Origin of the sequence: Aeromonas sp. S11(2024) (assembly GCF_041402345.1) — a bacterium.
Classification (GTDB): Bacteria; Pseudomonadota; Gammaproteobacteria; order Enterobacterales; family Aeromonadaceae; genus Aeromonas; species Aeromonas veronii.
Genome location: NZ_JBGLRC010000006.1, coordinates 1 through 56,201, shown reverse-complemented (window position 1 = coordinate 56,201; position 56,201 = coordinate 1). Strand labels below are relative to the sequence as shown.

The 56,201-nt window shown below is 61.2% G+C and carries 52 protein-coding genes and 1 tRNA gene (1 of these 53 running past the window's edge); 30 read left to right on the top strand and 23 right to left on the bottom strand.

Annotated features, from left to right (window positions below):
• The 4 genes from ACB040_RS07420 to ACB040_RS07405 form a co-directional block, all read left to right on the top strand.
• Nucleotides 1-909 carry the 3' portion of a mannitol-1-phosphate 5-dehydrogenase gene (locus ACB040_RS07420; RefSeq protein ID WP_168797185.1) on the top strand. The gene continues 237 nt to the left of window position 1, outside the view, so only the last 909 of its 1,146 coding nucleotides appear in the window; the start codon falls outside the window, past its left edge; the stop codon is at nucleotides 907-909.
• Nucleotides 910-1,042: 133 nt separating this feature from the next.
• On the top strand, nucleotides 1,043-1,564 hold the full coding sequence (locus ACB040_RS07415; RefSeq protein WP_005335907.1) for an MltR family transcriptional regulator: 522 nt from the start codon (nucleotides 1,043-1,045) through the stop codon (nucleotides 1,562-1,564).
• A 168-nt stretch (nucleotides 1,565-1,732) separates the two neighbouring features.
• Nucleotides 1,733-2,305 carry a DNA-J related domain-containing protein gene (locus ACB040_RS07410; protein WP_338772677.1) on the top strand — a complete coding sequence of 191 codons (573 nt, stop codon included), beginning with the start codon at nucleotides 1,733-1,735 and terminating at the stop codon, nucleotides 2,303-2,305.
• A 64-nt stretch (nucleotides 2,306-2,369) separates the two neighbouring features.
• On the top strand, nucleotides 2,370-2,618 hold the full coding sequence (locus tag ACB040_RS07405; protein WP_005363113.1) for a hypothetical protein: 249 nt from the start codon (nucleotides 2,370-2,372) through the stop codon (nucleotides 2,616-2,618).
• A gap of 60 nt (nucleotides 2,619-2,678) precedes the next feature.
• Here ACB040_RS07405 and ACB040_RS07400 read toward each other — a convergent pair whose 3' ends face one another.
• Nucleotides 2,679-3,191, bottom strand: coding sequence for a mechanosensitive ion channel domain-containing protein (locus ACB040_RS07400; protein WP_005354921.1), 513 nt, complete (start codon nucleotides 3,189-3,191; stop codon nucleotides 2,679-2,681).
• A 13-nt stretch (nucleotides 3,192-3,204) separates the two neighbouring features.
• A complete protein-coding gene (zntB, locus tag ACB040_RS07395; RefSeq protein WP_005341467.1) occupies nucleotides 3,205-4,170 on the bottom strand; it encodes a zinc transporter ZntB in 966 nt (321 codons plus the stop codon).
• Between the two features lie 140 nt (nucleotides 4,171-4,310).
• Here zntB and ACB040_RS07390 point away from each other — a divergent pair, with 140 nt between their 5' ends.
• Nucleotides 4,311-4,760: a YaiI/YqxD family protein gene (locus ACB040_RS07390; protein WP_371154002.1), complete on the top strand. Its 450-nt coding sequence runs from the start codon at nucleotides 4,311-4,313 to the stop codon at nucleotides 4,758-4,760.
• A gap of 125 nt (nucleotides 4,761-4,885) precedes the next feature.
• A complete protein-coding gene (locus ACB040_RS07385) occupies nucleotides 4,886-5,386 on the top strand; it encodes a metal-dependent hydrolase (protein ID WP_041234360.1) in 501 nt (166 codons plus the stop codon).
• A gap of 64 nt (nucleotides 5,387-5,450) precedes the next feature.
• Here ACB040_RS07385 and ACB040_RS07380 read toward each other — a convergent pair whose 3' ends face one another.
• Complete coding sequence (locus tag ACB040_RS07380) at nucleotides 5,451-6,656, bottom strand: NupC/NupG family nucleoside CNT transporter (RefSeq protein ID WP_005363118.1); 1,206 nt, start codon at nucleotides 6,654-6,656, stop codon at nucleotides 5,451-5,453.
• A 542-nt stretch (nucleotides 6,657-7,198) separates the two neighbouring features.
• On the opposite strand from ACB040_RS07380, the gene dbpA reads away from it, so the two are divergent.
• Together dbpA and ACB040_RS07370 are read left to right on the top strand one after the other, a co-directional pair.
• On the top strand, nucleotides 7,199-8,578 hold the full coding sequence (gene dbpA / locus ACB040_RS07375; protein WP_127006049.1) for an ATP-dependent RNA helicase DbpA: 1,380 nt from the start codon (nucleotides 7,199-7,201) through the stop codon (nucleotides 8,576-8,578).
• A gap of 89 nt (nucleotides 8,579-8,667) precedes the next feature.
• A complete protein-coding gene (locus ACB040_RS07370) occupies nucleotides 8,668-8,958 on the top strand; it encodes a YkgJ family cysteine cluster protein (RefSeq protein WP_371153999.1) in 291 nt (96 codons plus the stop codon).
• A 27-nt stretch (nucleotides 8,959-8,985) separates the two neighbouring features.
• On the opposite strand, the gene ACB040_RS07365 is transcribed toward ACB040_RS07370, so the two are convergent.
• The gene (locus tag ACB040_RS07365) at nucleotides 8,986-9,393 is read right to left on the bottom strand and encodes a hypothetical protein (protein ID WP_069554668.1); all 408 of its coding nucleotides are present in this window, start codon (nucleotides 9,391-9,393) and stop codon (nucleotides 8,986-8,988) included.
• A gap of 267 nt (nucleotides 9,394-9,660) precedes the next feature.
• Between ACB040_RS07365 and ACB040_RS07360 the strand changes: the two genes are divergently transcribed.
• A complete protein-coding gene (locus ACB040_RS07360; RefSeq protein WP_371153997.1) occupies nucleotides 9,661-11,055 on the top strand; it encodes a PepSY-associated TM helix domain-containing protein in 1,395 nt (464 codons plus the stop codon).
• A gap of 75 nt (nucleotides 11,056-11,130) precedes the next feature.
• On the opposite strand, the gene ACB040_RS07355 is transcribed toward ACB040_RS07360, so the two are convergent.
• On the bottom strand, nucleotides 11,131-12,036 hold the full coding sequence (locus tag ACB040_RS07355) for a 1,4-dihydroxy-2-naphthoate polyprenyltransferase (RefSeq protein ID WP_181281657.1): 906 nt from the start codon (nucleotides 12,034-12,036) through the stop codon (nucleotides 11,131-11,133).
• A gap of 208 nt (nucleotides 12,037-12,244) precedes the next feature.
• Here ACB040_RS07355 and ACB040_RS07350 point away from each other — a divergent pair, with 208 nt between their 5' ends.
• The 8 genes from ACB040_RS07350 (at nucleotide 12,245) to ACB040_RS07315 (ending at nucleotide 23,548) form a co-directional block, all read left to right on the top strand.
• A complete protein-coding gene (locus tag ACB040_RS07350; RefSeq protein WP_371153994.1) occupies nucleotides 12,245-13,567 on the top strand; it encodes an isochorismate synthase MenF in 1,323 nt (440 codons plus the stop codon).
• 32 nt (nucleotides 13,568-13,599) lie between these two features.
• A complete protein-coding gene (gene menD / locus ACB040_RS07345; RefSeq protein ID WP_371153992.1) occupies nucleotides 13,600-15,357 on the top strand; it encodes a 2-succinyl-5-enolpyruvyl-6-hydroxy-3-cyclohexene-1-carboxylic-acid synthase in 1,758 nt (585 codons plus the stop codon).
• Complete coding sequence (gene menH, locus ACB040_RS07340; protein WP_371153990.1) at nucleotides 15,317-16,114, top strand: 2-succinyl-6-hydroxy-2,4-cyclohexadiene-1-carboxylate synthase; 798 nt, start codon at nucleotides 15,317-15,319, stop codon at nucleotides 16,112-16,114. The genes menD and menH overlap by 41 nt, the downstream gene beginning before the upstream one ends.
• A gap of 110 nt (nucleotides 16,115-16,224) precedes the next feature.
• The gene (menB, locus tag ACB040_RS07335) at nucleotides 16,225-17,085 is read left to right on the top strand and encodes a 1,4-dihydroxy-2-naphthoyl-CoA synthase (protein WP_005354934.1); all 861 of its coding nucleotides are present in this window, start codon (nucleotides 16,225-16,227) and stop codon (nucleotides 17,083-17,085) included.
• On the top strand, nucleotides 17,085-18,014 hold the full coding sequence (gene menC / locus ACB040_RS07330; RefSeq protein ID WP_005335937.1) for an o-succinylbenzoate synthase: 930 nt from the start codon (nucleotides 17,085-17,087) through the stop codon (nucleotides 18,012-18,014). The genes menB and menC overlap by 1 nt, the downstream gene beginning before the upstream one ends.
• Nucleotides 18,007-19,434, top strand: a complete 1,428-nt coding sequence (menE, locus tag ACB040_RS07325; protein ID WP_371153987.1) for an o-succinylbenzoate--CoA ligase — start codon at nucleotides 18,007-18,009, stop codon at nucleotides 19,432-19,434. Before menC ends, menE begins: the two co-directional genes overlap by 8 nt.
• Nucleotides 19,435-19,653: 219 nt before the next feature.
• Nucleotides 19,654-22,413 carry a collagenase gene (locus tag ACB040_RS07320; RefSeq protein ID WP_371153985.1) on the top strand — a complete coding sequence of 920 codons (2,760 nt, stop codon included), beginning with the start codon at nucleotides 19,654-19,656 and terminating at the stop codon, nucleotides 22,411-22,413.
• 187 nt (nucleotides 22,414-22,600) lie between these two features.
• Nucleotides 22,601-23,548 carry a vancomycin high temperature exclusion protein gene (locus ACB040_RS07315; RefSeq protein WP_201992531.1) on the top strand — a complete coding sequence of 316 codons (948 nt, stop codon included), beginning with the start codon at nucleotides 22,601-22,603 and terminating at the stop codon, nucleotides 23,546-23,548.
• A gap of 84 nt (nucleotides 23,549-23,632) precedes the next feature.
• On the opposite strand, the gene ACB040_RS07310 is transcribed toward ACB040_RS07315, so the two are convergent.
• The 3 genes from ACB040_RS07310 to ACB040_RS07300 all read right to left on the bottom strand — a co-directional run bounded on the left by ACB040_RS07310 (nucleotide 23,633) and on the right by ACB040_RS07300 (nucleotide 25,935).
• A complete protein-coding gene (locus ACB040_RS07310) occupies nucleotides 23,633-24,247 on the bottom strand; it encodes a superoxide dismutase (protein WP_338772697.1) in 615 nt (204 codons plus the stop codon).
• Nucleotides 24,248-24,264: 17 nt separating this feature from the next.
• Nucleotides 24,265-24,744: a tetratricopeptide repeat protein gene (locus tag ACB040_RS07305; protein ID WP_236289894.1), complete on the bottom strand. Its 480-nt coding sequence runs from the start codon at nucleotides 24,742-24,744 to the stop codon at nucleotides 24,265-24,267.
• 174 nt (nucleotides 24,745-24,918) lie between these two features.
• Complete coding sequence (locus ACB040_RS07300; protein WP_005335957.1) at nucleotides 24,919-25,935, bottom strand: chemotaxis protein; 1,017 nt, start codon at nucleotides 25,933-25,935, stop codon at nucleotides 24,919-24,921.
• A gap of 201 nt (nucleotides 25,936-26,136) precedes the next feature.
• On the opposite strand from ACB040_RS07300, the gene ACB040_RS07295 reads away from it, so the two are divergent.
• Complete coding sequence (locus tag ACB040_RS07295; protein ID WP_201904311.1) at nucleotides 26,137-26,856, top strand: SDR family NAD(P)-dependent oxidoreductase; 720 nt, start codon at nucleotides 26,137-26,139, stop codon at nucleotides 26,854-26,856.
• Here ACB040_RS07295 and ACB040_RS07290 read toward each other — a convergent pair.
• Complete coding sequence (locus tag ACB040_RS07290) at nucleotides 26,843-28,909, bottom strand: GNAT family N-acetyltransferase (RefSeq protein ID WP_338772702.1); 2,067 nt, start codon at nucleotides 28,907-28,909, stop codon at nucleotides 26,843-26,845. The two genes, ACB040_RS07295 and ACB040_RS07290, sit on opposite strands and share 14 nt — an antisense overlap.
• Nucleotides 28,906-29,217, bottom strand: a complete 312-nt coding sequence (locus tag ACB040_RS07285) for an HlyU family transcriptional regulator (protein WP_042081878.1) — start codon at nucleotides 29,215-29,217, stop codon at nucleotides 28,906-28,908. Before ACB040_RS07285 ends, ACB040_RS07290 begins: the two co-directional genes overlap by 4 nt.
• Nucleotides 29,218-29,353: 136 nt before the next feature.
• Here ACB040_RS07285 and ACB040_RS07280 point away from each other — a divergent pair, with 136 nt between their 5' ends.
• From ACB040_RS07280 to ACB040_RS07270, 3 genes are all read left to right on the top strand, one after another.
• Nucleotides 29,354-29,560 (top strand): bacterioferritin-associated ferredoxin, encoded by a 207-nt coding sequence (locus ACB040_RS07280; protein ID WP_042081881.1) that lies wholly within the window; start codon nucleotides 29,354-29,356, stop codon nucleotides 29,558-29,560.
• Nucleotides 29,561-29,704: 144 nt separating this feature from the next.
• On the top strand, nucleotides 29,705-30,181 hold the full coding sequence (gene bfr, locus ACB040_RS07275; protein ID WP_005354959.1) for a bacterioferritin: 477 nt from the start codon (nucleotides 29,705-29,707) through the stop codon (nucleotides 30,179-30,181).
• Nucleotides 30,182-30,360: 179 nt separating this feature from the next.
• Complete coding sequence (locus tag ACB040_RS07270; protein ID WP_005363178.1) at nucleotides 30,361-30,819, top strand: methylglyoxal synthase; 459 nt, start codon at nucleotides 30,361-30,363, stop codon at nucleotides 30,817-30,819.
• Between the two features lie 70 nt (nucleotides 30,820-30,889).
• On the opposite strand, the gene ACB040_RS07265 is transcribed toward ACB040_RS07270, so the two are convergent.
• Complete coding sequence (locus tag ACB040_RS07265; protein ID WP_058057916.1) at nucleotides 30,890-32,041, bottom strand: iron-containing alcohol dehydrogenase; 1,152 nt, start codon at nucleotides 32,039-32,041, stop codon at nucleotides 30,890-30,892.
• A 143-nt stretch (nucleotides 32,042-32,184) separates the two neighbouring features.
• Nucleotides 32,185-32,640: a hypothetical protein gene (locus tag ACB040_RS07260; RefSeq protein WP_181222615.1), complete on the bottom strand. Its 456-nt coding sequence runs from the start codon at nucleotides 32,638-32,640 to the stop codon at nucleotides 32,185-32,187.
• 473 nt (nucleotides 32,641-33,113) lie between these two features.
• Here ACB040_RS07260 and ACB040_RS07255 point away from each other — a divergent pair, with 473 nt between their 5' ends.
• On the top strand, nucleotides 33,114-34,586 hold the full coding sequence (locus ACB040_RS07255; protein WP_338772708.1) for a C69 family dipeptidase: 1,473 nt from the start codon (nucleotides 33,114-33,116) through the stop codon (nucleotides 34,584-34,586).
• Between the two features lie 61 nt (nucleotides 34,587-34,647).
• Here ACB040_RS07255 and ACB040_RS07250 read toward each other — a convergent pair whose 3' ends face one another.
• Genes ACB040_RS07250 through ACB040_RS07240 form a run of 3 tightly spaced genes read right to left on the bottom strand, consistent with a single transcriptional unit; the run spans nucleotide 34,648 to nucleotide 36,249 of the window.
• Nucleotides 34,648-35,394 (bottom strand): SDR family oxidoreductase, encoded by a 747-nt coding sequence (locus ACB040_RS07250; RefSeq protein ID WP_338772710.1) that lies wholly within the window; start codon nucleotides 35,392-35,394, stop codon nucleotides 34,648-34,650.
• A gap of 56 nt (nucleotides 35,395-35,450) precedes the next feature.
• Nucleotides 35,451-35,696 (bottom strand): DUF3624 family protein, encoded by a 246-nt coding sequence (locus ACB040_RS07245; RefSeq protein ID WP_042053656.1) that lies wholly within the window; start codon nucleotides 35,694-35,696, stop codon nucleotides 35,451-35,453.
• Between the two features lie 31 nt (nucleotides 35,697-35,727).
• Complete coding sequence (locus tag ACB040_RS07240; protein WP_021231662.1) at nucleotides 35,728-36,249, bottom strand: GNAT family N-acetyltransferase; 522 nt, start codon at nucleotides 36,247-36,249, stop codon at nucleotides 35,728-35,730.
• 186 nt (nucleotides 36,250-36,435) lie between these two features.
• Here ACB040_RS07240 and ACB040_RS07235 point away from each other — a divergent pair, with 186 nt between their 5' ends.
• Nucleotides 36,436-37,875 carry a RimK family protein gene (locus tag ACB040_RS07235; RefSeq protein ID WP_338772712.1) on the top strand — a complete coding sequence of 480 codons (1,440 nt, stop codon included), beginning with the start codon at nucleotides 36,436-36,438 and terminating at the stop codon, nucleotides 37,873-37,875.
• A gap of 83 nt (nucleotides 37,876-37,958) precedes the next feature.
• On the opposite strand, the gene ACB040_RS07230 is transcribed toward ACB040_RS07235, so the two are convergent.
• Nucleotides 37,959-39,587 (bottom strand): alpha-amylase family protein, encoded by a 1,629-nt coding sequence (locus tag ACB040_RS07230; RefSeq protein WP_338772714.1) that lies wholly within the window; start codon nucleotides 39,585-39,587, stop codon nucleotides 37,959-37,961.
• A gap of 109 nt (nucleotides 39,588-39,696) precedes the next feature.
• A complete protein-coding gene (locus ACB040_RS07225; RefSeq protein ID WP_338772715.1) occupies nucleotides 39,697-41,664 on the bottom strand; it encodes a TonB-dependent copper receptor in 1,968 nt (655 codons plus the stop codon).
• Here ACB040_RS07225 and ACB040_RS07220 point away from each other — a divergent pair.
• Nucleotides 41,653-41,913, top strand: coding sequence for a hypothetical protein (locus tag ACB040_RS07220; protein ID WP_338772716.1), 261 nt, complete (start codon nucleotides 41,653-41,655; stop codon nucleotides 41,911-41,913). The two genes, ACB040_RS07225 and ACB040_RS07220, sit on opposite strands and share 12 nt — an antisense overlap.
• Here ACB040_RS07220 and ACB040_RS07215 read toward each other — a convergent pair.
• Complete coding sequence (locus tag ACB040_RS07215) at nucleotides 41,910-42,167, bottom strand: DUF2442 domain-containing protein (protein ID WP_005335997.1); 258 nt, start codon at nucleotides 42,165-42,167, stop codon at nucleotides 41,910-41,912. The genes ACB040_RS07220 and ACB040_RS07215 overlap by 4 nt on opposite strands.
• A 259-nt stretch (nucleotides 42,168-42,426) precedes the next feature.
• On the opposite strand from ACB040_RS07215, the gene ACB040_RS07210 reads away from it, so the two are divergent.
• Nucleotides 42,427-44,391, top strand: a complete 1,965-nt coding sequence (locus ACB040_RS07210) for an LTA synthase family protein (RefSeq protein ID WP_338772717.1) — start codon at nucleotides 42,427-42,429, stop codon at nucleotides 44,389-44,391.
• Between the two features lie 92 nt (nucleotides 44,392-44,483).
• Here the strand turns inward: ACB040_RS07210 and ACB040_RS07205 are convergent, their stop codons facing one another.
• A complete protein-coding gene (locus ACB040_RS07205) occupies nucleotides 44,484-44,954 on the bottom strand; it encodes an Lrp/AsnC family transcriptional regulator (RefSeq protein WP_005336001.1) in 471 nt (156 codons plus the stop codon).
• A 143-nt stretch (nucleotides 44,955-45,097) separates the two neighbouring features.
• Here ACB040_RS07205 and ACB040_RS07200 point away from each other — a divergent pair, with 143 nt between their 5' ends.
• Entirely contained in the window at nucleotides 45,098-45,616 is a 519-nt protein-coding gene (locus tag ACB040_RS07200) for a cyclin-dependent kinase inhibitor 3 family protein (RefSeq protein ID WP_043825993.1), read from the top strand.
• Here the strand turns inward: ACB040_RS07200 and metA are convergent, their stop codons facing one another.
• Nucleotides 45,617-46,564, bottom strand: coding sequence for a homoserine O-succinyltransferase (gene metA, locus ACB040_RS07195; protein ID WP_005336005.1), 948 nt, complete (start codon nucleotides 46,562-46,564; stop codon nucleotides 45,617-45,619).
• Between the two features lie 144 nt (nucleotides 46,565-46,708).
• Here metA and ACB040_RS07190 point away from each other — a divergent pair, with 144 nt between their 5' ends.
• The 4 genes from ACB040_RS07190 (at nucleotide 46,709) to yidA (ending at nucleotide 51,991) form a co-directional block, all read left to right on the top strand.
• Nucleotides 46,709-47,947 carry a DUF3391 domain-containing protein gene (locus ACB040_RS07190; RefSeq protein ID WP_005336014.1) on the top strand — a complete coding sequence of 413 codons (1,239 nt, stop codon included), beginning with the start codon at nucleotides 46,709-46,711 and terminating at the stop codon, nucleotides 47,945-47,947.
• A 53-nt stretch (nucleotides 47,948-48,000) separates the two neighbouring features.
• Nucleotides 48,001-49,149, top strand: coding sequence for a CinA family nicotinamide mononucleotide deamidase-related protein (locus ACB040_RS07185; RefSeq protein ID WP_338772719.1), 1,149 nt, complete (start codon nucleotides 48,001-48,003; stop codon nucleotides 49,147-49,149).
• A gap of 250 nt (nucleotides 49,150-49,399) precedes the next feature.
• Entirely contained in the window at nucleotides 49,400-51,067 is a 1,668-nt protein-coding gene (locus ACB040_RS07180) for a DUF342 domain-containing protein (RefSeq protein ID WP_371153974.1), read from the top strand.
• A 114-nt stretch (nucleotides 51,068-51,181) separates the two neighbouring features.
• Entirely contained in the window at nucleotides 51,182-51,991 is an 810-nt protein-coding gene (gene yidA, locus ACB040_RS07175; protein WP_005363212.1) for a sugar-phosphatase, read from the top strand.
• Nucleotides 51,992-52,099: 108 nt separating this feature from the next.
• Here the strand turns inward: yidA and ACB040_RS07170 are convergent, their stop codons facing one another.
• The 3 genes from ACB040_RS07170 to ACB040_RS07160 form a co-directional block, all read right to left on the bottom strand.
• Nucleotides 52,100-55,183, bottom strand: coding sequence for a transglycosylase domain-containing protein (locus ACB040_RS07170; RefSeq protein ID WP_075116006.1), 3,084 nt, complete (start codon nucleotides 55,181-55,183; stop codon nucleotides 52,100-52,102).
• Nucleotides 55,184-55,391: 208 nt separating this feature from the next.
• Nucleotides 55,392-55,709 (bottom strand): PTS system regulator TmaR, encoded by a 318-nt coding sequence (gene tmaR / locus ACB040_RS07165; protein WP_005336024.1) that lies wholly within the window; start codon nucleotides 55,707-55,709, stop codon nucleotides 55,392-55,394.
• 400 nt (nucleotides 55,710-56,109) lie between these two features.
• Nucleotides 56,110-56,186 (bottom strand) — tRNA-Asp (locus tag ACB040_RS07160).
• Nucleotides 56,187-56,201 lie beyond the last annotated feature (15 nt).

Genomic DNA, 56,201 nt, shown 5'->3' with positions numbered 1-56,201 from the left:
GCCGATCTGGTCACCACCGCGGTCGGCCCCAACATTCTGGACAAGATTGCCAGCACTCTGGCCAAGGGGCTGCAAGCCCGCTTCGATGCCGGCAACCTGACACCGCTGAACGTCATCGCCTGTGAAAACATGGTGCGCGGCACCAGCCACCTCAAGCGGGAGGTACTCAAGTACCTGCCGGTCGCGTATCATGCCACGCTCGAATCCTGTATCGGCTTCGTCGACTCGGCGGTGGATCGCATCGTGCCGCCCGCCGCGGCTGCCAACGATGATCCGCTGGAAGTGACGGTAGAGAGCTTCAGCGAGTGGATCGTCGACCAGACCCAGTTCAAGGGGGAGCTGCCACAGGTGGCGGGCATGGAACCCACCGACAACCTGATGGCCTTCGTCGAGCGCAAGCTGTTCACCCTCAACACCGGCCACATCGTCACCGCCTATCTCGGCAAACTGCGGGGCTACCGCACCGTGCGCGAGGCGATCGAAGATCCGGTGATCCGCAGCAAGGTACGCCGCGCCATGGAGGAGAGCGGTGCCGTGCTGGTAAAACGCTACGGCTTCGACCCGCGTCTGCACGCCGCCTACATCGAGAAGATCCTGGCCCGCTTCGCCAACCCCTATCTGGTGGACGAGATTGACCGGGTCGGTCGTCAGCCGCTGCGCAAGCTGGCGGCGGGAGATCGACTGGTGAAGCCGCTGCTGGGCACCCTGGAGTACGGCCTGCCCAACGAGCAGCTGCAGGAGGGGATCGCCGCGGCGCTCCACTATCGCAATGCCGATGACCCGCAGGCGGTGGAGTTGCAAGCCCTGCTGGCGGAGCTTGGCCCGGCCAAAGCGCTGGCCCGCGTCACCGGACTGGATGAAGAGAGCGAAGTGGTTAGCGCCATCGTCGCCCGTTACGAAACCCTGTAATGACCCTGCTTGCGGCGCATTCAGCCACCACTGATAGCGTGCCAAGCGCTTGAATGGCAAGGGAATGTGCCCCATATGATAAAAACCGGGAGAGAGGCCCACTCTCTCCCTGTCAGCTGGACCCAATGCACCTATGACCACACACCAGGAAGATGAAGTACTGGAACGACTGAACGAGCAGGATGGCCCCCGCGGCTTCTTTCTCGAAGCCGTGACCATCCTGGAAGAGGCGGTCGACTCCCTGATGCGACGCGCGTTCCGTCAGGAGGAGTATGCCGTCAAATACGCCATCGAACCCCTGCTCAACCAGAGCGGCCCCCTCGGCCAGCTGGAGGTGCGCCTCAAGCTCATCTTCGCCCTCGGCCTCATCTCACTCGAGCGCTATCAGGATATCGAAGCCTATATCAAGATCCGCGACTTTCTGGTGCGCGACCCCAAGGATTACCGCTTCAGCGACAAGCCGATCCGCGATCTGCTCGACCGCCTGCACGGGGTCAATCAGGGTGGCATGATGAAGCTGGAGCCCCCCGCCAGCGAAGAGGATTGGGCCTTCTACCAGATGCAGCTCAACCGGCTCGATCAGATGGTGCGCTCCGCACTGGTACTGGCGCTGGCCGACTGTGTCGGCGAGCTCCACAAGGAGAGCCCCATCTAATCCGGCCACATGAAATGACATGACCGCCTGCTGGCGGTCTTTTTCTGCGCCGCCCTTGCCACCGCGTCTTGCCCCGCCCTCTGGCAGATGTCACTCTGGCTCATCGCCCCCTCGCCTGTACGGTGGCCCCAGCTGTCACCACTGCTCTCATCCGGAGGAATCCCCCCCATGAGCGACCAGAACGCCAACCCGCTGATCGCCCCTCTGCTGGTGCTGCTGCAACAGGCGGCGGGCAGCTACAAGGTGCATGAACTGATGGCGGCTCTGCGCCAGCAGGGGGAGATCCCCCGGCTGGCCGACGACGAGCAGTTGCAGCTGTTTCGGGTCAACTTCCTGATCATGAACGCCCTCTATCAGTTGCAAGCCGAGCTTTATGAAGAGGGTTGGTGGCTGGTGATCAGCACCCTGGATATCCGGCTCGAACCGCTGGCCGAGAACCTACAAACCAACCACGGCTTTGCCCTTGGCGAAAATCTGCGTAGCTACTATCTCGACTGGCAGGTGTTCTGGCAGACCGATCGTGCCGAAGTTGAAGCCCTGCTCAACCGCTTCTGGCGCGCTTATGACGGGGAGGGACACAAAGCCGAGGCGCTGGCCCTGTTCGAGTTGAATGAAGGGGCGAGTCAGGAGGCGATCCGCCGCCGCTGGCGGGAGCTGGCACTGCTGCACCATCCGGATCGGGGCGGCAATGCAGAGACCTTTATCCGCATCCGCTGGGCATGGCAGTGCCTGCGGGGCTGATCCCGTTGCCGCATATAAAGGGCAGGCATAGACTGGAGCTGGATATTCCCCACAGGAGAGCATCATGACAGTCAGTGAACTTCGTAAGCTCTATCAGCAACAGATCCTGCAAGAGGCTGAAATACTCCACGATGTGGCTATTCCCGGCTGGCTCATCGAATTCAGAGGCAAGGATGGCGCCCTCTACGAGCTGACCGACACCCTCGGCTGCCCGGTCAGTTTCGGCACCGTCGAGCAGGCCCGCGAACATCTGCATCAGGTGGCCGACTGCCCGGTTCAGGTGGAGCACCTCTACCGCTTCTTCGAACGCTAGCGCCATCCACCACACACTAAAAAGGCTCCCGAGGGAGCCTTTTGTTATTCCGGTTGCTTTCTATTCCGGTTGCAGCGGTTCCGCCACCTTGCCCTCCAGCTTCCTGACCGGCTTTTGCAGGATCAGGTTGGCTGGATAGGTGACCAGATCGCCGTTGTCATCACGCACCCGCACATAGAAGAGGCCGATCTCGGTGATGACGCCGGTGACCGAATCATCCTTGTCGAGGATGCGGATCCGGTCGCCAATCTTGTAGGGAAAGGCGAAGAAGATGGTGATGCTGGCGGTGATGTTGGAGAGGATCGACCACTGGGCGACCATGGCGACCCCCAATACCGCAAAAAAGGAGGAGGCGAGCACCACCAGTCGGGAGAAGTCGAGCCCCCACACCCCGGCCAGCACCAGCAAGGTGGCGCAGCCGAGCAGGAAGTGGAACACATGGGCCACGTAGAGCACCCGGTTCTCGCTCACCTGCCTGCTCTGACCGAGCGCCAGCAGGCTCTTGTGAATAAGCCGCCGGATCAGGGTATGCCCCAGCAACAGCAGCAGGGTCAGGCCAATTGATTGCCACATGGGTTATGCCTCCTTACCACCAGCGCCGATGTTTGAGCCAGATAGCCAGCCCGCTGGCCAGCGCCACCAGCGAACCACAGAAGACCCAGAAGGCAGTCGGATTCTCGGCCCCGGGGATACCGCCGAGGTTGATGCCAAACAGGCCGGTCAGGAAGCTGGCGGGCAAAAAGAGCAGCGCCATCACCGACATCTGGTAGGCGCGGCGGTTGGTCGCCTCCGCCATCAGATTGTTGATCTCGTCTGCCAGCACGGCGGTGCGTGCCACCCCGGCATCGAGGTCATCGAGCCAGCGCCGCAGCCGATCGGCGATATCGAGCAGACGACGGCGATCATCCTCATCCAGCCAGCTGATCTTCTCGTTGGCCAGCCGTGCCACCAGATCCCGCTGGGGGGAGAGGTAACGACGGATCATGATGAGCTGCTTGCGGATCAGCGCCAAGCGGCCATTGGCGGGCATGTCGCGCATCAGCACCATCTCCTCCAGATCGAGGATCTTGTCGTGCAGCTCCTCGACAAACTCCCCCGCCCGATCGGTCAGGGCATCGCAGATCTCCACCAGCCAGTCGGCCGGGGTATCGGCGCCCCCCCCCAGCTTGAGCTGGTTGAACACATCCTGCTCGGAGAGCAGCGGACGACGACGGCTGCTGATGATGAGATCCGGGGTGATGAAGATGCGCAGCGCCACCATCTCTTCGGGCCTGTGATCCTTGTTGTGGTTGATGCCACGCAGGATCAGCAGCACCGTCTCCCCCATCCGCACCAGCTTGGGACGATTGCTCTGGCCGAGCAGCGACTCCCTGGCCGCCTCGCTTAGCAAGGGGGTCTGCAACAGCCAGCGCGCCGAATCGGGATTGCCGTAATCCAGATGCAGCCAGCCGGGATGTGCCGCCGGGACTTCGCTTCCCGCCGTCAGCGGCGCCATGCCACCCTTGCCATCCAGGGTCAGGGCATAAATCACTTCACCGGGCACCCGATCCATCTCGTCTCCTTCTCGTTTCATGTGCTGGCCCCAGCTTACACCAAAGGTTGGGCCGACTCAGCCCCGCGCCGGGAAGGGGAGGCCTGTGTTAACATGCCCGCTCTCGTTTTCCATCCGCTTTCACTACAGGAAACCATGCCATGCCCATCTGGGTTGATGCCGATGCCTGCCCCATTCCGGTCAAGGAGATCCTCTACCGCGCCGCCCACCGCGCCCAGGTCGTCACCACCCTGGTGGCCAATCAGGGGTTGCGGGTGCCCCCCTCGCCCTTCATCAAAACCCAGCAGGTGGAGAAGGGATTCGATGTGGCAGATCATGTCATCGCCCAGCAGGTTCAGCCCGGCGATCTGGTGATCACCGGCGATATTCCTCTCGCCTCCTGGGTGATCGATGCTGGCGGCGAGGCGCTCAACCCCCGTGGCGAGATCTACACCCGCGAGACCATCAAGGCGCGGCTCGGCATGCGCAACTTTATGGAAGAGCTGCGCTCGGCCGGCGTGCAGAGCGGCGGCCCGGCCCCCTTCAATGCCGCTGACAAACAGCGCTTCGCCAACGCCCTCGACAAGTGGCTGGTCAAAGGCAAGCTGTAAAGAGACCCTAAAGGCGCCCAACATGGGCGCTTTTTCGCCGTAACATCCTGATTTTTAAAATAAGAGCTGACCACAACCGTCAGGCTGGTAAGATGCGCCGCCATCTTGTCCACGCCGTAATCATCATGACCGCCCAAGGGCACCTGCTCTTCTCCGTTACCTGCACCCTGATCGCCCATAAACTGCAGCTCACTCCGGCACTGGCCGATGCCAGCCTGTGGCAGACCATCCCTGCCGCGCTGGCCAGCGCCCTGTTGCCCGACCTCGACCACCCCAAATCGGTGCTGGGGCAACGACTGCCGTGGATCTCGAAACCTCTGTCGCGGCTGTTCGGCCATCGCGGCTTCACCCACAGTCTGCTGGCGGTCGCCGCCGCTGTCTGGGGGCTGAACCAGAGCCTGCCGCCGGACACCCTGCCCATGGGAGTCAAGGATGCCCTGATCGTCGGCTACCTCAGCCATCTGCTGGGGGACTGGCTCACCCCGGCGGGCATTCCGCTCTTCTGGCCCATCAAGCGCCGTTACCGCCTGCCGGGCTGGCCGCTGCGCAGCGGCGGTGCCATCGAAACCGGCTTTTGCACCCTCACCCTGCTGGTCGCCGGCTGGTGGTGCGGCTGGCGGCTGTGAGCCAGAAACAAAAAAGCCCCTGACGAGGTCAGGGGCTCAAACCGTGGCGGGTGCCGCCAGAGGATCAGATCATGATGCCAGCGATAACCGCAGAGAGCAGGCTGACCAGGGTAGAACCGTAGACCAGCTTCAGACCGAAGCGGGAAACCATGTTGCCCTTCTCTTCGTTCAGCGCTTTTACCGCACCAGCGATGATACCGATGGAGCTGAAGTTGGCGAAAGAGACCATGAAGATGGAGAGGATGCCGACGGTGCGCGGAGAGAGCTCGGCAGCCACCTTGCCCAGATCCATCATCGCCACGAACTCGTTGGTTACCAGCTTGGTCGCCATGATGGAGCCCGCTTGCAGCGCTTCACCACTCGGGATACCCAGGATCCAGGCGATCGGGTAGAAGAGGTAGCCCATGACGAACTGGAAGTTCACGCCAAATGCCATCTCGAACAGGTAGTTGATGAGGGCGATCAGGGCGATGAAGCCCACCAGCATGGCACCCACGATAACGGCAACGGTGAAACCGGCCATGATGTACTCGCCCAGCATCTCGAAGAAGTTCTCTTTCTTCGGCGTGTGGTGCTCGTCACCTTCGGCAATGGCCTTGATGTCGGTCACGGAGTTATCCGGCTCGTAGGGGTTGATCAGAGAGAGCACCACGAAGGTACTGAACATGTTGAGCACCAGCGCAGCAACCACGTAGCGTGGCTCGATCAGCTGCATGTAGGCACCGACGATGGACATGGAGACGGTAGACATGGCCGTCGCAGCCAGGGTGTACATCTGCTTCTCGTTCAAGTGCGGCAGGATGTTCTTGAGGGCGATGAAGTTCTCGGATTGACCAACAATCATCGAGCTGATGGCGTTGAAAGATTCCAGCTTGCCCATGCCGTTGATCTTGGCCAGCACGGTACCGATACCGCGGATCACCAGCGGCAGCAGGCGGATGTACTGCAGAATACCGATCAGCACGGAGATGAAGACGATGGGCATCAGCACCATCAGGAAGAAGGAGAAGGCCCCTTCGTTGACCAGACCACCGAACACGAAGTCGGTACCCTGTTTGGCAAACTCCATCAACTTGGTGAAGCCGGCCGCGAAGCCACCCACCACCGCCAGACCCACTTCGGAGTTCAGCATGAACCAGGCCAGCGCCAGTTCGACCACCAGCAGTTGGCCGATATAACGCAGCTTGATCTGTTTCCAGTTGTGGCGGTTAGCCAGCAGAGAGAGAGCGAGGACCATCACCAGTCCGAGCACAAAGTGAACGTATTCCATACCTGTAGCACCTGAGTAAATTGTAATTTTTGACCGGCGCCATCATAGACATTTGCACATTTAAAAATCAGATAGCCATCACAATCCCGCGCAATATTATGGAGGCAGGATAATACAAACGTTTTTAAATTAATTGTGCAATGAACTGATATTAATCGCGCAACACAGATAACATAAATCCTTTTAAAACATCATGTTGAGTAATGGCGAAGCCGTTTTTATGTTCTTTGAAAATATTTCATCAGCATTTTCGTAACATTCCCTGTGGCGCAGTAACTGCTCGCATAATATTTTCCAGTCATTATATTAAAATACTGAAAACAGAAAACGTTTATCCGCGATAAATAATTAGATGTGTGTTTGAAAAATAGTCCTTATTACATTGTCAGTGCTCGCCCGCGATTGGTTTGGCAACAAATGAACCTTTCATGGCCCCTCGTGGCCAGCCGTTCAAAAATCCGCCACATCCGGTGCCACATTCTGGTATGATGCGCGGCCTTAGCGCTCGCGCATCCCCGTTTTCTCCGAAATAGAGTCCTTTTGTGAACAACAGCGAATTTAGCAGCCTCAATCTCTCCCCCGCCCTGCAAGAGAACCTCACAAGCCTGGGTTACCTGCAGATGACCCCGATCCAGGCCCAGAGCCTGCCCCTGGTGCTCGATGGCAAAGACCTGATCGCCAAGGCAAAAACCGGCAGCGGCAAGACCGCCGCCTTCGGCCTCGGCCTGCTGGCCAAGCTCAACGTCAACCGCCTCGAAGTGCAGGCGCTGGTGCTCTGCCCGACCCGCGAACTGGCGGATCAGGTGGCTCAGGAGATCCGTCGTCTGGCGCGCGCCCTGCCCAACGTCAAGCTGGTGACCCTGTGTGGCGGTACCCCGACCGCACCGCAGTCCGCCACCCTGAGCTTTGGTGCCCACATCGCCGTCGGCACCCCGGGTCGCATTCTCAAGCATCTGGAGCAAGGCACGCTGGAGCTATCCGGCCTCAAGACGCTGGTGCTGGACGAAGCGGATCGCATGCTGGACATGGGCTTTGGCGAAGATATCAACCGGGTCATCAGCTATGCCCCCCAGCAGCGTCAGACCCTGCTCTTCTCCGCCACCTATCCGGAAGGGATCGCCCAGATGAGCCGCGGCGTGCAGCGCAATCCGGTCGAGGTGAGCGTGGAATCCCTGCACGAGGGGAGCGCCATCGAACAGAAGCTCTACGAAGTGCCTGCCGGCCAGCGCCTCGACGCCCTCACCTGGCTGCTGAGCCACTATCAGCCAACCTCCTGCGTGGTGTTCTGCAACACCAAACGCGCCTGTAACGACGTGGCCGACCATCTGGCCGCCAAGGGTTTCTCGGCGCTGGCGCTGAACGGCGATCTGGAACAGCGCGAGCGGGATCAGGTGCTGGTGCGTTTTGCCAACGGCAGCGCCACCATTCTGGTGGCCACCGACGTGGCGGCCCGCGGTCTCGACATCAAGGAGCTGGGCGCCGTCATCAACTACGAGCTGACCTATGATCCGGAAGTGCACGTGCACCGCATCGGCCGTACCGGTCGCGCCGGCCAGCAGGGTCTGGCCCTGAGTCTCTATCAGCCGAACGAGGCCCAGCGCGTCAACTTTATCGAAGAGTACCAGCAGGCTCCGATGCCGCTGGGTGATCTCGACAGCATCGGCCGCGACATCAAGCCAATCGCCCCGCAGATGGTGACCCTCTCCATCGATGCAGGCCGCAAGACCAAGGTACGGGCCGGTGACATTCTGGGCGCCCTGACCGGAGAAGGCGGCATTGCCGGTGCCGATGTGGGCAAGATCCAGATCTCCGAGCAGTACTCCTACGTCGCCGTGAAGCGCAGCGTGGCGAGCACCGCCCTCAAGCGGTTGCAGGAAGGCAAGATCAAGGGTCGCAGCTACCGCGCCCGCAAACTGGGCTAAGGTTCTTTGCAAGCCGTTAGCCAGACCACAGGCGCCTGACAGGCGCCTGTTTCATATCTCCGATGCCGCCATGCGGCAAGACAGGCACCATGACCCAAGCAATCCAAACCGATGTGAGCTGCCAGAACTGCGAAGCCTGCTGCTGCCGCCTCGAAGTGATGCTCTTTACCGATACCGGCGTGCCGGACCGTTATGTACTGGAACGGGATGGCGAGATACCGGTCATGCGCCGGCTGGACGATGGCTGGTGCGCTGCCCTCGACCGCAACACCATGATGTGCCATATCTACGAGGTGCGACCGCTGATCTGCCGCGAATTCGAAATGGGTGAACCCGACTGCGTTGACGAGCGGGACAAGTGGTTTATCAAGCTGGAGTGAAGCCCGTCCACGCGGGGAGCGGGGTGGTCAAGCGCTCGCAGGTTCACAGGGAGCGATGTTGAGCTGCTCTCCCAGCCACTGGATGGCCGCTGCCTCCTGCTCGAAGTAACGTACCGCCCGAAAGGGCAATCCCTTGAAAATGTTATCCGCCAGATAGCGCTTGAAGCCCCCCACGAAGACCACCGCCAGAAACTGACAGCCACTCTCGGCACACCAGCCAAACTGGCGACGAAAACGGGCCAGCACCTCGGGCCCGGCCGCTTCAAACTCGGTCGCGACCTCGACAATCCCCCAGGGGCCATCCATCAATCCGGCCAGTTCGTGACGAAAGCGCGCCTCATAGGCCATGGCACCAGCCAGATTGAAGGGGCCACTCGGGCGGCAGATCAGCATCTGGCCCCTGCGCTCCATGTCAAATTGCCCATGTGGCTGCATGACTGCTCCCATTCCGTTACCACCACCATCGCCTGCAAATTGTTACCACAAGGTAATAATTTATAAAGAAAAGTCCAGCAGCAAACAGGCTTTCCCCAAAGCGTGATCATCCTATCCAGCAAACCGTCGGCACCTCATGTTACCGACCCCCGCACTGAATCGGGCTCAAGATGTGTGATTGCAGTTAACGAAACGTTACTGCTATTATCCGCGCCGCCACAAACATTCCACCAGCCGAAAGGTTTGGCACCCCAACAAGGATGTGCAATGAAAAACAGGGACTTGAGTCATTACCAACGGATCTGGCGCTGGCACTTCTACGCCGGTCTCTTTGTCGCCCCTTTCCTGATCCTGCTGTCACTGACCGGGATCGTCTATCTGTTCAAACCCCAGCTCGACAACCTGATGTACCCAGAGCTGATGAAGGTCACCCCCGCCAGCCAGACACTGAGTGCCGACCAGCTGCTGACCAAGACGATGATGACCATGCCCGATGCCAGCCTGCGTAAGTACCTGCCGCCTGCCGCTCCCGATCTGAGCGCTCAGTTCATCGTCAATCGGGGTGAAAAGGAACTGACCCTGTTTATGGATCCCGCCAGCGGCGCCCTGCTCGGCACCATGGACAACAAGTGGAATCTGCAAGCGGTGGCTCGCTCCCTGCACGCCGACCTGCTGCTCGGCACCACGGGGGATCGGCTGATCGAGCTGGCTGCAGGCTGGGGGCTGGTACTGCTGCTGAGCGGCCTCTACCTCTGGTGGCCACGCAAGGGGCCCGGGGTGGGCGGCATCCTCTGGCCCAGAGTGAGCCAGCGCGGACGTCTCTGGTGGCGGGATCTGCACGCTGTGGTCGGCTTCTGGGGAGCCGGTTTCCTGCTGCTATTGCTGTTGAGCGGCATGACCTGGACCGGTTTCTGGGGCGATCAGTTTGCCGCGGTCTGGAACCGCTTCCCGGCCGCCATGTGGAACGAGGTGCCCAAATCGGCACCGCTGGCCCGCACCCTGAATCAGGCCCACGAGCAGACCGTCCCCTGGGCGGTGGAGAACACCCCTATGCCCAGCTCGCAGCCGATCGATGAGGGGCACGATCACGGTGCCATGAACCACGGCGAGCATGAGGGAGTGGTGATGGCAAGCCAGCGTATTGCGCTGCAACGGGTGGTCGAGATCGCCCATGAGCGGGGAGTCCAACCAGGTTACAGCATCACCCCGCCGGTCGGTGCCACCGGCGTCTACACCATCGCCCTGTTTGCCGACGATCCGCGCAACGACGCCACCCTGCATATCGATCAATACAGCGGCAAGGTGCTGGCCGATGTGCGCTGGCAGGATTACGGCACGGTCGCCAAGACGGTGGAGAGCGGCGTCATGCTGCACATGGGCAAGCTCTACGGCTGGCCCCATCAGCTCGCCATGCTGCTTATCTGCCTGATGGTGCTGGCCAGCGCAGTGAGCGGTCTGTGGATCTGGTGGTGCCGCCGCCCGCAAGGGCGTCTCGCCGCGCCGCCGCTGCCTGCCAAACTCCCGCCGATGCGCGGTGCCATCGCCCTTCTGATCCTGCTGGGGATCGCCTTCCCGCTGGTGGGCGCCTCCATGGTCGCCATCTGGCTGCTGGATACCCTGATTTTCTCCCGCCGCCCCCTCAGGGTGGCGCGCGCCAGCTAAACCCGCCAAAACCAAAAAGAGCTCCCATCTCGAGAGCCCTTTTCATTGTTCGCCTTGGCGCGCTGCGACCAGCGGTCAGGAGAGCGCCAACCCGATGGAGAGCAGCAGGCTGAACAGAAACGCGCTGATGGCGGTCTTCTTGAGGGAACCGGTCAGCACCTCGCCATCGTAGCTTTCGCGAAGGGTCTTGGCCGCATCGCTGAGAGGCTTCATGGCGGGCAAGAAGATCCACGGCCAGAAACTGGCGGGCTGGATCAGGATAAAGACGATGGTCGCCAGCAGCGCCGCCCCCAGCAGTACCCAGTGATAGGCGATGGCACGGTTGCGGCCAAGGCGCACCGCCAAAGTGATCTTGCCGCTGGCGGCGTCGGTCTCGATATCGCGCACATTGTTGATATTGAGCACGGCGGTTGCCAGCAGGCCACAGGCGGTGGCAGGCAATAGCAGATCCCACTCCAGCGTCTTGGTGAAGAGGTAGTAGGAGCCGAGCACCCCGAGCAGGCCGAAGAAGAGGAACACCGAGATGTCGCCAAACCCGCGATAGCCGTAAGGAGTCTTGCCGACCGTGTAGGTCACCGCCGCCACGATGGCCGCGCCACCCAGCACCACAAATGCCAAAATCTGTAGCCACTGGCCACCGAAGGCGCAGCCCAGCAACAGCAGGCCACTGGCCACCGCCGCCAGCGCAGTCAGCCCCATCGCCACGCACATCTGCTTTTTGGTGATAAGGCCGGAGACCACCGCCCGCTGCGGGCCGATCCGCTCACCGTTGTCGGCGCCGGAGACCGCATCGCCGTAATCGTTGGCCAGATTGGAGAGGATCTGCAGCAGGATGGCGGTCAGCAGGGAGAGCGCCATGATGGTGCCATCGAAGGCACCACGACTGGCAGCCAGCCCCGAGCCCAGCAGGATGGAAGAGCAGGCGAGCGGCAGTGTTCGCAAACGCGCCGCCAGCAACCAAACAGAGAAGGTATTTGTCATTTTGTGATGGCCAAACAATCGGATATTGATCGTGTTAAGGGTTATCGAACCGGATTTGGGTATACTTGGCCCCGGAGAGTGAAGCTCCCGCGGGCGATTTACATGGACGAATGGGCAGATAATATATAGGAAATCATCGCCCTTTGGCATAAACCTACGGCATCCAGCTACCGGATCGCTCGTTACTACCCGGCTCAGACAAGAATCCATGTTGGCTCAGACCCATATCAAGCAACAACTGGACGCCCTGCGTCACAGCAACGTCAGCGGCTTCGTACGGTTGCGAGTGGCGATCGAAATCCGCTCCTTTCTGGGCTGGCTCGCGGCGCAAACCCTCTATCCCCGCATCTACTGGCAGGCCCGTGGAGAGGCTCGTCCCGAGTATGTCGCGCTGGGCGCCATCCATGAACTGACCGAGCCGCACGCCATCAAGCAGGTGTGCACTAACACTGCCAACCAGCATCATGACGACAGCCCCCGCTACTATGGCGGACTGGCGTTTGATCCGGACCAATCCGGCTGGCAAGGGTTTGGCCCCTGCCGTTTCGTGCTGCCCCGCATCGAGCTGGTGCGCCGTGGCGAGTGCGTCAGTCTCTGCCTCAACCTCTGGCTGGATGAAAACAATCTCGAGGCCGAACTGCAGGCGGCCAACGCCGCTCTCGATGCCCTGCGCCCGGAAGCCCCGCTGCCCGCCCTGCAAAAGCAGCCCTGGCAGCGACAGGATTGCCCCGGTGCCGCCCAGTGGCAGACGCTGGTGGAGCGCGTCACCGCCCCCGATTTTCAGGCCCACACCCCCAAGGTGGTGCTATCGCGGGAGAGCCAGCTGACCAGTCCGAACCATGATGCGGATATCAATCCCTGGGCCATGCTCGACCAGTGGGCCCGCCATGCCCAGGACTGCTTCCACTTCGGTTTTCAATTCTCCCCCGAGCAGGCCTTTATCGCCTGCTCCCCCGAGCGGCTCTACCGCCGGGAAGATCGCCACCTCTTTACCGAGGCGCTGGCGGGCACCATACGCCGCTCCGGTGATGAAGAGGTGGATGCCCAACTAGCCGCCGAGCTGCTGGCCGACAGCAAGAACCGGCTGGAGAACCGGCTGGTGCACGCCGACATCCTCAGCCGACTGGCACCACTGACCCACGATGCCACACTGACCGAGCCGCGCATTCTCAAACTGCGGCTGCTGCAACACCTCAGGTGCGATATCGAAGCCGAGCTCAAGCCCGGGGTCTGCGACTGGCAGCTGCTCGACGCCCTCCACCCGACGCCGGCGGTGGGCGGCGCTCCGCGCGAGGCAGCGCTCGCCTTTATCCGAGAGTTCGAACCCTACGATCGGGGCTGGTACGCCGGAGCCTGCGGCATGCTGAGTCGGGAGACGTCCGAGTTCTCGGTCGCCATTCGCAGCGCCCGTATTCAACCGGGCAGCGTTACCCTGTTTGCCGGTGCCGGCATTGTCGCCGGTTCCGAGCCTGTCGCCGAGTGGGCCGAACTCGACAACAAGATCGCCAATGTGCTCTCCCTGCTGGGATAGTCATTCACCCTTTTCACGCTACGAGAGCCCCTATGCCCACCCGTAAAGAGCCTGCCAGCGAAGAGTTTGCCTGCACACCGTTTTCGAGCCAGCACGCCACCTTCAACCACGTCTGGTCCTCCCTCTTGCTGGAGGAGCTCTTTCGCCTCGGGGTGCGCGACATCGCGCTGGCCCCCGGCTCCCGCTCCGCGCCGCTGACCATGGCCGCCGCCGCCCATCAGGGCTTTCGTCGTCACTTGCACTTTGACGAGCGCGGCCTCGGCTTTATGGCGCTCGGGCTGGCCAAGGGGAGCAACCGGCCGGTGGCGGTGATCATGACCTCGGGCACCGCGGTAGCCAACCTCTGGCCCGCCGTGGCAGAGGCCCAGCTCACCGGCGTGCCGCTGATTATTCTCTCCGCCGATCGTCCTCACGAGCTTATCGACAACGGCGCCAATCAGGCGATCGACCAGCAGGGGATCTTCGGCCACTACCCCGTCTATCAACAGAACCTGCCGAGCCCCACCCCGACCATTCCGGCGGCGTTTGTGCTGAGTTCGGTGGATCAGGCGCTGGCCAAACAGGCGCTCACACCCGGGGTGGTGCACTTCAACTGCATGTACCCCGAGCCCCTCTATCCGGGCGAGCACTATCAGGATTTCTCCGACTATCTGGCCCCCCTCGGTGACTGGCTCAGCTCGCACAAGCCCTGGAGCCCGTGGCAGCAAAGCGAGCCGACCTGCCCCCCTCAGGCGGAGTGGGAAACCTTTCGCCAACAGCGCGGCATCGTTGTGGCTGGTCGCATTACCGACCCGAAGCAGGCACAGACCGCCGCCGCGCTCGCGGAGCAACTCGGCTGGCCGCTGCTGGCGGATCTGCAGAGCCAGATCCGCTTCGACAGCCGCAACCTCATCCACATGGATATGGCGCTCAACGACTCTGAATTCGTCGCCGAGCTGGGCCGCGCCGAGGTGCTGCTGCAATTTGGCGCACGACTGGTCTCCAAGCGGCTCGGCCAGTTCATCAAGCACCATTCATGGCAGGATTACTGGCTGGTGGATCCGCAACCGGCGCGGCTCGATCCCGACTACCGGCTGCGCAACCGGCTGCTCTGCAGTGCCAGCGCCTTTGCTTCAGCCCATCCGGTCACCACACAAGCCCCTTGGCACACATTGGCCGAGCTGCAACATAACGCCAGCCAGCAGATCGCCGCCGCCTGCGAGCACTTCTCCGAGCTTGGGGTCTGCCATCGCCTCAACCGCCTGATCGAAGGGCAACTGTTTGTCGGCAACAGCATGCCTGCCCGACTGATGGATATGCTCGGCGAAACGGGCAAGTGGCCGAGCCGGGTGATGACCAACCGTGGCGCCTCCGGCATCGATGGCCTGATCGCCACCGCCTACGGGTTTGCCCAATCAATCGAGCAGGACAGTGATGAGCCCACTACCCTGCTGCTTGGGGATCTCAGCGCCCTGCACGATCTCAATAGCCTCGCCCTGCTCAGCAAGGCGAGCCGACCGCTGGTGGTGATCCTGCTCAACAACGATGGCGGCAGCATATTCCGTATGTTGCCGGTGCCCACCGAAGGGGCGCTGCTGGAGAGCTACTATCGGCTGCCCCACGGCCTCAGTTTTGAACATGCTGCCGCCATGTTTGGTCTCGCCTATCGGGCGCCGACCACCCTGCCCGAGTTCGAACAGGATTACAGCGCCGCCCTCCAACATGGCGTTACCTTGATCGAGATCCGGGTACCGAGCGAGCAGGTGGCCGATGATCTCAAGGCGCTGGGGGCCGCCATCCGTGGCAAATAAAGATGCCAATGTACCGCTGGTGCTACTGCACGGCCTGCTGGGGGATAGCGGCGACTGGCAACCGGTGATCGACCGGCTGCCCGCCATCCACTGCATCGCCCTCGATCTGCCGGGTCACGGTCAGCATAGCGATCTCAACGTCAGCGACTTTGAGCAGAGCCACCAGTGGCTGGTCACCGAGCTGGCCAGCCGCAACATTGAACGCTATCTGCTGGCAGGTTACTCGCTGGGTGGGCGACTGGCCCTCGATCACGCCAGCCGCGAGCCCGCCGGGCTGCGGGGGCTGCTGCTGGAGAACTGCCACCCGGGGCTACCAGACAATGAACGGGCCGCCCGCATCCAGCACGATGAACAGTGGGCGCAGCGCTTTGAGCGTGAGCCCCTGGCTGACGTGCTGGCAGACTGGTACCGGCAAGGGGTGTTTGCCGATCTTGACGATGCGGCCCGGGCCAGCCAGATCGCCCGCCGCCTTGGCAACGACGGTCAGGGCATCGCCACCATGCTGCGTGCCACCTCGCTCGGCAAGCAGCCGGATCTCGCCACCTGGCTCATGGCGAGCCAGGTGCCGGTTACTTATGTGAGTGGCAAGCGGGATCACAAATTCCATCAGCTGGCTTGCCAGCTGGCGAACCAGGATCGCAGAATCAACCACTTGGTGCTTGATGGCGGCCATAATCTGCACGCCCATCAGCCTGATAACTTTGCCCGACTCCTCGCGGAGTGGGTCAACCAACAAGAAGAGACGAGTCATGATTGAAGCAATGACGGAAGCTGAACTGTATGCACCTGTTCAACATGCCAGGATTGCTCAACTCAGAGTTCAACTCGGTGCTCAACTGCACTCTCCCAGATCAGAAGGAAAAAACCATGATTGAAGCAATGACGGAAGCGGAACTGTACGCTCCGGTTGAGTGGCAGGATTGCTCCGCCGGTTACGAGGACATCCTCTATCACAAGTCCAACGATGGCATTGCCAAGATCACCATCAACCGTCCCCAGGTGCGCAACGCCTTCCGCCCCCGCACCGTCAAAGAGATGCTGCAGGCGCTGGCCGATGCCCGTTATGACGATCAGATCGGCACCATCATCCTGACCGGTTTTGGCGAGAAAGCCTTCTGCGCCGGCGGCGACCAGAAGATCCGTGGCGACTACGGTGGCTATCGCGATGACGAGGGGACTCACCACCTCAACGTGCTCGACTTCCAGCGCGACATCCGCACCTGCCCGAAACCTGTGGTTGCCATGGTGGCCGGTTACGCAGTCGGTGGCGGCCACGTGCTGCACATGATGTGTGACCTGACCATCGCCGCCGACAACGCCCAGTTTGGCCAGACCGGCCCGAAAGTGGGCTCCTTCGACGGCGGTTGGGGCGCCTCTTACATGGCTCGTATCGTCGGCCAGAAGAAAGCCCGCGAAATCTGGTTCCTCTGCCGCATGTACGATGCCCAGCAAGCCCTCGACATGGGTCTGGTCAACACCGTCGTACCATTGGCCGAACTGGAGCGTGAAACCGTGCGCTGGTGCCGTGAAATGCTGCAAAACAGCCCGATGGCGCTGCGTTGCCTGAAAGCCGCCCTCAACGCTGACTGTGATGGGCAGGCGGGCTTGCAGGAGCTGGCGGGCAATGCCACCATGCTCTTCTACATGACCGAAGAGGGTCAGGAAGGCCGCAACGCCTTCAACGAAAAGCGTCGCCCCGACTTCTCCAAATACAAGCGGAACCCCTGATGACACTCGCCCTGTATCGCTATCAACTGCCTTTTACCCAGCCACTGACCTTTCACGGCAAGGTGGAGGTGGCGCGAGAGGGGCTGTTGGTGCGCATCAACGACGGCTGGGGGGAAATTGCCCCCCTGCCCGGCTTCTCGAAAGAGAGCCTGCAACAGGCAGAGGCAGAAGCCCTTGCCACGCTGGCAGCACTGGCCGCCGGCGACACCCCGAACCCCGTGCTGCCGTCGGTGCAATTTGGCCTCGACTGCGCGCGCCGGACATGGCCCGAGCAGCGCAACCCGCTGCCGGAACCCTATCCCCTCATTCAAGGCTCCCCCCAGGAGCTGCTGCGCAACTGGAAAGAGTGGCTGCACCGCACGCCTGGCAAGGCCAAGCTGAAGGTGGCGCGCTACCCGATGCGTGACGAGCTGGCGCTGATCCGCCTGCTGTGCGACCGCCTCCCCTCCCTCAAGCTGGTGCTGGATGCCAACCAGGGCTGGACTCGCGAGGAGGCGTGGACCTTCTGCGGCCACCTCGACCCGAATCGCATCGAGTATCTGGAAGACCCTTGCGCCGACTTTGCCGACATCGCCTTTGTCGCCAACCGCACCGGCATGCCGGTGGCGCTGGACGAACTGCTGGCACAAGGCAAGCCGTGGGAGCCGATCCCGCAACTGCGCGCGCTGGTGCTCAAGCCTACCCTGCTCGGTTCACTCGCCAACTGCGAAGCGCTGATCGCCCGCGCCCGCGAACTGCGACTCAAGGTGATCATCTCCTCCTGTTTCGAATCGGATCTGGGCCTGAACCAGCTCTTTCATCTGGCAGGCGAATGGGCTCCCGAACAGGCGCCGGGTCTGGATACCCGCCGCTGGATGGCGGGCAATCTGCTGGGGGAAGATGGCAAACCGGATCTGAGCCGACTGGAGCAACTGTATTACCGTGATTGACCCCTCCCGTTCACCCGAACAGACACCTTGCCCGGTGCGCCACCGGGCAATCACAGCCCCGAACCGCATTGCCATCCACGCTGCCTCGCCCCTCAGTTACCGCCAGCTCGATGCCCGCCTCAACAGCCTGTGCCAACAGCTGGAACAAGCCGGAGTGCGTCGTGGCGATCATCTGGTAGCGGTGGTGCGCGGTGCGCTGGAAGATGTGCTGCTGGCGTGGGCCTGCGTACGCAGCGGCGTGGTGTTCTGCCCGCTCAACCCCGCCTTTCCTCTCGAAAAGCAGCGCGAGCTGGCGGTACAACTCGATGCCGATGCCTTCTGGTCGGCAGGGGAGATCTCGGCAGGCAACTGGCAGCCCCTGCAGCTCGACTTCACGCGCGAACTGCCAGCAAGAGAGGAAGCGTGGCCGCTGGAATCGACCCAACTCAACAACATGATCCTCACCTCCGGCTCCAGCGGCACGCCGAAAGCGGTGGTGCACCGGCTCTGCAACCACCTGGCCTCGGCACGCGGCTCTGCCACCCTTATTCCCCTCGATGAGGCCTGCGGCTGGCTGCTCTCCCTGCCGCTGTTCCATGTGGGCGGCTACGCCATCCTGTTTCGGGTCTTTCTGGCGGGTGCCACGTTGGTGCTGGATCAACGTGAACGCTCCCTCAAGGAGCGGCTGGAGTGCCAGCCCATCACGCACCTCTCGTTGGTGCCAACCCAGCTCTGGCGCCTGCTGGCAGAGGGTTTTGCTCCCGCCCGTACCCGCCTGCGCGAGCTGCTGCTCGGTGGCGCCGCCATCCCGCAGCCACTGGTGAGTCGCCTCTGCGCCATGGGGCTCGAACCCAAGGTGAGTTATGGTCTCTCCGAGATGGGGAGCCAGGTCTGCACCGCTATCCCCGGCGATGCAGGCATAGTTGGCAAACCGCTACCGGGACGGGAAGTGTGTATCAGGGAGCAGGAGATCTGCGTGCGCGGCGCCACCCTGTTTGCCGGTTACTACCGGGCAGGCGAGCTGGAACTGCCGCTCGATGACGAGGGCTGGTTTCATACCCGCGACAAGGGGCGCTTCACTGCGGCAGGGGAACTGGTTGTAGAGGGACGACTGGACAACCTCTTTATCTCGGGCGGTGAGAATATCCAGCCAGAAACCATAGAGCAGCGACTGGTGGATCATCCCGCCGTCGCCCAAGCGCTGGTGGTGCCGGTGCCGAGCGACGAGTGGGGGCAACGCCCCGCCGCCTTTATCGACTGGCACGGCGAGCCGGTTCCCGACTCCGAACTGGCTGCCTGGATCCGTGCCACCCTGCCCGGCTTTATGGTGCCCGACCACTGGCTCCCCTGGCCCGATCTCGGTGGCAATCTCAAACCCTCACGCCAACAGTTGGGCAAGATTGCCCGACAGCTGACCACCTTGTCACAACAAGCTGAATGAGATCGGACTCACAATTTCCCGATCTGCTCTGAAAACAGAAAAAGAAACATGTGAGTCCTTACTGCGGCGCCAGCCCACGATAATCCGATCAGACTCAAAAAGCCATCATCTTATTGATTTATCTGATTTTTAATTGGAAATTGATATCCCTTTGGAACTGTTTAAATTGCCTTGCGATTACTCGCAAGACAATACACAAACAAGAACAAAGGGATAAAAATGAACCGTTCAGGTACCGGGTGGATGCTGCTGGCAGGCCCCCTGCTTTTGGCTACATCCTCGGCGCAAGCCAACTACTCCCCCAATGACTGGCGACAATATCAGCTGACTGGCGAATCGAGCCGGCAACTGGCCGCGCGCATCACCGAGATCACCTACGAGCTCAAGGCGCGCAGCAGCAATGCTCCTTACCAGCAGCTTAGGGTCTACCGTCGCTTCGACTGGCAGAGCAGCGATCTCGCAGCACTGGCCGAACAGCAGTGTGGCGAGCCGCAGCTCAAGGTAGATGCGGGCTGGCAGATCCGCTTCGTGCGCTGTGAAGATCGGATTCCGGCGGGCAAGCTGATCCCGGCCAGCAGTTATGACTTCGGTTATGGCCTCAAGCAGGGTCGCTGGGAGCAACTGGCGGGCACGCCGACCGCCCAACGGCAGGATCGTCTGCCGCTGCCACAAGCCATCATCCTGGGTCAGAGCGAAAGGGAGCTGGATCGCTGCGAACTCAACCCGCAGGGCCGCTGCGCAGAGTCGGAGTGGCACTATCAGCCGCAGGATTGGCAGCAGTTGCAGGTACTTGAAGAGACCCCGAGTGAGCGGGATGGCCGGTTGGAGCAAATCTTCTTCCGCCTGCAGCCGGTGGCAGGCAGTCAGGCTGCCGCTCAGGTCAGCGAGATCCATGTCTGGCGCCGCTATCAGTGGCAGCTGGATCAGCTCACGCCTCAGCAAGAGTGTGATGAGCCACAGGAGCGCAAGGAGGGGAGCAACACCATCCGCTATCGCATCTGCCGTCAGGTGATCCCCGCAGGCAGCGAGGTTCAGGTAACGTTGCAAGATAGCGGCTACCAATACCCGGTCGCTGGCGGCGAGTGGCAACCCCTGCCAGAGAGCAAAGAGTGGCAGGAGAGCCGGGTGCTCAATCGCCCCATCGTGCTGGCCAGCAAGGAGGAGCAGCTGGGGTGCCGCCGTGCCAACGGTCGTCTCTGCTCCGAGCCCGAGCAGCCCGATGTGGATCTGCTCGACAACGATGCCGCCAAACTGGTAGCCGACGTGAGCGGCCAGAACAGTCCTGCCTGGCAGGCGGATTACGGCCACGATGATGCCAAGCTGATGGCGGTGGTACGCGGCATGCGTGCCCTGCTGGCGGCCAACCAGCCGACCCATCCGGCAATGGACAAGCTGCTCTACTATGTGCGCGCCCACAACTACCATGGCGGCGTTGGCAAAGAGAGTGATCAGGCCGCCCGGGCTCTGGCCGGGGTGATGATTGATCTGCTCAACCACCCATTGCTGCTGGGAGCTGAACCACAGGATCAGGCTGGCACAGTGCTGGAAGCCTGGAGCGTGGCAGCGCAGGGCCAACTTGGCCAAGCCGCCTTCCGCCAGAGTGCCGCCCCCATGCTGACCCAGCTCAACCAGGCGCTCGGCTATGCGGTGCAACATGCGGCACAGATCAATGGCCACAAACCCTGGGCCGATGGCCTGTTCGAGCTGCTCAATCTGGTCGATCAGAGCGCCTCTTACGGTCAGCAGGCTGACTTCAGCGCAGCTGTGCTGCAGCAGGAGGCGGCATTGCGCCAGAGCCTGCTGCAACTGGGCCTGAGCGAGCTGGCCCTCTGGAAACAGCGCGACGGCTCACGGGATCTGTTTATCTTCAACAACATCCTCGATGCCCACAGCCGCCTCTACCAGATGATGCGCTACCTCCATCACACCAGCCCGGATAAGGCGATCGCCTACCGCCAACAACTGGATCGCGATGTCATCGCCATCATGCGCCAGCAGGGGCTGATCCCGGGTGGCCAACATCCGGCCGCCATGCTGGAAGAGGTCTCCCTGACCCTCTCCAGCTACTACCTCACCTACACGGATCGCACCAGCGAAGCCTGTGTCAGTGGCGAGTTCGCCGGGCTCTGCACACCGATCCGCATTGAAGATATTCTGCCGTTCGAGCACACCTGCTCGCCAACCCTGCGTCTGCGCGCTCAGGATCTGACCCAGGCTCAGGCCGAAGGGATCTGCCGCGAGCTGGGTGATGAAGAGCAGCGCTTCCACCAGCAGATGGAGACTGGCTGGCAACCGGTGGCCGATGATCACAACGAAGCGCTGGAACTGGTGATCTTCAACTCCTCCGCCGACTGGGGCCGCTACGGCAGCGCGCTGTTTGGCGTCTCCACCGACAATGGCGGCATCTATATCGAGGGGGATCCGGCTCGCCCCGGCAATCAGGCCCGCTTCTTCGCCTATGAGGCGGAGTGGAAACGCCCCGCCTTCCAGGTGTGGAACCTGCGCCACGAGTATGTTCACTATCTCGACGGCCGCTTCAACCAGTACGGCAGCTTCGGCCACTATCCGCTCAACCGCACTACCTGGTGGGCCGAGGGGATTGCAGAGTACATCGCCCACGGCCAGTGCTTTGCCCGGGGTCTGGATAACGTGGCAAACCGCCCCGCCAACCAGCGTCCGACACTGGCGGCGATCCTCCACCTTGACTACGACCAGGGTGGCGAGATGGTCTACTCCTGGTCCTATACCGTGCACCGCTTCCTCAACGATACCGGTCGCGGCGCCAGCTGGCTGGCGCTGGCACAGGCGCTGCGCAATCCGGATCGGCAGCAGGCGATGAGCGACTTCGAAGGGGAGCTGGACCGGCTGATCGCCAACGACAGCGACGCCTATCAGGCATGGCTGAGCAGGGATCTGTTGCCCTGGTGGCAAGCCAACAAGGAGTCCGACGCCTGCAAGGGTAACGACTCCGCCCACTGATAGACCTTCACCTAACAGAGGGGCTGCCACCGCAGCCCCTCTCTTTATCCTCCCGTTCTCCCGGCCTCTGCTGCGACAACCTCTGCCCGAATGAGGTGCCCGCCCGTTATCAAGCCTGACGCCAGCGGCCGAGTTGTAATAGAATGCCGATAGCCACTCCCAACTTCAGACCCTGACCGCACCGCGCATGAAGAAGTTTGCCAAGATCCTCCTCGCCTGCCTCGTTTTGCTGCTGGCCCTGATTGCCATGCTGCTGGGCTACAGCGAGTGGATCGTCTCGGATGCCCGTCACTACACCTACGATCAGGTGGACAAGGTGCCCTACAACCGGGTTGCGGTGGTGCTGGGTACCTCCAAATATCTCTCCGGTGGCGGTCCCAACCACTACTTCAAATACCGCATCAAGGCGGCGGCCGAGCTCTACAACAATGCCAAGGTGGACTTCATCATCGTCTCCGGTGACAACGCCACCGTGCAGTACAACGAGCCACGCCAGATGCGCCGCGCCCTGATCAAGGCGGGCATCCCCGCCTCCGCCATCTATATGGATTTCGCCGGATTCCGCACCCTCGACTCAGTGGTTCGCGCCAAAGAGGTGTTCGGCCAGGAGCGCTTTACCGTGGTCTCTCAGGGCTTTCATAACGAGCGGGCCATTTTCATCGCCCGCCATTTCGGTATCGATGCGGTCGGCTTCAATGCCGAGGATCCCAGCGCCTATCAGGGGATCCGCACCCGGGTGCGGGAAGTCTTTGCCCGCCTGATGGGGCTGCTCGACCTCTATGTACTGGACAAGGGGCCCAAGTTCCTCGGCGCTCCTGTGCCCATCGGTCTGCCTGTGCCTTGCCAGTCACTGAGTACCATCGGCAGCCTGCAACCCTGCCTCAAACAGCCCAAACCGGCGGTGGATGAGGCAAAGCCAGCGGCAGTCTCTGCCGCTGTTGCCACCGAGTCAGCTACTCCATCAGCCTCGGCGGTGACGGAACAAGTCACGCTAGCTTTATCCGCTGCGGCAACGACTGAGCCGGTCACTCCCGCCAAATCCGCGGCAGAAACCGCCGCCGAGATGCCCAGCGCGGCCTTGCCCACGTTGCCGGTGGCCCCTTCAGCCGCCAGCGTCAGCACTGACGCACCATAAACAGACGACCCGCCAACTGGCGGGTCTTGTTATTACAGCGCGGGTTGTGGCGGTGAGCCTGTACACCCATTCCCAGCGACCAGGTCAGCCTCTCGCCGCTTGATAGCGGCGGGCCACTTCGGCCCAATCCACCACCTGATAGAAGGCTGCGATATAGTCAGGACGCTTGTTCTGGTACTTGAGATAGTAGGCGTGCTCCCACACATCCAGCCCCAGGATCGGGGTATGGCCATGCATCAGGGGACTATCCTGATTGGCACTGCTCTCCACCTGCAATCTGCCCGCCTTGTCCACCACCACCCAGGCCCAGCCGCTACCAAAGCGGCTCAGGGCCGCCTGAGTGAAGGCCTGCTTGAAGGCATCGAATCCCCCCAATTCCCGCTCGATAGCCAGAGCCAGCTCACCACCCGGCTCACCGCCCCCCTGCGGGCTCATCACCAGCCAGAACAGGGAGTGATTGGCATGGCCGCCGCCATGGTTGCGGACCGCCCCCTGCAAGGTGGCAGGCAGAGTATCGAAGCGGCGCAGCAGCTCCTCTACCGACAGTGCAGCCAGCTCTGGCGCCCCTTCCAGTGCGGCGTTGAGGTTGTTGATATAGGTCTGGTGATGACGGCTATGGTGGATCTCCATGGTCAAGGCATCGATATGGGGTTCCAGTGCGTCGTAGGCATAGTTCAGGGCTGGCAGGGTATGGCTCATGATGACCTCTGTGTGGATTAATGGAGCAGGGATGAGGGCTCGCTCTGACACAGGCAGTGACCGAGCGAACGCATGATCCCGGCGTGGCTGCCGTGGCGCTGTACGAACGTCAGCAACTCGGCACGGGTTGTGCGGGTATGGCGCAAAGCAGCCTCTCGCAGGCGAGAGGAGCAAGCGGGGGAGTGACAGGTCGCCAGCAGGCAATCGTGCACATAGCAGAGCAGGTCGGCGGCGCGATCGGGCAGGGTCATGGCCACCAACAGATCCGCCAGATTGTGGTGAGCCACAACCAGCGCCGCCACCGCCTCATCGGCATCGTGCCACTGCACCAATTGCTGACGAGCCAGCCACAGCGCCTGCTGATAATGGGCCAACGCCTGATGATACTCGCCGCAGTCAAACAGCCGGTTGCCCTCTCTGGTCTGCTGTTTCCAGTGACTCATGCTGCTGCCACCTTCGGTCGACTCGACCCACCCCTTCACCCAGGTTGCTGTCATATGCTTCACACCAACAAATGATAATAATTATCATTACATGAATCATATCCGGGAGACAAGGGGCGTCGGGATCTCAGCAAACAGCCAAAACCGCGCGGCCACCCCTTGGCAAGGAGTGGCCGCTTGAGGCACCGGTCAGTGGATTCGACCGGCTAATTGGAAGTTAACGGCAGGTCAGATGTTGTTGGCGGGCGAGGGCGGGGCAATCCCCAGCAGCATATGGTCCATCATCCCCACCATGCGCCCTATCTCGGGCTTGGTGATGGTATCGTTGGCCCCCAGTTGCAGCGCTTTCTGGCGGTTGTCATCGCTCATCAGAGAGGAGAACATCACGATGGGCATCTCCTTGTAGGAGGGGGTGTCCCGCAGACGCTTGAGCAGGTGCATGCCATCCATGCGCGGCATCTCCACATCGGTGATCACCGCATTGACGAAGCCGGTCACCGGCATTCTCTCCTCCTGGGCCAGGCGATCGAAATCCGTCATCATCTCCAGCCCCTCTCCCCCATCCTTGGCCGTGATCACGTTGTAGCCAGCGGTGCGCAGGGTGGTTTCGATCATCTTGCGGATAAAGGCCGAGTCGTCCACCACCAGAATGGTTTTGCCCTGGCGCAGCGCCATCATGCGATCGTCGATAAGCACCTTGCGATCCTGGGTGACGTCGTACTTCTCCATGCTGAGCTCGGGGTTGATATCGGCGATGATCTTCTCGAAATCGAGGATCATGATGAGGTTGCCATCGCGCCTGACCACGGCCACCACGCAGTCGTTCTCCCCCGCTTCCAGAAACTGGCTGGGGGACTCCACATCCTCCCAGGATACCCGGTGGATCCTGCTGACGCTATCGATCAGAAAGCCGTTGGCCATCTTGTTGAAGTCGGTGACGATCACCACCTTGTGGCTGGGGTCAGGGTTGGTCTTGATGCCGAGCCAGCCCGCCAGATCCACCAGCGGGATGAGGCGATCCCGCAGGGAGAAGACCCCCACCATATGACGCTGGGCATTGGGGTAATCTGTGGTCTCCGGCACCCGGATCACCTCGCGCACCTTGGCGACGTTTATCCCGTAATAAGCGGTTTTTTCACGACCGTCCGGTAGCTGCTTCTTGAGGTGAAACTCGATGATCTCAAGCTCGTTGGTGCCACTTTCGGTCAGGATAGATTTACGCTCTTCCCCATCTTTGGACATCATGGTGACTCTCATTCTGGTTGCGCGGGCAGCAGACCGCTGCGGTTTTCCCTCAGTATAGGAATGGATTTCACCCAGCGGCTCGGATCTCGGCAAGATTGCAGCCTTAACCGCTTGATCCCGCAGGCTGGCACGATCGTATCTGCCAATCAGGACAACATTGGCGGATGGTGAAATCCATCATGCACCCACAAGGAGCCTGAGATGAGTGAAGGTATCGTCGTGATTGGCGCTTCTGGCGGTATCGGGGCGGCGCTGGTCGCACACTGGTTGGCGGCGGGTGTCGGGCCAGTGATTGCCATCAGTCGTCAACCCGCACCAGCAGGAGCCTCTTCGCCGGCCCTGCACTGGCTATGTTGTGATTACAGCGATGAGCAGATGGCAACTGCGGTAGCCCGCATCGCGGAGTTGGCGCCGAGACCCCATCGGGTGGTGATCTGCAACGGCATCCTGCATCAGGGGGAGATCCAGCCAGAGAAGCGACTCGAAGCAATCAATCTGGATGCCATGACCCGCCTCTACCAGACCAACGCCTTGCTGCCGCTGCGCTGGATCAGCCAGTTGTTACCGCTGTTTGGCCGCGAGCCTTGCACTCTGGCCGTTCTCAGCGCTCGGGTCGGCAGCATTGGCGACAACCGAGCGGGCGGCTGGTATGGCTATCGCGCATCCAAGGCCGCCCTCAACATGCTGCTCAAGTGTGCCGCCATCGAGCTGGCCCGGCGGGCCCCCGGCGTCAAATTGCTGGCCTTCCATCCCGGCACAGTGGATACCCAACTCTCTCGCCCGTTTCACGCCAATGTACCGCCAGGAAATGTGCAGAGTCCCGAACTGGTAGCCGACCATCTGATTAACCTGATGAGCCGGCTGCAGCCGGATGGCGAGCTGAGCTTTCTCGACTGGCAGGGCAAACCTATCGAGTGGTAGAGGAACTCAAGAGACGCGCCAGCAGTGCCCGCAACCTCTTGATCACGGCGGGCTTGCCCGCCAGTTGCAACCTCGCGGCCAGCATTCCCCAGTCGGCATATTGCCAGATGGTGGCGATCAGCAGATAACGCTCTTCAGGAGTCAGTGAAGCCAGCACAGCCAGATTGCGCGCCAACCACAACTGCAGGCTGGATTGGCTCAGTTCAAACGGCTTGTGATGCAGGGCAAAGCACTCAACCTCATCGCGCTCGTACTCGCCAAGCTCCGCTGCGGTAGCGGTGCAGCCTTGCAGACATTGCCATACCAGCTCGGGATCCAATCCTTTCAACTCACCCGCCAGCAGGGTCGGCAGCTGGCGTACAAAACGCTGCTGCCATTGATTCAACTCGATCTCATGTTCGGGTTTCAGCGCTTTGAGCAGCAGGGCTGCGTGGCAGCCGCTGGCGGCATCCCGCTGCAGGCCGATGCGCAGCACCTCCAGCCCGGCCTTGCGCCAGAAGGGGAGCAGGTCGGCGCTGGCCGAAAAGGCCGAGCCGAGGTAGTCGATCCCCGCCTGACGATAATGTTCTTCAAGCCTGCCAAGCAGTAGCGACCCCAACCCGTGGCGGTGTAGCTCGGGATGGATGGCGATACGCATCACCCGGGCGTAGCTGCGCCCCCCCGCCGTTTTGAAACCGGCGTGGGCCAGCAGCGACTGGGGCAGCAGATGGCCGCGCGGACGGCGGCGCCCGGCCCAGATCGCCTCGGCCAGCTCGGGCTCTATCTCCCCTTCCCGCGCCACCAAGGCCACACCCAGCAGGCTCTCGTCCTGCTCCAGCAGATGGATGTCGAGATCCGGGCTCTCCAGCAGGGATCTGAGATCGCTCGGCGTAGTCTGGTAGTGAGCCAGCACCAGCAGGCCGAACAGCTGCTTGAGCAACGTCTCGTCGCTCTCCAGTGCCTCCTGATTGACCAGACGCCAGCTCGGGCTGGTCGGCGGCAAGGGCGTTGCCACTTCGGCATTGAGGCCGAGCAGGCGGAAAATCAGCGGCTCCAGCGGATCGCGCTTACTCCAGCGAATAGGCTCAGAGAGGTGGATCTCCTGCCACTCCGGGGTCTGGCTATCGAGCACCCGCTTGAAGCGCAGGTGAAAACCGCGCCCCGTCCCCTCGTAACCGTGCTCGGTGGTGGCAAACACGATGCGGCTGTGGCGGGCCAGCATGGCCTCGAGCAGCGGGGTCGGAATGGCAGCCGCTTCATCCACCAGCAGCAGATCGGGATTCATCGCCTCGTGCACCAGCCGATCCGGCGAGCAGTAGCTCAGCCCTGCCAGCTGGTCAGGAGTAGTATCTAGCCCGCGAGCGGCGTGGGCAAACAGGGTCGCTGCTGTTGCCTGTGAGGGGGCCGTCACCACTATGTTCAGCGAGGGTTGCTGGCGCAGCAGCTCGGCGGCAGCCAGCCCCAGCAGCGCACTCTTGCCACGGCCACGGTCGGCGCTCAGCACCAGCGGCCGACGACGATGGCCGTGCAACACCTTGTGGATGGCGGGCAGTGCCCGTGTCTGATCGCAGCTCAGCCTGCGCTCCGGCCCAATCGGTTGCCACGGCTGCGAGCAAACCGGCGGCTCCAGAGAGAGGGCGGGATCACCTTCCAGCAACCGCACCAGCCGGGCGATAAAGCCGTGACCGGCCCGACCCGCCGCCTCCGGCTGGGCCACCAGCCGGATCCGGTCAGGATCCGGCCATGCAGGCCACTGTGTTCTTGGCGGGGTCAGCAGCAACAGCAAGCCACCGGCGCATAGAGTGCCAGCCAGCGCCCCGAAGGCGTCGGGGTGAAAACCGCTAAAGGCGTTGAACACCAGCGTGTCGCACTCCTGACCGAGCCGCTGCAGCGCCTTGGCGGCGGGCTGCGGGGCATAACACTCGGGCCCGGCACCCAGCCAGAAGACGGTCTCGCCGAGCAGGGATTGGGCGCGGGCAATGCACTCGCCCTCCTTCCCCTCCAGCCAGATCAGGCGCCGCTCACCGGCGCGGGCCAGCGCCTCGCGCAGCAGGGTGACCTCTTGCAGTGTCATGAAGCTTGGCTGTCAGCCGATTTACGGGGTTCGAACATGCGATCTCCCATCTGATCGATAAAGGTGTGGGCCTTCTGCACCATGAAACGCTCGGCATCGGCCGGATTGGCAAACAGATCGGAGCGGATGAAACGGTGGGTTTGCAGCACCCCATCCAGCTCCTTGGTGATGCGCCCTGCCAGTCGGTACTGGCCACCTTCGGCCATGGGTTCCGGATAGATGAGATAGCCGGCATATTCGGTGGGAGTGACTTCCGGCGCCTTGGTCGGCTCGCCCCCGAACAGGGCGCTGAACAGTTTCTTGAGCATGGTGATCTCCTCTGGTTGCCAGCATTGTCCCCAAGGGGTTGCACAGTGGCAAGCAGGGGATCTTATTACCAATGGTTATTTGCACTACGAACCATTCTCATTTAGATTTCATCTCATTCCACAAGAGGTGACCATCATGTACGTCTGTTTGTGCCGCGGCATCACAGATACCCAGATCCGCAAAGCGGTGCAGTCAGGTAAAAGCGAGTTCCGCCAACTCAAGCAGTCGCTCGAGGTGGGCGCCCAATGTGGCAAATGCGTGCGCATGACAATGGAGATCATCGCCGCCGAACTCGACAGGATGGAGCAGGAGCAACCCGTGCTCTACTACGAAGTGGCCTGATCCGAACACCTCTTTTCTGATGCGACCCGCCAACAGGGTCACCCCTTTTCTCAGGCGAGCTGGCTCGCCAGACCTCTTGTTGTCACTTTTCTGGACTAAGCTCTAACGATCGAAGCCTCAGGCACGAACCAAGGAGCACTGTCGATGAAAGGAGATCCCAAGATCATTGCCCACCTCAACAAGGTACTGGCCAATGAGCTGATTGCCATCAACCAATACTTCCTGCACGCCCGCATCTACGATGACTGGGGCCTCAAGGCGCTCGGGCACAAGGAATATCACGAGTCTATCGATGAGATGAAACACGCAGACGAGCTGGTCAAACGCGTGCTGTTTCTCGAAGGGCTGCCCAATTTGCAGGATCTGGGCAAGCTGCGTATCGGTGAAACGGTGGAAGAGATGTTGCGCTGCGACCTCTCACTGGAGATGGATGCCATCCCCGACCTCAAGGTAGCCATCGCCTACGCCGAGTCGGTGCAGGACTACATCAGCCGCGACCTGTTCCAGGAGATTCTGGAGGATGAAGAGGAGCATGTGGACTGGCTGGAGACCCAGCTAGACCTTATCGATCGCATCGGGCTGGAGAACTACCAGCAGTCGCAACTGCACCACGGCTCCTGAGCCAGCAGGCCAGCAGGCCAGCAAGCAAAGAGACCCGCCAGCGCGGGTCTCTTCATTTGAGCAGCCATGACCCGAAAACTTTTCGACAGGATCACAGTTAATACGCCCGACACAGCATCTGTCATGGCTTTCGATTAGGATACGACTCTCTTTCAATAACAATGCTACGGACGATTTCCATGGAACAGATTGCACGCGAGATGGCACCCCACAAACGGGTGGCACTGGTGGCTCACGACAACATGAAGACCCCTCTGCTGAACTGGGTGATGCGCCGCAAGGAGGAGCTCAAGCTCCACCACCTCTATGCAACCGGCACCACCGGCACCATGCTCGGCAAGAAGGCGCAGTTGCCCATCACCTGCCTCTTCTCCGGCCCCATGGGGGGCGACCAGCAGCTCGGCGCCCTGATCGCCGAAGGGAAGATCGACGTGCTGATCTTCTTCTGGGATCCCCTCAATGCGGTGCCACACGATCCGGACGTGAAGGCGTTGCTGCGGCTGGCTGCGGTGTGGAACATCCCGGTCGCCACCAACGAGGCGACCGCCGATTTCATCATGGACAGCCCCCATATGCGGCAGGCATTCAGCGTACAGATCCCGGATTACGCCGGTTATCTCAAGGCGCGTACCGAGTGATCGGCTAACCCGTGATGCAAGAGGGCCGCAACAAGCGGCCCTTTTTATTAGGAAACAAACCGGCGCCGGCTTATAGCGCGCGGGCGAGAATGCGTGCCACCCGATCCGGGTCGATATCCTGCTGTTCACCGAGCGCGGTGCGCCCCACCCGCTTGAGATTGGAGCAGACCGCCGGAATGCAACTTTCGCTGAGGCCATAGTCAGCCAGCCGGGTACCCAATCCCATCTTCTGGAAGAACTGCTCGGTGCGGATGATCGCCTCCTCGATGCGCAGGGCCTTGTCCTCGCGGGTCGAATGCCACACCCGCTCGGCAAACTGGGCCAGCTTGTCCTGCTTCTGGCTCGCCCGCTCACGCAGCAGTGAGGGGAGCACCACAGCCAAGCTCTGGCCGTGATCCAGCCCGTAGAGCGCCGTCAGCTGATGGCCGATGGCGTGAGAGGCCCAATCCTGCGGCACTCCGCAACCGATAAGCCCGTTGAGCGCCAGACTGGCCGCCCACATCAGATTGGCCCGCACCTGATAGTTGGTCGGCTCCGCCAGCGCCTTGGGGCCGTTCTCCACCAGCACCTGCAGCAAACCTTCCGCCAGCCGATCCTGTACCTCGCCGCCGACCGGAAAGGTGAGGTACTGCTCGGCAATATGGACGAAGGCATCCACCACCCCGTTGCCGGTCTGGCGCGGCGGCAGACTGTAGGTGGTCGCCGGATCGAGCACCGCAAATTGCGGCTGCACCAGCGGGCTTCTGAAGGAGATCTTCACATCCCCCCGGCTCACCACCGAGGTAGGATTGCTCTCGGAGCCGGTGGCTGGCAGGGTCAGCACACAGCCCATCGGCAGCGCCTTGTGCACACTCGCCTGTTTACCGCAGATATCCCAGGGATCATCCCCCTCGTAGCAGGCGGCGGCCGCAACAAACTTGGTGCCATCCACTACCGAGCCGCCGCCGACCGCCAGCAGGAAGTCGATGCGATCGCGTTTAACCTGCGCCACCGCCTCCATCAACAGCTCGAATCTGGGGTTGGCGCCGATGCCGGAAAACTCCTGCCACGTCACCCCTTCCAGCGCCCGGGTCAGCTGCTCATAGACGCCGTTTTGCTTGATGCTGCCTCCGCCGTAGAGCACCAGCAGCCGGCTGCCGGGCGGGATCAGTTCGGGCAGGCTGGCGATCTGCCCCTCGCCGAAACAGATACGGGTCGGATTGGCATATTGGAAGTTGTACACGGCGGACTCCTCGACTGGCTCAATGCGCGGACATTGTGCGCCTGTGGAGAGGTGAGGTCAAAAGAGGTGGCAGAAGCTTGCCCATCGGCGGTCGACACTGGCCCATCGGTGCCGACCGGGTAGATCTCAGAACAGCGGCAGGATCAGGCAGTTTTGGCCTCATCTTTGGATGAGCTCTTCTTGCCGGTCAGGCGATCCATCGCCTCTTTCAGCATCGCATCTTTCTGCTCGTTGAGCGGCTTGCTCTGCTCGGCACGCTCTTCCGGGGTCAGCTTCTTGTTATCGGCGATGGTCTTGAGCTTCTCTTCGATCTCGTTGAACTTCTTGCGATCGAAGCCAAGCGCCTTGTCCACCAGCTGCTGCACCACGCCCCCCTTGTCGGAGCTCATATCCAGCGCCGGTGGCAACTTGTTGTTCTTGGCCAGATGTTCGTAGGTCAGCACCTGCTGGGCCTGGCCGGTCATGCGCTGGGTGGAGAGGCTGACCATCTCCTCCCAGCCACCACCCTGACCGCCGCTACTGGCACTGTTGAGGGTGGCGAGGGCGCGGTTGTTGGATGCGCTCTGGGCAAGCTGCTGGCTGTAGGGTTTGATATCCATGGGGGCTCCAATTCGGTGGCATCTGCGGCAATGGGCACAGGCTGATCCGGTCACATGGGGCGTCATGCCCCACCATTATCAATTAAACCAGCAAGTTACAGGCCAACTTGTCAGATAGTGCGAGATCCAGAGATATGGCGGATCTCACCACGCATCCCTCGCAAGCAGGCGTCAGAATCATGACTCATCTGCTGCCGGTTCACGCTGTTTTGGCACATTTTGCCGTCCACGCGCCACGATGCCAGAGAAAAGTCAGGAACAGCCGTTTGATCACAAAATAAACAACCAGCGAGGCATACAATTTTGGCGCACATCACAACCAGCCAGCCGTGTCATGGATGATCTGTTCGTAAAACCAATAACAGGCAGACCAATCTGCCGTGCTCGCTCCGCTGCCAGTTCGGAGTTGCAGCCTCCCCACACCTCATCCCCCTCGTCTGACTCTCACTCACCGCAACCTTTCGGGCATAACTATGAAAAAACACACCTTGAGTCTTCTCTCCGCCACCCTGCTCACCCTGCTTGGCACCAGTGCCGACGCCTGTACCGGCCTTATCGTCGGCAAGGGAGCCAGTGCCGATGGCAGCGTGATGATCGCCAGAAACGAGGATTTTGGCGTCAACAACTGGAACAAGTACCTCGCCTTCCGGCCCGCGCAGCAGAACGAGGGCAAACTCTGGAAGCTGGGCAACGGGCTGGAAGTGCCGATGCCCAAGGCATTTTTCGCCTACTCCGCCATCCACGACTGGGATGCCACAACCAGCGACCCGGCAGGCAAATATTATGAAGAGCGCGGCATCAACGAGTTCAACGTCGCCATTTCGGCCACCACCAGTGCCGAGGTCAACGACAAGGCCCAAAAAGCCGATCCGCTGATCGAGAAGGGAGTGATTGAAGCCATCATCCCGACCCTGATCCTGCCGCAGGCCAAGACGGCCAAAGAGGGGGTCGAGCTGCTTGGCCGCTATGTGGAGCAATATGGCGCCGGTGAGGGCAACAGCCTCTATCTGGCTGATGTGAACGAGGCCTGGCTGATGGAGATCGGCTCCGGCCACCACTGGATTGCGGTACGGGTGCCGGACGACAGCTACGCCATGGTGGCCAACGGCCTGCGCATCCACGGCATCAATCTCGACAGCGCCGATGTGCTGCACTCGCCCAAGCTGCTGGAGTTTGTACGCGAGCACAAACTGCTGGATAACGCCGACCCGAAAGAGTTCAACTTCGCCAAGGCGTTCGGGGTCATCGCTGACCCGTATAACGTGGATCGGGAGTGGCTCGGCCAGAAAATGCTGACCGCCAGCCATCCGCAGCCGACCCGGCAGGCGCAATATCCGCTCTTTATGAAGCCGGATGCCCCCATCGCCGTGCCGGACGTGGCCAGGCTGCTGAGCGCCACCTATGAGGGCACGCCGCTGGCGGGCAAGGCGGAGCGGCCGATCCGCATCGATCGCCAGCTCGAATCCCACGTCATCCAGCTGCGCAAGGAGATGCCCAAAGAGCTGCAGGGATTGATCTGGCAGAGCTACGGCGTGCTGGCCGAATCTGTGATGGTGCCGCTCTACAACACCCTGGAATCCTACCCCCTGCCCTATCGCACCGGCAGCGACAGCTACTCAGATGATTCCGCCTACTGGCAGTTCCGCAGCCTGACCGCGCTGGCCAGCGCCGATCCGGACAAGTACCTGCCGCTGCTGCGCGGCGTCTGGAGCAAGGAGAGCAGCAAGCTCTACAAGGAGGTAGCCCTGCTCGACAAGAGCCTGAAGCAGGCCTATGCCAGCGACAAGGTTACCGCCATCGGGCTGGCCGCCGACTACTCCTATGGCCAGTTGGAGCAGACCTATCAGATGGCCAAAACGCTGCGCTACAAGCTGATGACGGATCTGACCAAGCGCACCGAGAAGAAGTATTCGCCGGAGGAGTTCAAGAAGATCATGAGCTTGTAATCGGCTCGCCAACGCAAAGAGGCTCCCACGGGAGCCTCTTTCGTTTCAGCCAATGCAGCGATCAGCGACGGCTGATATTGAGCGGGCCGAAGGTCTGCGCCACCGGCATGATCTCGATGCTGTTGATGTTGACGTGGGCGGGCTGCTGGCTAATCCAGAGCACGGTATTGGCGATATCTTCCGGCTGGATCGCCGCCACCCCCTGATAGACGGAGGCCGCCTTGGCATCGTCACCGTGGAAGCGCACGTTGGAGAACTCGGTGCCGCCGCACAGGCCAGGCTCCACGTTGGTGACGCGAATGGCAGTGCCCGCCAGATCGGCACGCAGGTTGAGGCTGAACTGCTTCACGAACGCCTTGGTGGCACCGTAGACGTTGCCGCCCGGATAGGGGTAAGTGCCGGCGATGGAGCCGATGTTGATGACATGGCCGCGATTGCGCGCCACCATGCCCGGCAGCAGCAGGCGGGTGAGCAGAGTCAGACCACAGATGTTGGTGGCAATCATCTGCTCCCAATCTTCCAGATCCGCCTTGTGGGCCGGCTCCAGCCCCAGCGCCAGACCGGCGTTGTTGACCAGCAGATCCACCTCGCTCCACTCGGCTGGCAGAGCGGCGATGGCGGCGCGGGTGGCCGCCTTGTCCTGCACGTCGAACGCCAGCGGCAGGAACTGCTCGCCCAGCTCGTCAGCCAGCGCAGCCAGCCGCTCGGCACGGCGACCGGTGCCGATCACCTTGTAGCCCGCCTGCACCAGCTGGCGGCTGATAGACTCACCAAAACCGGACGATGCGCCCGTTACCATTGCAATCATCTGAACCTCCATATCTACACCGATATTGTTATTTATCTTTTTGAATCTATTAAGATTCATTCATCGCTCAATTCACGTCCGGTCGCCTTGCGCCAGACAAATACCACCAGATGGAGCAGCAACAGGCCCGAGCCACCCAGCGCAAACAGCAGGCCGGTGAGGGCGTTGACCGAGGTGTCGGCGCCGCACCACCACCAGACCAGCCAGCCACTCAGGCCGATGATGAAGGTCTGGATGGCGCAGACCGGACAGCGCCCCAGCTTGGCCCTGATGGCGGTGGCAAGACAGTTGTCGCAGCTCATCCTGCTCCTCAATTCTGCTCGTTCAACATGATCAGTTGGCCTGTGAAGACGGCTTGCGCGCCTGAGTGCGAGCCACTCTGCGCCGCTCACGCTCCTCGTCGCTCACCAGCGGCAGCACCAGCCGGTGGGCGTGCTGGTCGCGGCCATAGTAGTCCGCCAGCCGCTGCTGGGGACGAAATCCCAATCCCTGATAGAGCGCCAGCGCCTCTTCGTTGGCGTCCCCCACTTCGAGGCGAATCGCCCCCCAGCCAGCGGCCTTGCCCTCGCGGATCACCTGCTCCAGCAGACGGCGGGCCCAGCCCAGACGACGCACCGTCCAGCGGATGGCAAGCGCCTGAATGACCAGCCGATCCCAGCCTCTGTGCTCCAGCAGGCAGAGATAGCCCATCAGCTGATGTTTCTCGTCCAGCAGCAACAGGGTGCGCCCCTTGGCGTGGGCCAGCAGATAGTGCCAGCGGCTGCGGCCAAAGGCGACTTCGGGAGGAAAACAGTAGCGTTCCAGATTAACGATGGCGCCCAGATCATCGGTTCGGGCCGCACGTACGGTCAACACGGGGAGTCCTTGTTCGGTTATTTATCCTCAGCACCAAAAATGCGACTTGTATCACAAGTTACCAAGGCGTCATATTAGGCACTGTAACCTCTTGTTTCCCCTCGCGCCATTGTCGTGCTTGTCGGTGCATCGAAGCCCACTGGGGATCCTGCCTGTTCAGGCAGTCTGATCTGTGGAGCCGAAAATATGAGTACCTATGTCATCGTCGAAGAGCTGGGCGACTGGCCTTGCCATTCCGATTATCTGCTGACCGCCCGCACCTATCTGCAACATGGCGTGCCGACCACCGGCGGCCGACCCCGCATCATCAACCTCTGCCGCAATCTGGAACACCTGAGCGCAGGCTACTACTGCTCGCTGCTGGCCCAGGCCCGCGGCCACCACTGCCTGCCGGGTTTGCAGGCCATCAGCCGGCTGCAACCCCAGCAGCCACCGGCCAAACTGTGGCGCAAGGCACAAGGGTGGCTGGCCCAGCAGAGCGAGGATCGGATCCGGGTACGTGCCATCTTCGGCCAGTGTGAACAGAGCGAGCTGGCGGGGCTGGCGCGCTATTACTATGGCCTCAGCCAGTTGCCGCTGCAGGAGCTGACCCTCAAGCGCGGCCGCCACGGCTGGTCGGTACGCCAGCAGCAGAGCCTGTCGCCGCTGGAGCTGAGCCCAAGCGAGAAAGAGTTGATGCTGCACCACGCTCAGGCACTGGTGGGGACCGGTGACGAGGAGCAGGCGGCGCCGCTCTATCAGCTCGCCATTCTGGTCGACCCCGATGATGGCCGTGCCAGCAGTGACGGGCTGGCGCTGGAGCGCTTTATCCGGGCTGCCGCCGCCCAGGGCATCCGGGCCGAGATCCTGCCACCGTCAGCCATAGAGCGGCTGCCGGAGTTCGACACCCTCTGGCTGCGTGCCGAAACCGCGGTCGGTCACTACACCTTCGAATTTGCCCATCGCGCCGAACAGCTCAAGATGCCGGTGATCGACAGCTCCCGCGCCATCCTAGCCTGCAGCAACAAGCTCTACCTCTACGAGCTGATGGTGCGCAGCGGCGTACCCATGCCGCCCACCATGGTGGTGACCCGCCGCGGCCGCCACCATGTGGATGAGCTGGTGCAGCGGCTCGGCCTGCCGCTGATGGTGAAGGTGCCCGACGGGGCGCAGGGGCGCGATCTCGCCATGGCCAGCGACGAGCAGCAGCTGGCCCGCCTGCTGGACGAGGGGCTGGGCCGCTCCGCCCTGCTGCTGGTGCAGAGCCGGATCCCCGCCGAGTTTGACTGGCGCATCGGCTTTCTCGACGGCTCGCCGCTGTTCGCCTGTCGCCGCTACCGGCCCGAACCGGGCAACCGCATTCGCCGCCGCAAGCACCCCCTCGACATGAGCCGCATCGAGGCGCTGCCGCTTAACGAGGTGCCGGAGCGGGTACTGCAGACCGCTCGCCGTGCCGTGCATCAGCTCGGCAATGGCCTCTACGGGCTCGATTTGCGCCAGCAAGGGCGTGACTGCGTGCTGCTGGAGATCGTCGACAACCCCTGGATCCGCGGCGATATCGAAGACAAGGAGGCGCAGGATCTCTACGAGCGACTGGCCCGCGCCTTCCGCCAGCGGCTGGAAAACCGGGGCCAGACTACCGCATAACCCGCCATGACTTTGTCGCCCGCAATGACAGAGAGGGCCCCGCGATGGGGCCCTCTCTCATATCAAAGCGTGCTGTGGCTGACTTATTGCAGACGCAGGAAACGCCCGCTCAAGGGCGGTATCTCCACCGTCACGCTGCTGCCGCCGATGGCCAGACTCTCGCCGCTTTGCAGATCCACCAGCGCACTACCGCTGCGCAGTTTGCCCGTCGGCAGGTTGTAGCTAAGCGCTGTGGTGGAGAGGTTAAGCAGGTAGACTATCTGCTCTCCCGCCGTCTGCTTGATGTCACCATAGAGACTACCCTCGGCCACCAGTTTGACTCGCTCTCCCTGATAGAGAGCGGGGTGCGCGGCACGCATCGCCAGCAGCTGGGCGAGCCACTCTTTCAACTCAGCCTGTTCGCTACCCGGCACAAAACCGGTGACAGCGGGCACCTTGCCGTCGCTGCGGGCCACATGATCGTCGCACAAGCCCTGCGCCGCACAGTCACCGCTGACCTTGGCAGCAAAACCCGGCACCTCGTCGCCAAACTCCTCGCCATAGTAGAAGGTGATGGGGCCGGAGCGGGCCGCCATAAAGCTGAAGGCTGCCTTGTGGCGCTGCCAGTACTCGGCCGACTTGAAGTTGCCGCGCTCCAGCAGATCGCCAAAACGCACCAGATCATGGTTGCCCAGCATCAGGTTCGGCATGGCGTGATTCGGGTAGTTCTCCACCTTGTTCCAGCTGGCGTCAAGCACGCTGGCCCCCTGCCCGCCCTTGCCGGACTCCTCCACCGCCAGCGCCTGCACGATGCCGTAGCGCAACGGGAAGTCAAAGGCCGAGGAAAGCGCCGGATTGTCGCTGCTGCCGTAAGCCTGGGCGCGAATATCGTCAGCCCCCTTCCACACCTCGCCCACCATGTAGCCAAGGGTGCCCCACTGCTGCCCTGCCGCCTTGCGCGTTGCGCTGGCCTGCTCCACCTCGCTGCGAATTGCGCGCCAATCATCCAACCCAAGCTGATAGGCCTGATCGAGGCGCCAGCCGTCGATACCGTACTGCTCGACCCAGTAGCGGGCCACCTCCTTGAAGTAGGCGAGGCTCTCCGGCTTGCTGTAATCCACCAGCTGGCCGGGATAACCCGCACCGCCGCTGGTGAGGGCTGGCAGACGCCCCTCTGGCGAGGGCTTGCTCATCCCCACCTTGTTGACGTGGCCAAACACCCCATCGAGGAAGACGTAGAGGCCGCGCTGGTGCGCCCCATCCACCAGCTGTTTGAGCTTGGCATTGCTGCCAAAGTTGGGATCCACGGTGAAAAAGTCGCAGGCGAAGTAGCCGGTGGCATCGAGCTTGTTATCGCCGCCTTGCCCCGCGCAGGAGTCGAACACCGGAGTGAGCCAGATGGCGTTGACGTTGAGACTCTTGATGTGGTCGAGACTGTCGATGATCCCCTGCAGATCGCCGTTGTGCTGGGAGGGGCCATAGCCGACGCCGTAGTTGGCACTGCCGTCACCATCGGCAAACGACTCCACCATCACCTGATAGATGCGCAGGTTGCAGGCGGGTTGATCGTCGCCATAGCAGGCACGACTGGCCGTGGCGACCGGAGGGTGGGTGACCGGCGGATTGACGACGGGGGGAGCGCTCTCCCCACCTGAACTACCGCTGCCGCCGCAAGCCGCAAGTAACAGGGCGGCCCCGAGCAGGCCGCCATAGCGTAACGTTCCCTGTTTCATTGTTATGTTCCCGCTGTGAGAGCAGGCGTCTGATACGCCTGTTTTTCACCATGATAGCGATGCTCACACAGCGGTGTCTGTGACTGAAAACGTTATCTGACTCAACTGGTTAGAGCACCCCTACCGAGGCAAAACGGTAGTTGAGCGAGAGCCAGTAGGAGCGACCCGGCTCGGGGATGCGGCCGCTCTGCTCATAGCCAAGCCCGGCCTGACTGGCGTGCACCGACTTGGAGAGGTGCTCGTAGTAGAAGGTGTCGAACAGGTTGTCTACTCCGGCCGAAAGCTGCCACCCTTTGGCAAACTGCCAGGCGCCGCTCAGGTTCATGGTGAAGAAGCCCGGAGTCTCCCCCTGATCCTGACCCGCCACGGTGCCGGAACCGATGTCCACCCGCTCCTGCGCCGCCACCGCGCGCCCCAGCAGGGTAAAGCTCAGCGCCTCGTCCGGCTGCCAGCCCAACGCCAGCTTGCCATCAAGCGGCGGCATCTGGGCCAGCGGCTTGTTGTCGCTCTGGTTTTCGCCGTAGACCACCGCCAGACCACCATCGAGACGCCACTGCTCGGCAAACTGCCAGCGCCCCTCCAGCTCGCCACCCCGGGTCTGGGCATCGATATTGCGCACCTTGTTCGACTTGCTGTTGTAGAGCAGGTAGTCCTTGATATCGGCGCTAAAGAGGGAGAGGGTCAGGTCCAGTTCGCGGCTGCGCAGAGCCAACCCCGCATCCCACTGGCGGCTGCGCTCCGGGTTGAGAGTGAACGGGGTACTGTCCTTGCTGCGCTCCCAGTAGTCCGGCGCCCGCTCTGCCTGTCCCCACGCCAGATAACTGGACCAGCGGGGCGACCACTGGTACTCATAGCGACCGAAACCGCTGTCGAGGTGTTCGGTCTCACTGTAGAGAGTCTGATCCCCCGCACCATAGCGAGTTGTCTCGACCCTATCCTGACGATAACCGCCCTTGTAGCTGTGAGCCCCCTGCTGACGACCCAGTTCGGCGAAGCCGCCCTGCTGCTCGAAACGCAGGGTGCGCTGGCGATCCTTGGTGGCATAGTCGACCCCACTCCGACTGCGGTGCTGATCCCGGTTGCTGTCTAGCCCGGCGGTCAGCAGCCAGTCGGCAGGCAGGGCGATATCGTTGGCCCAGCGCCCGCCGGTATTGCGGCGATCAGGGTTTCTCAGGGATTTAGGAGTGCTGTTTTGCCGCAGGCTGAAGTTGTCCATGATGTGGTCGATGTAGTTGTCCCACAGGGTCAGCTCGCTGCGCTGCCAGTGAGTGGTGATCTGCTCCTGCTTGAGCTTCAGCCCGAAGGATTCGCGATCAAACATGGGGCCATCCATGGTGCGGTCCGCATAGGCGGCACGGGCATTGCTACGCTCGGCGGTGAGTTCCAGCCAGGTGTGCTCCCCCGGCGTCCAGCCCAGCTGGGCGGTGCCGTTCTCGCGGCGATAGAAAGATCGCACCTCGTTGCCGTGACCATCGCGGTAATCGTCGCTGTCGGAGTGGGTGAACTGACCGCGCAGATAACCGTCGGTCGAGCCCGCCGTCATATCCACCATCTGATCATCACGGCCAAAGCTGCCATAGAGGGCCGAGGCATCGGCCTTGAGGCCCGGTGCGGTGAACTCGGGCCTGTCCCGCTCGAACAGCACAGTTCCAGCCAGGGTGGCACCCTGCTCCAGGGATTGCGGCCCCTTCAGCACCCGGATCCGGTCAAAGGATTGGGGAAACACATAGGCCGTGGGCGGGTCCATTCGGCCGCCACACCCACCGGCCAGCATGCCGCCATCCATCTGCACGTTGAGGCGTGACATCCCCATCCCCCGCAGCACGGGATCGCCACCGAGCCCCCCTTTGCGCACCATGCTCATCCCGGTGACATTCTTCAGATAACCGGCGCCGTCGGCAGCGGGCATGGGGGAACCGGGCTTCTTGGGATCCAGCGTCACTTCAAGTGTGCTGGCCGGGCGAGTTGCCACCACCACCATGGGATCCAGCTGTTGCACCGGTTCCTGACCGGCAGCGCCGTGACAGGCGAGCCCACCAACCAGCAGGGCAAGGGGTGTGCGCATATGACAAGCCATACATTTTCCTTATGTATTTGTTTGTTTTGTTATTTTCATTCAACCAACCAAACCTTTCACCAAGGGAAAGGTTTGCCGTCAGGCCGCAAAAAAGGCCTGCGGCGCGAAAGCGGCAAGCCTCTGTCAGGTGAAGCGAAGGCAAGTTGGCAAAATGTTGCGCAGGTTTTACCCAAGTTGGCTCAGAAAGGCAAACGGGCAAACATTCCAGTAACAGGAATCTGGCGTTGGCTCACAAAAAATGGGGATTAGCTGAAGGCTTCCCGCTCATCGATGGGAGAGATGAGGTGATAGACCTCATGGGCGGATAGCGTGCAGCCAACAGGCCACTCCAGCTGGTGGTGGCGGTTGATGAAGACCCGGGCGCAGTGACGCTCGCTCTCCAGCTTTGCAAACAGCGGCTGGGTTCGCCAGGGGGTCAGATCCAGCACTCCCGTGGTGCCATCCGATAACACCAGAAACAGGCGCCATCCCCGCACATACTCGACATCGATAAAGACCGGCATCCCTTCGGCTCCGATTGAGATAATTCGCGGCAATTATAAACACCAGCGCTCCATCCATACACGCTGTGGCTCACATTTTACCCAGCAGATTATGCTGTGCTCATTAGTGGCGTGACATCACATTTTTAGATGATAAATGTGTTAATGCCGACTTTTAACAAACTTGAATGCAACCTTAACCAACTCGATCTGTCATAACCTCACAACAACTAAAAAAACGTCTGTGGACAGACGTTTAGAGTCTCATTCAGGAACAAACATGACAGATCTAAAACAGCGACTCGGCCCGTTCTGGCCCTTCGCCGTCTTCTGCGCGCTCGCGCTTTTCTCTCTCTCTTTCAGCCGAATCGCCCTCGGTATATGGCAACTGGAACGAGTGGATGCCGTGGCCGGCTGGCAGGAGATGCTGCTGCAAGGGATCCGGGTCGACTTTGCAACCCTCTGCTGGGTCTGGGGTGTCCCCGCCATGCTCACTCTGCTGCTGGCAGGCCCCCACGCCATCGGCCGGGGCTGGCTGCAACTGATGCGCGTCTGGCTGACCGTCGGATTCTGGCTGATGCTGTTCCTCGAGATCTCCACCCCCTCGTTTGTCACCGAGTATGGCGTGCGCCCCAACCGCCTCTATGTGGAGTACCTCATCTATCCGAAAGAGGTATTCGCCATGCTGTGGGCGGGCCGCAAAGCCGAGCTGCTGCTGGCGGTACTCTTCAGTGGCGCCGTGCTGACCGGCGGTTGGTGGCTGAGCGGCCGTCTGGTGCGTGGCCTCAACTTCCCCCGCTGGTATCTGCGTCCGGCCTTCGCCCTGCTCATTCTGGCCATAGGTTTTCTCGGTGCCCGCTCCAGTCTCGGCCACCGCGCCCTGAACCCGGCCATGGTCGCCTTTGCCGAGGATCCGCTGGTCAACTCGCTCACCGTCAACTCCGCCTACTCCCTCTTCTTTGCCATCAAGCAGATGGGCGCCGAGGAAGATGCAGGCCAGTTTTACGGTGAGATGACCCCTCAGAAGGTGCTCGAGGTCATGCGCAAGGAGAGTGGCCGTCCGGCCAGTGATTTCAACTCCGATCTGCTGCCCAGCCAGACCTTCAACCAGGCGAGCTTCCAGGGTAAACCGAAGAATCTGGTGATCCTGCTGCAGGAGAGCCTGGGCGCCCAGTTTGTCGGCTCCCTCGGCGGCCTGCCACTCACCCCCAACATCGATGCCCTGTCGCAGCAGGGCTGGGCCTTCGAGCAGCTCTACGCCACCGGCACCCGATCGGTGCGCGGTATCGAGGCAGTACTGACCGGCTTCACGCCGACCCCGGCACAGGCGGTGGTCAAACTCGGCAAGAGCCAGACCAACTTCTTTACCATCGCGGATCTGCTCAAACAGCGGGGTTACGACACCAGCTTTATTTATGGCGGCGAGAGTCACTTCGACAACATGCGCAGCTTCTTCCTCGGCAACGGCTTCACCACCATCGTCGAACAGAAGGATTTCGACAATCCGGTGTTCAAGGGCTCCTGGGGCGCCTCCGACGAGGATCTGATGGCCAAGGCCGACGAGACCTTCAAGGCGCTGCACAAGGAGGGTAAGCCCTTCTTCAGTCTGGTGTTCAGCTCCAGCAACCACGATCCGTTCGAATTCCCGGACAACCGCATCGAACTCTTCGAGCAACCCAAGCAGACCCGCAACAACGCGGCCAAGTATGCGGATTACGCCATCGGCGAGTTCTTCAAGAGGGCGAAACAGTCCGAATACTGGAAGGACACCCTGTTCCTGGTCATCGCCGATCACGACAGCCGGGTCGGTGGCGCCAGTCTGGTGCCCATCCCCCGCTTCCATATTCCGGGGATTATCGTGGGCGACGGCATAGTGCCGAGAAAAGATCCGCGCGTCGTCAGCCAGATCGACATGGCGCCGACCCTGCTCTCACTGATGGGGATCAGTGCCGACTACCCCATGCTCGGCAAGGATCTGACCCGCATGCCCGCCGACTGGCCGGGGCGCGCCATCATGCAGTACGACAAGAACTTCGCCCTGATGCGCGGCAAGGATGTGGTGATCCTGCAACCGGAACGGGCGGCAGAGGGCTATGTCTACGATGATGCCAACGAGAAGCTGACCCTGGCGGCGCAGTCGGACGCCTTGAAGGAGGATGCGCTTGGTCTTGCCCTGTGGGGCAGCATGGCCTATCAGAAGAGTCTCTATCAGACGGCCAAGGATGAACGCACCGCCGCCAATTGAACACCCCGTGCAGATTCAACCCATAGCAGAATAGAAAAAACCGCCAGCTGGCGGTTTTTTTCCATCTATCCATACCGTCGGCCCACTGGCCATTATGGCTGGGGAAAGCAGGGCAGGGAGCGGCTGAACTTGTGCTCGAATACCAGCGAGGTTTCGAGGTGCACCACCTCTTCGCGGGAGGTGAAGTGATCGAAGACGAAGTTGCGCAGGTGCTCGGTGTCGGAGACACAGAGGTGCACCAGAAAATCATCCTTGCCCCCCATGTGGAACAGACTGATCACTTCGGGCAGCGCCAGAATGGCATCGCGGAAAGCATCGATGATCTGGCGGCTGTGACGTGCCAGCTGCAGGGAGACCATGGCCTGAATGTGACCACCGAGGGCCTGATAATCCACTTCGCAGTGCGCTCCCTTGAGCACACCATCCTGCTGCAGCTTGCGCACCCGCTCCAGACAGGTGGAGGGGGCAACGCCCACCAGCGCGGCCAGATCCTTGTTGGTCATGCCCGCATCCCGAAACAGATGGGCCAGGATATCCAAATCCAGTTGATCCAGGTTTCTCATCTTAACTCCTTGAACCGCTCAATTTTTTAGACTCTGCCCGTAAACCGGGGCAAACACAACGGCCATTGACATCCCCCCTGCCCCGCCTATCCTTGGCGCCATTCACCGGTCGCAGCCCTGCGGCCACCACGCGAGGATCCGCCATGCACCCGTATCACCCCTTCTGGAGCCTTGAGGTTCCCCGTGTCGACGGTCAGCTGCTGCTGACCCCCTGCCCCGGCACCCAGCAGGTGCCGCTGACCCTGGCGCTCGATCAACTGCGGTTGGCCGGAGCCCACGGGGTGGTGACCCTGATGACAAGCGCCGAGTTGATCCGACTCGAACTGGCGCAGCTCGGCCAGCAGGTCGAGCACGAAGGGATGCGCTGGTTCCATCTGCCCATCGAGGATGATCTGGCCCCCGATGCCGACTTCGAGGCTGCCTGGCAACAGGCGCTGCCACAGCTGCGCGAGCTGCTGGGGGATGGCAAACATCTGGTCATCCACTGCAAAGGGGGCAGCGGTCGTACCGGTCTGGTCGCCGCCGCGCTGCTGATGACCCTCGGCCAGCCACAGCAAGAGGCGATGGCCGCCATCAAGGCCCACAGACCCAAGGCGTTTACCCTGGCCTGCCACCGCCAATGGCTCGACCAGCTGGCCGAGCGGCTGGCGCAGGGCGACTGACTACTTGCCTCCCTGATCGTAGGTAAAGACCTTGCCGATATCTTCCACCCGATAGCTGGTGAGCTGATAGACGTAGTAGTTGAGCCAGTTGGCAAACAGCAGATGACCGTGGCTGCGCCAGCTGGCGCGCGGGGTCTTGCCCGGATCGTTATTCGGGTAGTAGTTGACCGGAATGGTCGGGTCGAGCCCTGCCGCCAGATCCCGCTGATATTCCCCGTCCAGCGTCAGGGCATCGTACTCCGGGTGGCCGGTGACAAACACCTGACGACAATCCTTGGTGGCCGCCAGATAGACTCCCGCCTCTTCTGACTCGGCAAAAATCTGCAAGTCGGTCTGGGCACGGATCAGATCGCCATCAAACGCCGCGTAACGGGAGTGGGGGGCGACGAACTCGTCATCGAAACCGCGCAGCAGCGGCTCGTGCTCATCGAGGCGATGGTGGCGATAAACCCCGGAGAGTTTCTCGCCGTGGGTCTGCTTCTCCATACCATACAAAGCTTTCAGCGCCGCCTGCACCGCCCAGCAGAGGAACAGGGTGGAGGTGACATGCTGATGGGACCACTCGATGATCTCGACGATGCGCGGCCAGTAGACCACCTCCTCGAACTCCACCAGCCCGAGTGGCGCCCCTGTGATGATCATGCCGTCGTAGTTGTTGCCACGCACCTGCTCGAAGTCGTGATAGAAGTTCTCCAGATGGGCCTGCGGCGTGTTCTTTGACTCCCTGTCATCGATGCGCAGCAGATCCACATCCACCTGCAGCGGCGAGTTGGAGAGCATCCGCATCAACTGGATCTCGGTCTCAATCTTCTTTGGCATCAGGTTGAGGATGAGCACCCGCAGCGGGCGGATGTTCTGGGTGACGGCCCGGGATTCCGTCATCACGAAGATGTTCTCCTGCCCCAGCACTTCGGCGGCGGGTAACTGATCCGGGATCTTGATCGGCATGCTTACTCCCTGTACTGCATCAGTAAATATGTCTGGACATCCAGAAGCCTATAATAAAGCTCCTGCCCTGTCATCAGATACCTTTTGTATTCACCCCCGCCTTTGACTAGCATACGGCTCAGTGTGTCTCCTGCTTCCAAGATAATGACCGGTATCAAGATTTCCGTAGATCGACTGCAAGTCGGCAACTATGTATCCCTGCCACTGGGGTGGCGCGAACACCCGTTCCTGTTTTCCAGCTTCAAGATCAAAAGTGAAGAAGAGATCGAGCTGATCCGCCGTCTCGGCCTGAAACTGGTCACCATCATTCCCGACAAGAGCGACGTTCCGCCCAAGCCTCTCAATCAGGTACAGCCTCAGCAACAAGAGAGCGCAGACGCCGCCCAGCGCCAGGCCCAGATGCAGCAGGAGAAGGATCGCCGCATCGAGCAGTTGCAACTCTATCGCCGCAATCTGCAGCAGTGCGAGAAGCAGTTCCAGCAGTCGCTGGCGCAGGTGCGCAGCGTGATGAGCAAGATCCAGTCCCGCCCCCTCAATGCCATCGGCGAGGCGCAGGAGCTGGTCAACGCCATGACAGAACAGCTGCTCTCGGTGGATGAGATGGTGCTCCATCTGGTCTCCGACAGCGAGGATGGCAACAACCTCTACTTCCACTCCCTCAATGTGAGTGTGCTCAGCATGCTGCTGGCCAAGGAGTGCTGCATGACGGCCGACGAGATCCGTCAGGTTGGCATGGGGGCGCTGTTCCACGATATCGGCAAGCTGAAGATCCCGAGCCAGATCCTGCGCAAGACCGAGCCGCTGACCAAGCCGGAACAGAACCTGATGGCCCAGCACCCGCGCTACGGGCTGGATCTGCTCAATCTGGCCAAGGATTTCCCGGCCGAGGCGAAGGGGATCGTGCTCCATCACCACGAATATCTCGATGGCAGCGGGCCGGAAGGGCTCAAGGGTGGCCAGCTCGATCCGCTGACCCAGATGGTGTCGCTGATCAACGAGTACGATAACCTCTGCCACATGCAGGCCAAGGTGCCCTACTCGGCCCTGAGCGGCCTCTACAAGCAGCGCAAGGCGCAGTTCAATCCGGAGTACCTCAGCATGCTGATCCGGTTGATGGGGATCTATCCCCCCGGCAGCGTGGTGCAACTCTCCAACGGTCAGGTGGGGCTGGTAATGTCGGTCAACGCTTCCCGCCTGCTCTACCCCTCGGTGCTGGTGTACGATCCGCGCATTCCCCGTCAGGAAGCGGCCATCATCGACCTGCAGCAAGCCGAACTCTCGATCGCCAAGGTGATCCACCCCAAACGGCTGCCGCCCGCCGTGTTCGAGTACCTCAATCCGCGTACCCGGATCAGCTACTACTTCGAGCACAACAAAGCCTGATTGTGTTGGCCCAAGACCAACCGTTGCCACCCGTTTAATCCAAGGAGCCTGCCATGCGTATCGAGATCATCAGTACCGGAGACGAAATAGTGACGGGTCTGGTGGTGGATACCAATGCGGCCTGGCTCAGCGCTCTGCTGCTGGAACAGGGGTGGCAGGTGCGCCGTCGCCTGACGGTGGGTGACAACCTCGCTGACCTGAAAACGGTGCTGCAAGAGAGTGCCAGCCGCGCCGAGGTGGTGCTGGTGTGTGGCGGGCTCGGGCCCACCGCCGACGACCTCACTGCTCAGGCAGCCGCTGAAGCCTTTGAACAACCGCTCACCCTCTTCCCCGAATGGCTCGCTACCATCGAAGCGCGCTACGCCAGCCGTGGCCGCTCCATGGCACAAAGCAATGCCAAACAGGCCTGGTTGCCGCAGGGGAGCGAGATCCTCGACAACCCGGTTGGCACCGCCTGCGGCTTTGTGGTGCGAAATGGCCAGAGTCAGCTCTTCTTCACCCCGGGCGTGCCGTTCGAGTTCAAGCAGATGGTGCGCGAGCAAATTCTGCCGCGCCTCAAACAGCTGGCCGGTGCGCAGATCGATACCGAGCTGCGTCGCTTTTACACCTTCGGCGTCTCGGAGTCGGCGCTCAGCGATATGCTTGATGCCGACCCCTGGCCAGCCGGCATCGAGCTGGGTTACCGCTCCTCCATGCCCCTTATCGAGCTGAAACTGATCGGCCACGGCGCCAGTGCCGCTGACATGGAGAGTGCAGAGCGCCGACTGCTGGATACGATCCGCCCCTGGCTGGTTGGCAGCGGAGATACGGAACCGGCGCAGCAGATCCTCGAGCTGCTGCAAGGCAAACCGCTGGCTCTGCTGGAGGGAGAGAGTGGCGGCGCCCTGCTGGCGCTTTGTCACGGCCATACCCGGCTGGAGGCCAACTTCAGTACGCTACTGGCCGATGAGCTGGCACAACTGCCGACAACCGATGCAGGCCTGCAACTGACCATTGGGCGAGAGGGTGCAGAGGGGGTGCCACTGCTGCTCAGCGCCGATGGCATGCACATCGGTCAGACGGTCAAGGTCAGCCACCCCGACCCGGAGAGCCGCCGCAAGATCCTCGCCTTTGCCGCCCTCGACATGCTGCGCCGCCATATGCTGGGTGAGCCGGTGCTCGGCGATTACCTCACCCTGGCCAGAACAGCCCAGCACAGCTGATAACCACCGCCCCTGCCAGCGACCTTATGTTGCTGGTGCTGCGATCCGCCTTTTCACGCCATTGCCAAACAGCACCCATATTTATCCGGCCGCCATCACCGATTTGACTTCAATTCATTGACCATTCAGAGGAAATATCTGAATACTGCCCACTCTCAGGGTTGGTGACTCGCTTTATTAATCATTGAGAGATTAAATGACAGTAGAGGAACGAGCAGATCGTTCCGTTCTCATCCAGCAAGGAGATGCGGTGTTAAGCAAAGAGTGGTTGCTGCTATCAAGCGATATGGAACTGGTCTGCCTGCGGATTGCCGCCGGTCTCACCAAACCTGTCACGGAACAGGATGTGCAGGCTCTGCTGCTCGCTTCCAACTGTCGCCGCTATCAGCCGCTGCCCGAGGGGATCAAACAGGCCATCAGCCTGCTCAATACCCTGCTCACCAACCCTGCCGCCCCCATCCCCGCCAACCCCATCCCTGTCGGCAAGCGTCAGGATGCCCGACTCGCCGTAATAGTGGAGAAGGATCGCATGAGCGCCATCGCCCAGATCACTGCCGACTGGGGTGGCAAGTATATGACGCTGGAACAGTTGAAAGAGGCGATCGCCATCAGCGAAATCAAACAGGGGGTGAGTGAGCAACTGCTCACCGCTGCCATCCAGTCAGCCAAGGAGGCCGCCCCCGGCAGTCAGCTCAAGCTGGTGATTGCCAACGGCCAGCCTGCCGTCAATGGTCAGGACACTCGCTATGAGCGGCTGGTGGAGACCCCGGCCGAACGGATCCTCAAACCGCAGGAGCTCGGGCATGGCAAGGTCGACCTGCGGGATCTCGGCTCCATCGTCACCGTCAAGGCCGGCGCTCAGCTGATGCGCCGTCATCCGGCCACCGTCGGGGTACCCGGTTTTACCGTGACCGGTCAGGACCTGCCCGCCAAGGATGGCAAAGACAGCCCGATGAGTGCTGGCGAGGGCACCTTTATCTCCCCCGACGATCCCGACCTGCTGATTGCCGGTCGGGCTGGCCTGCCCTGTCAGGAGAAAGCAGGCATGAAGGTGGACGAGGTGCTCAGCGTCAAACAGGTGGATGCCCGCCACGGCCACATTGATTTTGAAGGGGGCTTAATCGTCAGCGGCGACGTCAACCCGGGCATGAAGATCAGGGTCAGCGGTGATATCGTCATCGGCGGCTTTATCGAAGGGGGCTGGATCGAGGCGGGGGGCAGCATCACGGTACGCCACGGCATAATTGGCCGCCGCAACGAGCAGGGGGAGTACCTTTGCCAACTCAATGCGCAGGGGGAGATCCACGCCAGCTACGCCCAGTATGCCCAGCTGGAAGCGGGGGGGGATATCCAGATCCAGAGCCAGCTCAGCCACTGCTACTCCCGCAGCGGACAAGATATCAAGGTAGGCGATAGCAACATGCGTAAAGGCACTCTGCTGGGGGGCACCTGCATTGCCAATCGCCTGATCATGGCCCCCAGCCTGGGGGCCGAGGCCGCCAACCATACCCGGCTGCAGATCCTCGGCGGCTACTTCACCCACAAGGAGCAGGAACACCAGCTCAAGCTGCGCCAGCAGGCGTGTCAGGCCCAGCTGGGAAAAATCAAGGAGCTGGTCATGAAGTTGCTGCAACTGCCCAGCGACAAGCGCAATCCGGATACCCTGCGCAAGCTCAAACCGATCCGGGACCATCAGCTGGCCGAACTGGCCCAGCTCGATGAGCAGCTCACCGCCAACCAGGAAGAGCTGCGAAACTTGATGGCTCAGATGGAGGTCATTGCCACCCAGCACCTCTACTCCGGCATCGAGGTCGAGATGGCCAGCTTCAAACGCAAGGTTACCATCACCCGAGGCCCTACCCGCCTGACCATCCATGATGAAACCCTGGAGATGACCCCTTACGAGGGACACAAATAGCTCAACCGGCACAGCCCCATCGCTGAACCGGTCGTGATCCCGCCGCCGATTTTCGCTACACTCGCCACTTCCTTGGCCCCACCGGGCGGGCCACCCAGACTCAGGTAGTGAGAGATGTACAAGCTGATCGCATTGGATATGGATGGCACCCTGCTCAACCCGCAGGGCCAGATTACTCCCCGCACCCACGCCGCCATCAGCGCAGCGCGCGCCAAAGGGGTAACCGTTGTGCTGGCCTCCGGCCGCCCGCTGGAAGGGATGAGCCGCTATCTGGAAGAGCTCGGCCTCACCACAGAGCATGACTACGTCATCTGCTACAACGGCGCTCTGGTGCAACAGGTGGCCGATCAGCGCATCATCCGCAGCCAGCTGCTGACCGGCAGTGACGCCAGCGCCGTCGCCAAACTGGCTGATGAGCTGGAAGTGAACGTCCATGGTTTCTCGGTCACCCAGGGCCTCATCAGTCCCCGTGTCAGTACCTACACCGAGCACGAATCTCGCCTGATCGGCATGCCGATCAATCTGATCGACTTCGCCACCCTGCCTGCCGACGAGCAGATCATGAAGGTGATGATGATCGACGAGCCGCCCCAGCTCTCCCGCGCCATCGAGCGACTGCCTGCTGAGCTCTATGAGCGCTATACCGTGGTACAGAGCGCCCCCTTCTTCCTCGAATTCATGAACAAGCAGAGCAACAAGGGAACTGGCGTGGCCGCACTGGCCGAGCATCTTGGCCTGACCGCCGATCAGGTGATCTGCGTCGGGGATGCGGGCAACGATCGCCATATGATCGAGTACGCAGGCCTCGGGGTTGCGATGGGCAATGCCACCGACGAGATCAAGGCGCTCGCCCAGCACACCACCGCCCGCAACGATGAAGATGGTGTAGCTCAGGTGATCGAACAGTTCGTACTGAACGCCTGATCGCAATCGAGCGCCGCTGCGCCCGATGAGGATATAAAAACGGGGAGGCTGTCAGCCTCCCCGTTTTTCTGGTCAGTTATCTGCGTGATGAGCGGTAATTCGCTCGCATCACTGGTTCGCCAGACACTGGGTATGGGAACCCGGTTGCAGGTAAGGCGTCAGCAGAGGAGCCATCCCCTTGAGCACCTGCACCGGCAGTGCCGAGGTGAAGCGGAACTTGTCAGACTGGCTACCCGGTACATAGGCGGTCAGGGTACCGAAGTGATCCTCACCCAGATAGAAGACGAAGGTCGCGGTGCGGTTGCGCGCCAGCGAGCTGGTCACGTTGCCATAACGACCCACGGTTTCAATCCGGTTATCCCCGGTCCCGGTCTTGCCCCCCATCTGAAGCACAGTGCCATCCGGCAGGGTAAAGGCACCGGCGATACGTCTTGCCGTGCCCCCTTCGACCACCTTGGAGAGCGCACTGCGCAGGGCGGCCGCCACCTCTGCCGGCATCACCCGGGTTCCCTCGGTGTGCTGCGGCTCAAACTCGGTCTCGAAGGGAGTCCCCTTGGCGAACGAGAGATGCTCGATACGCAAGGTTGGCGAGCGGACACCGCCATTCTGGATAATCCCCATCAGCTCGGCCAGTGCAGCCGGACGATCGCCGGAGCTACCCAACGCGGTCGCCAGCGAAGGCACCAGATGGTCGAACGGATAACCGAGCTTGGCCCAGCGCTGATGGATATCGAGGAAGGCTTCAACCTCCAGCATGGTGCGGATCCGGCTGTCACGGGCACTGCGATGGCGAGTCTTGAACAGCCAGCTGTAGACCTCCTGCCGCTCGTCACGACTGGCCGCCACCGCGTCGGCAAAGGTCGCCTTGTCGAACTCCTTGAGATAGGCCAGCAACCACAGCTCCAGCGGGTGAACCCGGGCGATGTAGCCCTGATCCGGCAGTGAATACTTGCCCGGGCCATAGCTCACATAGAGCTGATTGACCCGCTTGGCGCTCAGCTTCTCTCTCGGCAACCGCTCCGCCAGGAAGGCAGCAAAAGCCGCTTCGCTGGCTTCCGGCATCAGGTAGCGGTGAACCGCCGCCAGACGTACCGCACTCGGCTTGAGACCGTCGAGGAAGGTATCGAGCTGCTCTTCGGGAGTCTTGCCGCGATATTTGCGCCAGAAGCGCAGCAGATAGGTCTGGCCCTCTTTGTCGGCAAATTTGGCCAGATACTCCTGACGACGGGGATCCTTGTCATCCTTCAGCAACTGGGCACGGTTGCCCTCCTTGTAGAGGCTGTAGCGCACGATATCGCGCATAAGCCGCACAAAGGGCAAGTTAATCGACTCACGCAGAGAGTCACGCAACGTCGGAATACGATTGTTATCCTCGCGGCGGAAGTTGTTGAAGGTGTGCATGCCACCACCGGTAAAGAACCCCTCATTGGGGCTGGCGGAGTATTTGCGATCCAGCGCCGCTTCCAGCATCACAGGCAGGCTCTTGTCCTGAGCCGTCATCAGATAGGAGATGGCCCAGCGGCTGAGGTTGTCCTGAGAGACGGCAGCCAATTTCCGCAGATTCTCGACCGGCATCCCGGCATAGTTGTCGTGCAGTTCGGCCACAATTTCCAGATAGGTGGTCAGCACCCGCAACTTGGCGGTTGAGCCCAACTCCAGCTTGGAGCCTTCGTTGATATCGAACGGCTGATCGGTGTTGTCGGTCTGCACCCGCACCTTGAACCCTTCCGGCGACTTCTCGAACAGGGTGAAGCTGTAGCGCACATCGCCGGTCTTCTCCGGCGAGAGCAGGCGCTCACCAAACAGTCCCACCTGAGCTGCAAACGTCGGGTCGGCCAGCTGTTGCAGATAACGGGAGATTTCGTTCTGCAACGGCATATTGAGGCTGGTATCAGCGGTCAGATCCATCCGGTCGAGGTCATAGAGCTGCACCCCGAGCTGACGGCTCAGGCGAGTACGGGCAACCTGCAACCCCTTGTTATTGTTCACCCGGGTGATAGCCGGGGACTGCAGGAAATCACGAAACGTAATCTTGGCCTTGAGCGCAGCCTCCATCAGAGGTGGCGTGATCATTCCCTCCTGCACAAACAGGCGCAGGTAGCTGTCGGTCAGGGTAGCCAGCGCCTCTCGCCCCTGAGCTAGATAGTAAGAGGGACGGCGGTGCGCAATCATCAGCGAGACCACCTGACGCAGAGCAAGTCCCTGTTCGGCCAGCGGTGCGTTCTGGTTGCGGGCGGGGTCCAGCAGACGGTTCACGTCATCGACATTGGCACCAAACCAGACCCAGAGGCCATCTCCCAGACCATGTACTTCACCATATCCCGGCGCAGCCGAGAGCGGTACCGAGTTGAGGTAGGCCCAGGCGACCAGCTTGCGCGCTTCGAGGGTTTCCGGCCCGAGACGATAGGCACGCACGCTGGCAGAGGCCATCTGACGGATCTTCTCGGTAGGCGACAGGGTCAGGCCATCCGGCGAGTGGCGATACTTCTCCACCTGGGTCGCCAGGGTACTACCACCGGCAGATTGATCCTGCATATCGAGCGCCTTGCCCACCTGGGAGAGCGCGGCTTTGGCAAAACGGGGCCAGTCGACTGCCGGGTTGGCCAACGGCTCTTCGTTGCTCAGCAGATCGCGGTTCTCGATAAACAGCAGCGACTGGATGACGAGCGGTGGAATGGAGTCAAAATCCGGATAGTGATGGGTCGGATACTTGAATTGATAGAAGGGCTCAGCGCGGCAATCGTGCAGCGTCAGTCCGGCCTGCACCTTCTCGGTATAGGGCACGAAGAAGCCACGACTGGCGTAGTCATAGAGCGCGTCGGAGAAATGCACCTGCTTGCTGACTTCATAGCCCCGCTGAAGCAAACGCTCCTGCATCATCGGCAGTTGCACATAGCCGAGCCGCTTGTCGAACGGGCCATCCTCAGGGAAGGCGATCTGCTTGCTCTGGCCAGGCTCGACCTGATAGGTGAGCTTGGCGGCATAGCGGGAAATCTCCTGAGATTGCAGCTTCGAGGTTTTCATCTCATAGCCAACCAGAGCGATCACCGCCCCCAGGCACAATAAAAAGAGAAAACAGAACAGCCAACGCCACCAGGGACGACGCTTGCGCTTTGGGTTCCCGTCCGAGGTCTGGACAGATGAATCTTGAGATGCCACTTGTGTCAAATCCGTCTGTTCTGATGCGCCCATATCAGCCCCACCATGGTTGCGCAATTTATTGTGTTTCACTCAAGCTTAGTCTTTTCAAGTCAATGGCTTGAAACTATTGACCGCTTTGTGGTGATGGTAACAGGGCAATTCTAAAAAGGGGAGCCGATTGTTGCAGGAGTGGCAGAGATCCGAGCTGATAACAAAACACCGGCCAGTGGCCGGTGTCTCTTAAGCGAAAGCTGAACGCTTATTTGTGAGAGCTCATGCCCTTCAGTTTGGTGCTCAGCTCTTTACGCTCTTTGGAGAGCTCGGCGTTCTTGATGATGTGGTCATCCACGCGCTCTTCATAGTCGGCACGCATGTTGGCGATGATCGCCTGTACATCATCAATGCTCATGCCCGGCTTGATGTAGTCGCTCAGGTTGTCGAGCAGCAGCACGCGCTTCTGGTTGTCACGGATCTTCTTCTCGTTATCCGCAATTTCACGCTTGAGTTTGTTCTGGCGACGGGACATACGCACATATTCCAGTACATCGCTGAAGGTGGACTTGTTTACTTGTTCCATATCGATACCACTGACTTAAGGTTGATAAAAACTGGCCAAGTTACACCTGGAACCCGGCAAACTCGGCACGGGACAGGCAAACTCAAGATGCCCTTACTCTACCGAGTTATAAGCGAGATACAACCCTAATCGCGCACCATGAACAGAGTTTGGCCAAAAGTAAACCAGTTAAAATGGCCAGCAATCCATCAGATAAGATCTTGATATAGATAGAAAATGGAGGAGATGACAGGGTTTTAGTTCTCTTCCTCTAGATAAATGCTAACACTGGCTGTTTAACACGCTAAAAACACCAAAGCCCAGTCGAGAGACCGTGCTCTGGTGTGTAAATCTGCGGGTCTTATGGGCAAAAACGCCCATAGCAAAAAGGCCTTCCCATCTGGGAAGGCCTTCAAATTAGTGGCGGAGCGGACGGGACTCGAACCCGCGACCCCCGGCGTGACAGGCCGGTATTCTAACCGACTGAACTACCGCTCCGCATTCGGTTAGCTT

Excerpts from the sequence above, each read along its gene's own strand:
- ACB040_RS07415 (WP_005335907.1), top strand. The coding sequence starts at position 1,043 with ATGACCACACACCAGGAAGATGAAGTACTGGAACGACTGAACGAGCAG.
- ACB040_RS07410 (WP_338772677.1), top strand. The coding sequence starts at position 1,733 with ATGAGCGACCAGAACGCCAACCCGCTGATCGCCCCTCTGCTGGTGCTG.
- ACB040_RS07405 (WP_005363113.1), top strand. The coding sequence starts at position 2,370 with ATGACAGTCAGTGAACTTCGTAAGCTCTATCAGCAACAGATCCTGCAA.
- ACB040_RS07400 (WP_005354921.1), bottom strand. The coding sequence starts at position 3,191 with ATGTGGCAATCAATTGGCCTGACCCTGCTGCTGTTGCTGGGGCATACC.
- zntB (WP_005341467.1), bottom strand. The coding sequence starts at position 4,170 with ATGGATCGGGTGCCCGGTGAAGTGATTTATGCCCTGACCCTGGATGGC.
- ACB040_RS07390 (WP_371154002.1), top strand. The coding sequence starts at position 4,311 with ATGCCCATCTGGGTTGATGCCGATGCCTGCCCCATTCCGGTCAAGGAG.
- ACB040_RS07385 (WP_041234360.1), top strand. The coding sequence starts at position 4,886 with ATGACCGCCCAAGGGCACCTGCTCTTCTCCGTTACCTGCACCCTGATC.
- ACB040_RS07380 (WP_005363118.1), bottom strand. The coding sequence starts at position 6,656 with ATGGAATACGTTCACTTTGTGCTCGGACTGGTGATGGTCCTCGCTCTC.
- ACB040_RS07370 (WP_371153999.1), top strand. The coding sequence starts at position 8,668 with ATGACCCAAGCAATCCAAACCGATGTGAGCTGCCAGAACTGCGAAGCC.
- ACB040_RS07365 (WP_069554668.1), bottom strand. The coding sequence starts at position 9,393 with ATGCAGCCACATGGGCAATTTGACATGGAGCGCAGGGGCCAGATGCTG.
- ACB040_RS07360 (WP_371153997.1), top strand. The coding sequence starts at position 9,661 with ATGAAAAACAGGGACTTGAGTCATTACCAACGGATCTGGCGCTGGCAC.
- ACB040_RS07355 (WP_181281657.1), bottom strand. The coding sequence starts at position 12,036 with ATGACAAATACCTTCTCTGTTTGGTTGCTGGCGGCGCGTTTGCGAACA.
- ACB040_RS07350 (WP_371153994.1), top strand. The coding sequence starts at position 12,245 with ATGTTGGCTCAGACCCATATCAAGCAACAACTGGACGCCCTGCGTCAC.
- menD (WP_371153992.1), top strand. The coding sequence starts at position 13,600 with ATGCCCACCCGTAAAGAGCCTGCCAGCGAAGAGTTTGCCTGCACACCG.
- menH (WP_371153990.1), top strand. The coding sequence starts at position 15,317 with ATGATCTCAAGGCGCTGGGGGCCGCCATCCGTGGCAAATAAAGATGCC.
- menB (WP_005354934.1), top strand. The coding sequence starts at position 16,225 with ATGATTGAAGCAATGACGGAAGCGGAACTGTACGCTCCGGTTGAGTGG.
- menC (WP_005335937.1), top strand. The coding sequence starts at position 17,085 with ATGACACTCGCCCTGTATCGCTATCAACTGCCTTTTACCCAGCCACTG.
- ACB040_RS07320 (WP_371153985.1), top strand. The coding sequence starts at position 19,654 with ATGAACCGTTCAGGTACCGGGTGGATGCTGCTGGCAGGCCCCCTGCTT.
- ACB040_RS07315 (WP_201992531.1), top strand. The coding sequence starts at position 22,601 with ATGAAGAAGTTTGCCAAGATCCTCCTCGCCTGCCTCGTTTTGCTGCTG.
- ACB040_RS07310 (WP_338772697.1), bottom strand. The coding sequence starts at position 24,247 with ATGAGCCATACCCTGCCAGCCCTGAACTATGCCTACGACGCACTGGAA.
- ACB040_RS07305 (WP_236289894.1), bottom strand. The coding sequence starts at position 24,744 with ATGACAGCAACCTGGGTGAAGGGGTGGGTCGAGTCGACCGAAGGTGGC.
- ACB040_RS07300 (WP_005335957.1), bottom strand. The coding sequence starts at position 25,935 with ATGATGTCCAAAGATGGGGAAGAGCGTAAATCTATCCTGACCGAAAGT.
- ACB040_RS07295 (WP_201904311.1), top strand. The coding sequence starts at position 26,137 with ATGAGTGAAGGTATCGTCGTGATTGGCGCTTCTGGCGGTATCGGGGCG.
- ACB040_RS07290 (WP_338772702.1), bottom strand. The coding sequence starts at position 28,909 with ATGACACTGCAAGAGGTCACCCTGCTGCGCGAGGCGCTGGCCCGCGCC.
- ACB040_RS07285 (WP_042081878.1), bottom strand. The coding sequence starts at position 29,217 with ATGCTCAAGAAACTGTTCAGCGCCCTGTTCGGGGGCGAGCCGACCAAG.
- ACB040_RS07280 (WP_042081881.1), top strand. The coding sequence starts at position 29,354 with ATGTACGTCTGTTTGTGCCGCGGCATCACAGATACCCAGATCCGCAAA.
- bfr (WP_005354959.1), top strand. The coding sequence starts at position 29,705 with ATGAAAGGAGATCCCAAGATCATTGCCCACCTCAACAAGGTACTGGCC.
- ACB040_RS07270 (WP_005363178.1), top strand. The coding sequence starts at position 30,361 with ATGGAACAGATTGCACGCGAGATGGCACCCCACAAACGGGTGGCACTG.
- ACB040_RS07260 (WP_181222615.1), bottom strand. The coding sequence starts at position 32,640 with ATGGATATCAAACCCTACAGCCAGCAGCTTGCCCAGAGCGCATCCAAC.
- ACB040_RS07255 (WP_338772708.1), top strand. The coding sequence starts at position 33,114 with ATGAAAAAACACACCTTGAGTCTTCTCTCCGCCACCCTGCTCACCCTG.
- ACB040_RS07250 (WP_338772710.1), bottom strand. The coding sequence starts at position 35,394 with ATGATTGCAATGGTAACGGGCGCATCGTCCGGTTTTGGTGAGTCTATC.
- ACB040_RS07245 (WP_042053656.1), bottom strand. The coding sequence starts at position 35,696 with ATGAGCTGCGACAACTGTCTTGCCACCGCCATCAGGGCCAAGCTGGGG.
- ACB040_RS07235 (WP_338772712.1), top strand. The coding sequence starts at position 36,436 with ATGAGTACCTATGTCATCGTCGAAGAGCTGGGCGACTGGCCTTGCCAT.
- ACB040_RS07230 (WP_338772714.1), bottom strand. The coding sequence starts at position 39,587 with ATGAAACAGGGAACGTTACGCTATGGCGGCCTGCTCGGGGCCGCCCTG.
- ACB040_RS07220 (WP_338772716.1), top strand. The coding sequence starts at position 41,653 with ATGACAAGCCATACATTTTCCTTATGTATTTGTTTGTTTTGTTATTTT.
- ACB040_RS07225 (WP_338772715.1), bottom strand. The coding sequence starts at position 41,664 with ATGGCTTGTCATATGCGCACACCCCTTGCCCTGCTGGTTGGTGGGCTC.
- ACB040_RS07215 (WP_005335997.1), bottom strand. The coding sequence starts at position 42,167 with ATGCCGGTCTTTATCGATGTCGAGTATGTGCGGGGATGGCGCCTGTTT.
- ACB040_RS07210 (WP_338772717.1), top strand. The coding sequence starts at position 42,427 with ATGACAGATCTAAAACAGCGACTCGGCCCGTTCTGGCCCTTCGCCGTC.
- ACB040_RS07205 (WP_005336001.1), bottom strand. The coding sequence starts at position 44,954 with ATGAGAAACCTGGATCAACTGGATTTGGATATCCTGGCCCATCTGTTT.
- ACB040_RS07200 (WP_043825993.1), top strand. The coding sequence starts at position 45,098 with ATGCACCCGTATCACCCCTTCTGGAGCCTTGAGGTTCCCCGTGTCGAC.
- metA (WP_005336005.1), bottom strand. The coding sequence starts at position 46,564 with ATGCCGATCAAGATCCCGGATCAGTTACCCGCCGCCGAAGTGCTGGGG.
- ACB040_RS07190 (WP_005336014.1), top strand. The coding sequence starts at position 46,709 with ATGACCGGTATCAAGATTTCCGTAGATCGACTGCAAGTCGGCAACTAT.
- ACB040_RS07185 (WP_338772719.1), top strand. The coding sequence starts at position 48,001 with ATGCGTATCGAGATCATCAGTACCGGAGACGAAATAGTGACGGGTCTG.
- yidA (WP_005363212.1), top strand. The coding sequence starts at position 51,182 with ATGTACAAGCTGATCGCATTGGATATGGATGGCACCCTGCTCAACCCG.
- ACB040_RS07170 (WP_075116006.1), bottom strand. The coding sequence starts at position 55,183 with ATGGGCGCATCAGAACAGACGGATTTGACACAAGTGGCATCTCAAGAT.
- tmaR (WP_005336024.1), bottom strand. The coding sequence starts at position 55,709 with ATGGAACAAGTAAACAAGTCCACCTTCAGCGATGTACTGGAATATGTG.